The sequence below is a fragment of the Actinosynnema sp. NPDC004786 genome (genome assembly GCF_053601135.1).
Genome location: NZ_JBSGBG010000013.1, coordinates 172,173 through 212,965 on the forward strand (window position 1 = coordinate 172,173; position 40,793 = coordinate 212,965).

Below are 40,793 nucleotides of genomic sequence, written 5' to 3' on the forward strand. Positions count from 1 at the left end.
CCTTCATCCCGGTCCCCAGCGCGCGGTCGCGGTCGGCCTGGGACGGGTACCGCATCGTCTGCACGACGGTCGTGCGGTCGCCGTCGGCGATGAACTCGGTGGTGTTGACCGTGGCCGGCCACCCCGGTCCCCACGACTCGGTCTGCACGGTCCTCGACCAGGGCGTGACCTCGCGGTACTCGCCGGACATCGCCATCTCGCCGCCGTCCTCCCGCCGCCACACCATGTGCCAGCGCCCGCCCGGCCGCAGGTCGATCTCGCACACCGGCATGGTCCAGCCGTCCGGGCCGAGCATCCAGCGCGCGACGTGCTCGGGCTTGGTGAACGCCTCGAACACCAGCCGTTGCGGCGCGTCGAACGTCCTGGTGAGGGCCACCTCGACGGCGGACGGCGTGGTCCACCGCGTGGTCGTGTCAGTCGTCACGGTCCTGCTCCTTCATGGTCTCCAGGTAGGCGTCCAGGCGGCGGTGGCTGTCGTCCCAGAACCGGCGGAAGCCGTCGGCCCACTCGGCCACCTCGCGCAGCGGCGTCGCGTCGAGCGCGCACGGCCGCCACTGCGCGTCCCGGCCACGGGTGATGAGCCCCGCCCGCTCCAGCACCCGCAGGTGCTTGGAGACCGCCGGGCCGCTCATCGCGAACGGCTCGGAGAGTTCCTTCACGGTCGCCGCGCCGTCGGCCAGCCGGGCCAGGATGGCCCGCCGCGTCGGGTCGGCCAGCGCCGCGAAGGTCGTGCTCAGGGGGTCGTCCGCCATGTGTACCTAACCGATCGGTTATCTAACTGATTGGTTTTCTACGCGCCTGTCGAGTCGCTGTCAACGGTCGTCGTGCGACGGGAAGTCGTTGAAACTTCATATAACTTCGGGGACGACGGGTCGTCCACACGAAGGGGAACGCAATGCTCAAGGACGTGGCAGCGCTCATCGGCCGCCTCGGCGTGGGAGTGGTCTTCATCGCCCACGGGTGGCAGAAGGTGGCCGAGTGGGGGCTCGGCAACACGGCCACCGCCTTCGCGGGCATGGGCGTGCCGCTGCCGACGGTGTCCGCCTGGTTCGCCGCGGTCGTCGAACTCGCCGGCGGCGCGCTGCTCGTCCTCGGCGTGGCGACGCCGGTGGTCGGCGTGCTGCTGGCCGTGGACATGCTCGGCGCGCTGCTCCTCGTGCACCTGCCGAACGGCCTGCTGGGCCAGGGCGGCTACGAGCTGGTGCTGGTGCTCGGCGCGGCGGCGCTCGCGGTCGGGTTCAACGGCGGGTCGCTGTCCGTGGCGCGGCTGGTCGCCCGGCGCAGGGTCGAACAGCCCGGGTGACGGCTCGCGTCAGCCGACCAGGTCCAGGGTCGTCTGCTCGCCGGCGCGGCGCGCGGCCAGCAGGTCCGGTGCGGCGTTGCTGCACTGGACCAGCGAACCGCCGCCCGCCAGCACGGCCAGGAAGCCGTTCAGGAGCCCGTCCGGCAGCGTCCACTCCACAGTGGACAGCACGCGCGACGCGGTCGTGATGCCCAGCGTGGCCGCCCGCTGGTGCGCCTCCTCGACCACCTCGTCCACTGTGGACCGCAACAGGGCCGGGGTGTCGCCGGGGACCGGCTCCCAGGGCGCGAAGTCGTCGCCGAACACGCGCACGTCGTCGTTGTAGTCCACGGGCGCGCCGCTGCCCAGGCCCATGGGGTGCAACGACGCGACGGCCGTGACGACGGCTCCGGGGGCCTCGCCGCCGGGCGCCACGACCGCCACCTTCGCGCCCGTCGGGTCGTTGGTGACCGCCGCGCCGCACCACCACGCGCCCAGCAGCACGCCGGCCGTCTGCCAGTGCGCGGGCAGCAGCACGGCGACCGGGTCGCCCGGCTCGACGTCGTGCTCGTCACGCAGCCAGTTCGCCGTCTTGGCCGCCCAGTTCCGGACGGTGGCCCGCGACAGCTCGACCCGGGTGCCCGCCGCGTCGTCGTAGTGCGTGATGAGGGGCCGGCCGGGGTTCGCCGCGAACAGCGGCGCGAACAGCGCATCCGTGACGGTCATGCCGCCAACCTTGCCACGCTCCCACCCCACCTTGCCGCCCCCACCCCTCACAACCGCGCGTGTCCTACGTTCGCGTCGCGCGTGTCCTACGTCCGGAACACCCGAGTTGAACGTTCAGAACACGGCCCGCCGTCCTGAGCGTTCAACTCGGGGTACGCGAACGTAGGACACGCGCGTTCCGAACGTAGGACACGCGCGTTCTGGATGTAGGACACGCGTGGTTGGTTAGTCGATGCAGGGTGGGGTTGGTTGGGCGGCGGCGCGGTGGCGGGGGCCGTCCAGGGTGAGGAGGTGGGGGGAGGTTAGGCGATTGGGTGAGGTGGAGGTGGGGGTGGGAGACGGAGTGGGGGTGGGGGTTTTGTCGCCCAGGAGGCGGGTGACGAAGGCCTTCACCTCGGCCGGGTCCACGGTGACGATGCTCTGGCCGCGCTCGTTGCGCGCGCCCACGCCGGTCACCGGGATGGTCGCGAACTCGACGTTGCCGCCCGCCAGCCCGCGCGCCTGGTTCGCGAACGTCGCCAGGTCCAGCTTCTCGTCCACCACGATCGACTTGCTCACCGCGTCCAGCAGCCCGGACATCCGCGACGGGTCGGCGAGCGTCCCCGCCGACAGCAGCTTCGACATCGCCGCCGACATGAACACCTGCTGCCGCGTGATCCGCCCGAGGTCGCCGCCCGGGATGCCCTTGCGCTGCCGCACGAACGCCAACGCGTCACCGCCCGAGATCGACTGCACGCCCGCGCGGAAGTCCGCGCCCGAGTCCGGGTCCGACGTGGCCTGCCTCAGGCACACGTCCACCCCGCCGATCACCTCGGTGAGCAGGTAGAACCCGTACAGGTTGATCTCCGCGTAGTGGTCCACCCGCACGCCGGTCAGGTCCTGCACCACCTGCACCAACGCCCGCCGGCCCGCCTGGTCGCCCAGCTTCGACCGCTCGGCCAGGTCGGCCACGCCCTCCGCGGCCAGCCGCTCCATCGTGCGGTACTTCGTCACCCCGTACGCGGAGTTGATCTTCTCCTCGCCGATGTCCGGGATCGGCACGTAGGTGTCCCGCGGGATCGAGACGGCGTGCGCCTTGCTCCCGTCGTGCGGCACCCGCATCACGATGATCGTGTCCGTGTTGACCGTGTCCGTCGCCTCGGTGCGCAACTGCCGCAGCACGTGCTCCGGCAGCGCCACGCCCTGGGCGTCCGTGCGGCTGTCGCTGCCCACGAGCAGGATGTCGGTCGCGCCGTCGTTGGCGGGCGGCGCGTTCGGCACGTCCGACAGCACGGTCAGCACGTCGGTCGTGTTCACGCTCTCCTGCACGCGCTTCAGCGTCGACCAGCCGTACCCGGCCGCCGCCAGGACGGCCGCGGACAGCAGCGCGACGAGAGCGCGTCCCGCGATCACCGCAGCCTTCACCGGCGATTCCTCCTACTGGTGGGTGTCCGTCCAGGCTAACCACCTTCGGCCGGTCGGACGCCCGGGTTCACCAGGAGGTGGGTGTTTCAGTTCACGCAGACCACGCCGTCGGCCGTGATCGGCGGGGTGGAGCTGGTGGTGGGCGTGATCCGCGTCCCGGTGACGTCCGCGGACGCCGGGTCCGACTGGTCCGGCGGCGCGTAGTCGGCGCCGGCGAACACCAGAACCTGCCCCCCGGGCACGGAGTCGTCCTCGACGGCCTCGGCGTTACCGCCCAGGGCGTGGATCACCTTTTCGGCGCTCGCCCGCTCGCCCGGCGCGTGCCGCACGGTCGTCGTGTCGGCGTACGCCGCCGAGGCGGCGGAGCCCCGCGCGAACCCCTTCGCGGCCAACGTGTCGAGCACGGTGGCGGCCAGCCGGTTCACCCCGGCCGCGTTGTAGACGTTGACGGTGATCTGCGAGTTCGGCGGCCCGGCCGGGGTGGTGGTCGTGACCGGGGCCTTCGACGGGTCCTCGTCGGTCGCCAGGCCCTTGATGAACTCGCGCACCCGCGCCGGGTCGACCGGCAGCACGTTGCCGTCGGTCCACGTGTCCGTCGGTTCGCCCACCGGGATGGTGCGGAACTGGATGTTGCCGCCGACCAGGCCGCGCATCTGCTCGGCGAACGTGGTGATGTTCCACCCCTCGCTCAGCACGACCGACTTCTTGACCGCCGTCACCAGCTCCTCCAGCCGCTGGAAGTCGGTCAGCGTGCCGGTGGACAGCACCTTGCGGGCCAGCGCGCCGATGAACACCTGCTGCCGCACGATCCGGTCCAGGTCGCCGCCGGGCAGCCCGTTGCGCTGCCGCACGAACGACAGCGCCTTCGCGCCCTCGATCGTCTGCCGGCCGGCCGGGAAGTCCGCGCCCGAGTCGCGGTCGCGGGTGGCCTGGTTCAGGCACACCTCCACGCCGCCGAGGGCCTTCGTGACCTCGTAGAAGCTGGCCAGGTTGACCTCGGCGTACCGGTCGACCACGATCGCGCCGCCGGTGAGCTGCTCGATGGTCTTGCGCAGCGTCCGCCGGCCCGCGAGCGTCGACTCCAGCTCGATGCGCGCCTCGTCGGTCACGCCCTGCTCGCGCAGCCGCTGCGCGGTCTCGTTCTTCTGCCGGGCCAGCGCCGAGTTGAGCTTGTGCTTGCCGAACCCGTCCGCGATCTCCACGTACGCGTCGCGCGGGAACGAGATGGCCACCGCGCGCGTGCCGTCCTGGGGGATGTGCACCAGGATCATCGTGTCGGTGTTCATGGTGCCGTCCGCCACACCGCCGTTGAGCAGCGCCAGCACCTCGTCGGACAGCGGGTTGCCCTGCGCGTCGGTGCGGCTGTCGACGCCCACCAGCAGGATGTCGATCGCGCCGTCCAGCGGCTTGCGCGCCACCCCGTTGGCGTCCTGGGTGACCGAGGACGGGATCACGTCGGTGGTGGTGATGTCCTCGTCGATGTCGCTGAGGTAGTACCAGCCGTACCACGTGACGACGAGCACAGCCGCCGACAGCAGCGCCAGCAGTGAACGCGCCGTGAGCGCCACTGCACGCAGAGCAGCCGATCCACCGGCTGTTCCGGGCGGACTGGAGTCCACTGCCTGCCTCCCCCGTGTGCTCAGGCGCCCCTGGTCGAGATTAGCCGTCAGGCGGCCGACCGCGCCGACACTCCTCTTATACGGGAGACGCTGTAACAACGAGGTGGGTTACACAGACGGGCCTCGTGACAGACTGCCGTGGGCAACACCGTCAGGGAGGGCGCTGAGCATGCGGGTACTGGTAACGGGAGGAGCCGGGTTCATCGGCTCGCACTACGTGCGGGAGCTGGTGGGCGGCGCGTACCCGGCCTACGCCGACGCCGAGGTGGTGGTGCTGGACAAGCTCACCTACGCCGGCAACGAGGCGAACCTCGCGCCGGTGGCGGACGACCCCCGGCTGACCTTCGTCCGGGGCGACATCTGCGACCGCGAGCTGGTCGCCGACGTGATGCGCCGGGTGGACGTGGTGGTGCACTTCGCCGCCGAGTCGCATGTGGACCGTTCGATCTCCGGGTCGGCCGACTTCGTGCTGACCAACGTGCTGGGCACCCAGGTGCTGCTCCAGGGCGCGCTGGAGGCCGGGGTGGCCAAGTTCGTGCACGTGTCCACCGACGAGGTGTACGGCTCGATCGACGAGGGCTCGTGGACCGAGGACCACGTCCTGGAGCCGAACTCGCCGTACTCGGCGTCCAAGGCGTCCTCGGACCTGCTGGCGCGGTCGTTCTTCCGCACGCACGGGTTGCCGGTGTCCATCACCCGGTGCTCGAACAACTACGGTCCGTACCAGTTCCCGGAGAAGGTCATACCGCTGTTCGTCACCAACCTGGTGGACGGGAAGAAGGTGCCGCTGTACGGCGACGGGCTCAACGTCCGCGACTGGCTGCACGTGGACGACCACTGCCGGGGCATCCAGCTCGTGCTGGAGGGCGGTCGCGGCGGGGAGATCTACAACATCGGCGGCGGCACCGAGCTGACCAACCGGGAGCTGACCGAGCGCCTGCTCGCGGCCACCGGGCGTGACTGGGAGTCGTCCGTGGAACCCGTCACGGACCGCAAGGGGCACGACCGCCGCTACTCGGTGGACATCACCAAGATCAGCACCGAGCTGGGGTACGCGCCGCGCGTCGACTTCGACGAGGGCCTGGCCGCCACCGTCCGGTGGTACCGGGACAACCGGGCCTGGTGGGAGCCGCTCAAGCAGCGCGCGGCCCTGGCCGGCTGATGGCCCTCGCACTCCTGGTGCCCGGCGGCCGCGGCCAGCTCGGGCAGGACGTGGTGGCGGCGACGCCCGGTGACGGGTTGGTGCACGCGCCGTCGTCGGCGGAGCTGGACCTGACCGACGCGGCGGTGGTGGCGGACGCGGTGGCCGTGTTCGCGGCGAGCGCGCGTGACGCGGGGCTGCGGCCGGTGGTCGTGAACGCGGCCGCGTACACGGCGGTGGACGCCGCGGAGACCGACGCCGACCGGGCGTTCGAGGTCAACGCGGTCGGGCCGGGCCACCTGGCGGCGAGCTGCCACGAGCACGACGTGCCGCTGCTGCACGTGTCGACCGACTACGTCTTCCCCGGCGACGGCGACCGGCCGTACGAGCCGACCGACCCGACCGGCCCGCGGTCGGTCTACGGGCGGACCAAGCTCGCCGGCGAGGAACGCGTGCTGTCCACCGCCGCCCGCGCGTGGGTGGTCCGCACGGCGTGGGTCTACGGCGAGCACGGCGGCAACTTCGTGAAGACCATGGCGCGCCTGGCGGCCGCCAACGACACGCTGTCCGTTGTGGACGACCAGGTCGGCTCGCCGACGTGGTCGCTCGACCTGGCGCACGGCCTGGTGGAGCTGGCGGCCGCGGTGGCCTCGGGCGGCACGCCGCCGCGGGTGCTGCACGCGACCGGCGGCGGCGAGACCACGTGGTGCGGTTTCGCCCGCGCGATCTTCGCGGAGCTGGGCCTGGACCCCGAACGGGTCCGCCCGTGCGGCACGGCCGACTTCCCGCGCCCCGCGCCGCGCCCGGCGTACTCGGTGCTGTCCGGCCGGGCGTGGGCGGACGCCGGGCTGACGCCGCTGCGGCACTGGCGGGAGGCGTTGCGGGCGGCGGTCGCCGCGGGAGCCGTGCCCTGAGCGGGGCGGTGCGCGCGGTCACCCTCGCGTCGCGGCCGGACCTGGCCGAGGCGGTGTACGCGATCCCCTACCCGGCCGACTCGCCGCGGTTCATGCGGGGCGACCTGGCGTCCCTGCTCGTGCGGGGACGTCGGGTCGCCGAGCGGTGGCCGCACCTCGTGGTGGCGCTGCTGGACGGCGAGCGGCCCGTCGCGCGCGGGATCATGGTCGGCTTCACGGCGGCCCGCGACGCGCGGCCCCGGTTCCCCGACGGCGGGTGGGACGAGGTCGCGGTGTGGGCGGCCGAGGACGCCATGGACGGTTCCGAGCCCGACACCGCGTGCGCGTTGGAGATCGCGGTGCACCCCGAGTGCCACGGGCGGGGGCTGTCGGGGGAGGTGCTGGCCGCGATGCGGTCGGCCGTGGCGGCGGCCGGGTTGACGTCGTTGCTGGTGCCGTTGCGGCCGCCGGACAAGGCGGCCGAGCCGGGGACGCCGATGGACGTGTACGCGGCGCGTACCCGGGCGGACGGCCTGCCCGCCGACCGGTGGCTGCGCACCCACGTGCGGGCCGGCGGCCGGGTCGAGGGCATCGCGTGGTGCTCGTCCACCGTGCAGGCGACGTTGGCCCGGTGGCGCGCGTGGACCGGGCTGCCGTTCGACCGCGACGGCCGGTGGTCGTGCCCGGTGCGCTGGCCCCGGTGCACGTGGCGGCGTCACAGAACGTAGCCGTGTACGTGGAGCCGAACGTCTGGGTGTCGCACGCCGTGCCGACGCGCTAGGTGGGCTGCCAGGTGACGTTGCCGGGGCGTTCGCCGGTGGCCAGGAACTCCTTCAGCGCGGCCGCGAGGACTGCCACCGGGACGCCGGCGCCGGCCGGGTAGTCGACGTACTCGGAGCGGTACCCGGGGGAGTCCGGGTCGCCCGCCAGGGTCGAGTAGTCGTGGTCCGGGTCGGCGTGGGTCAGGTAGCCGTACCCCTGGTGGACGGCGGCGGCGACGTCGTGGTCGGGGATCCTGGTGGCCCCCGGCGCGCCCAGCAGGCCCTCGGTGTCGGTGATCAGCTCGCGGTCCTGGTGCTCGATCACGGCGGGGCCCGCGCCGGGCTCGGCGAGCCGGCGCAGGAGGGCGTCCACGTCCTCCGGCGCGTCGACGGTCATCTCGTCGGCGGCCTCGACGCCGCGCGCGTCGGTGGTCGGCCACACAGCCGTGAAGCTCATGGCCGGCATCATCGCAGTGGACGCGGTGCGTGACCACCCGAGGGGGTGGTTGGGCCGTTGGGGTGGAGTCGGTTTATCGCACTGGTTTTGCGATCGCACCGTGCGAGAACCTTTCCGCCATGTCCGCGATCGGGCGATCCCCTGAAGCTGCCGCCACCCGCCTCGAAGGCGAGCGGCAGCGGTTCTTGCGTCGCGTCTGTGCCGTGACGGGATCACGGCAGATCTCGTGGAGCGTCCTCAAGCCCGTCCGGTCCGACCGGCAACCCGGGCACTCCTGACCGCCGGCGGCGGATCAGCGCTCCCGGTCCGCCACCGCCCGCGCGGCGCTCGTGCCCCGCAGCACACCGACGATCATCGGCGGCACCATGCCGACCGACGTGACGACGACGGTGGCGAGCAGGGCGCCGTCGCCCGGCATGAACCACGCCACGGCCGCGCCGAGGACGCCGATGACCCCGCCGACGACCGTCGGCGCGCCCGCCGCCTTGTTGGCGACCCGGAACGCCGTCTCGCTGCGCATCGTGGACGGCGTGCGCAGCCCGGCGAACCGGTTGCGGGGCAATCGTTCGGTGAGGCCGAGGTAACCGGTGACGGCGACGACCAGGCCGCCGAACCCGAGCGCGAGCGACACGAGGAGTTCCACCTCCCCATTGTCCGGATCACCGGGCCATGTGCCACGGCGAGTGCCTGCGGGGCGTCGCGCGGTCCGCCTCGGTACCCGTCACCGCCGCGCGGCGCGCCGGTAGGCCGACAGCGTCGCCTCCGCGGTCCGCCGCCACGTGAACCCGGCCGCGTGCGTCCGCCGCGCCACCTGGTCGGCGGGCGTGGGCGGGGTTTCCACGGCCTGGGCCATGGCCGAGGCCAACGCCTCCACGTCACCGACCGGCACGTGCGTCGCGTAGCCGCCGGCGACCTCGCGCAACGCGGGCACGTCGGTGCACACCACGGGCACGTTGCACGCCAGCGCCTCCAGCACCGGCAGCCCGAACCCCTCGTCGCGCGACGGCATCACCAACGCCGCCGCACCCGCCACCACGCTGCGCAGGTCCACGTCGTTGAGGTACCCGGTCCGCAGCACGCGGTCGTCCGAGCCGGCCGTGTGCGGCCCCGCCAGCACCAGCGGCGGCAGGGAGGGGCGCGCGGCGTGGGCGGTCAGCAACGTGCCCAGGCCCTTGCGCGGCCCGCCCGCGCCGACGAACAGCAGGTACTCCGAGGGCAGGCCCAACCGGGCGCGCAGGGCCGGCGACGGCGGGCGGGCGGCGAACCAGGCCGGGTCCACGCCCAGCGGCGTCACGACGATCTTCGACTCCGGCACGCCGAGCCGTTCCACCACCACCTCGGCCACGGCGCGCGTCGGCGTGCACACGACGTCCGCCCGCGTGGCCGACTGCCGCACCAGCTCGGGCAGCCGCCGGTCGGACGGCGGCAGGTCGCCGGGCGCGTCCAGGAACGCCAGGTCGTGGATGGTGGTCACGCCACCGGCACGCAGCGCGGGCGGCAGGACGAAGTTGGTCGCGTGCATGACGTCGGTGATCCCGGCCAGGGACTCCACCGGCGGGAACGGCACGCGCAACCAGAACTGCCGCAGCAGCCGCGCCGACACCGGCAGCCCGCGCGCCACCACGTCGTGCGGCAGCACGGTCCGCAACGCGCGCCAGCCGCGCAACGTGAACGCCACCGCGCGCACGTCCACCTCGTCCAGCATCGACGCCAGCTCCTCGGCCAGCGCCGCGGTGTACCGGCCGATGCCGGTCCGCTGCCCGAGCAGGGGGGTGCCGTCGATCAGCACCCGCAACGGCCTAGCCACGGCCGCGCAACTTCTTCAGCACCCGGCCGGTCGCCCGCCGGGCCACCTCGCCCGCACCGCCGGCGTTGAGGTACTCCTGGACCAGCCGCACGTCCCGCAGCACCTTCTCCCGCCGCCCGAGCGGCCGGTTCGGCACCAGCGACGACGCGCCCGGCAGGCGGTCGGCCGCCGGGCGCGGGTTGCGGCAGAACGCGGTGAGCGGCGCGAGCACGTTCTCCCAGGTGAACCGCTCCCGCACGGCGTCGATGCGCGCCACGCACCCGGCCGCGAACTCCGAGTCGTACAGCACCTTCTCCAACGCGTCGGCGAGCGCGTCCGGGTCCTCCGACGGCACCACGACGCCCAGCCCCTCGCGCCGCACGAGGTCGGCGAACGAGTCGCCGTCGGTGGTCACGATCGGCAGCCCGGCCCACAGGTAGTCCAGCACCCTGGTCCGGAACGCGAAGGTCGTCTCCACGTGCTCGTAGTGCGTGGTCACGCCCGCGTCCGCGTCGAGCAGCCAGTTCTGCCGGTCGTGGTAGGGCACCCAGGTCTCGTTGAAGAACACGTGCTCGCCGACGAGGTCCAGCCGCTCGGCCAGCGCGCGGGTCCGCCCGGCGATGTCCATGTCCGGCACCTCGGGGTTCGGGTGCTTCATGCCCAGGAACACCAGCCGCACGTCCGACCGCCGCGACCGCAGCCGGTCCACCGCGTGCAGCAGGGTCAGCGGGTCGAACCAGCTGTAGACGCCGCCCGCCCACAGCACGACCCGGTCCGACTCGTCGATGCCCAGCGTCGAGCGCAGCCCCGGCCCGGTGCGCTGCGGCGGCTTGCCCGGCAGCCCGAACGGCGCTTCGGCCAGCAGCGAGCGCACGGTCGGGTCGTTGTCGTACAGCGACGGCGTGAGGCGGCCGATCGCGGTGAGGTGGCCGAGCCAGAAGTGCCGCTGCCGCTCGGAGGCGCACAGGAAGAAGTCGCCGCGCCGGAGCTGGTTGTCGATGATCCGGGTGACGCCGACGAGGTCCAGCTCGCGCTGCTCGTCGGTGGAGTCCTTGCCCTGCTCCAGCAGCTCCAGGTGCATGGGGTCGTAGATGTCGCAGACGACGATCTTGGTGTTGCCGGGCTCCTTGAGGAAGCCCAGGTTCTCCAGCACGTGCCCCTGGAGCACGATGACGTCGGCCCACTTCGCGTGCTCGACCAGCTCGCGCGGCGCGGCGCGGCCCACCGGGAACGACGCGTCGGGCGGCTCGCACCGGGCGTTGGTCGTGACCAGCCGGACGTCGTGCTCGCCGGACAGCACGTCGGCCATGTGCCACGCCCGGATCGCGGGGCCCGCCATCCGGTCGGAGATCGCGTCGCCGGTGACGACCAGCACCCGGCGCGGCCGGCCGAACACCTCCTCCAGCCCGAACACCTCGACCAGCACGTCGTGCGCGGCCAGGTAGCGGGGCAGCGGGTAGGCGGGCTCCAGGGCCTTGCGCATCAGCGGCACCAGGTCGGCGTCGGTCACCCGGCGCGCGGCCTGCTCGGCCCGGCGCGACTCGGCCAGCGACGGCAGCAGCTCCACGAACCGGTCGACGGCGAGGAACCCGGCCAGCGCCTGCCGCGGCACGGGCACGGGGGCGCGGTCGTCGGCGGGGTCGGCCGGGCGGCGGGTGATCTCCAGCTGGGTGGCGTCCAGCTCGCCGCGGGCGGTGGCGCGGCGGACGACCAGGGCCAGGGCCGCGGGCAGCACCTTGGCCAGGGTCTCGTCGGAGAAGTTCTTGTAGAGCGCGGCGAGGGCGTTGCGCTCCAACAGGTACAGCTCGCGACTGGTGTCCACGGTGGACATCGACGCGTGGTGCCGGTGGTAGGTCAGCGAGGTCGGCACGTACCGGACGCGCCAGCCGCGCAGGTTCATCCGCCAGCCGAGGTCGACGTCCTCGTAGAACATGAAGAAGCGCTCGTCGAACCCGCCCAGCTCGCGGAACACCGAGGTCCGCGCCACGAGCGCCGAGCCGGTGCCGAACAGCACGTCGCGCGGCGCGTCGTGGGAGCCGTCGTCCGGCTCGCCCGCGTGCCGCTTGTAGCCCATGCCGAACCAGGTGAGGCCGCCGTCGACGAAGTCGATCGCGCGGCCGTCCCAGTCCAGCACCTTGCTCGCGACCGCGCCGACGGTCGGCTCCGCCCGCAGCACGCGCACGGCCTCGCGCAGCCACCGCGGGTGCGGGCGGGCGTCGTTGTTGAGGAACGCGACCACCGACCCGCGCGCGCTGCGCACGCCCAGGTTGCAGCCGCCCGCGAACCCCAGGTTGGTCGGCGCTTCGACCACCTCCGCGTTCGGCGCGGCGGCCCTGATGCGGTCGGCGCTGCCGTCCCCCGAGGCGTTGTCGACCACGATGACCTGGAGTTTTTCCGCCGGGTAGTCGAGGTCGCCGAACAACGCGCGCAGGCAGGTGGTGGTGTCGTCGGCGCCGCGGTAGTTGACCACGACCACCGAGACGTCAGGCAGGGTCCCTTGCTCCACGGGCTAACTCTGCCTCATCACGCTCCGCAGCGTGCGGTCACCGTGCCCTACGCCCCGGCGTCGGGGTCCCGGTCGGGCTTCGACTCCTCGTCCTCCGGCGGCGGACCGGCGGGCAGGCTCTCCCGGTGCCACTCCACGGTGATCTTGACGTGCGCCTCGGCGGAGGACTTGGCGATGGCCAGCGCCGCGCTGGAGCTGACCTTGAGGCCGATCTCCACGGCCACCTTGTCCGGTCGCGGCGACGGCATGCTGCCGATCTTCGCGGCCACCGACCGGGCCACCTTCTTGGCCCGCTCGATGCCGTTCTCCAACGTCTCCTCGGCGCGTTCCACCGGGTTCCAGCGGCCCGCGCGCACCGGGCCGTCGTACTCCTCGTCCAGCTCGAACGGCACCAGCTCGCCGTCCTCCGTGCGCACCTCGACGTACTCGGCCACCGTGCTCCTCTCCTCGACGCCACTCGCCTCGGACCGGCGCCCGCCCGACCACCCGGCGCCGCCCTGCCGGCCCGCCCACTCCCGCCACACCACGCGCCGGTCCACTGTCGCACGTCGGCCGATCCGCCACCGCTGGATCGCCGTGATCGGCAGCCTCAGCAGCACCTCCAGCAGCACCCGCAGGCGCAGCGGCACGTGGAAGTTGGCCGCGTCGGGCCGGGTGCGCCGGACCGGCAGCAGGGCCGTGATCGCCGCGAACCTGGCCAGCTCGCGCAGGGCGGTGCGCGCCGGCGCGCACCGCAGGAGCGTCAGCAGCCGGTTGCGCTCGTTCCAGCGGTGGAACGGGCGGGAGCCGGGTTCGGTGCTCGCGCCGTGCCGGTGGTGGACGCGGGCCTCGCCGACCGACAGCACCCGGTGGCCCGCCAGCCGCAACCGCCACGCCGTGTCGGTGTCCTCGTAGTAGCAGAAGAACGCCGCCGGCACGCCACCCGCGCGGACCAGCGCCTCCCGCCGCAGCAGGGCCGCGCCGCCGCAGAAGCCGAACACCTCGCGCCCGGCCGTCACCAGGTCCGCCCCGTGCCCGTCCGCGGTGAGCCGGACCCCGACCGACTGCGTCGAGCCGTCGGCCAGCAGCAGGGTCGCGGACGCGGCGGCCGCGTCGGGCGTGGCGTCGAGGGCGTCCTCCAAGGCCGCCAGCCAGCCGTCCTCCGGCGTCGCGTCGTCGTTGAGCCAGGCCACGTACTCCGTGGTGATCCCCGGCAACGCCGCCGCCAGACCGCCCGCGTAACCGCGGTTGACGGGCAGGCGCAGCACCTCCGGGCGGCTCGGGTGCGCCGCGACCAGCCCGGCCGTGCCGTCGTCGGAGGCGTTGTCCAGCACGAGCGTCCGATGTGGACGCTGCCGGGCGAGGGCGTCGAGGCAGGCCGTGACGTGCTCCCGGCCGCGCCACGTCACCACGACCACCGTCGTGCGGGGGTTCGACACGGCGTGAGACGGTACGCCACGTGCCCGACCTCGGGGGGGTCGACCTGCCGGCTAGCTGACGTTGATCCCGCCGGTCGCCCGCCGCAGCTCCGGGATCCGCTCACCGGGGAGCCGGTGGAGCTTCTCCGCCGCGTCCCGTGTCAGCGCGAGCGTGGCGACCCTGTCGAAGCTGACTTCGTAGTCGCCATCGGCAGTGACCGACTCGATGAAATCCGCCTCGCCGGACACCCTGTAGTAGACCGAGTGCTCGACCGGGTCGGACTTGCCGGGCTGCATCGCCATGTGTGGACAACTCTCCTCTGCGTTGTTGTTCCGCTGCTCCACCCGGAGCAGGGCTATCTAGATAGGTGATCAGCGCTGAAGTTGCACACATGACCCAAGGCTGTCTAGATAGGTTCTACGATGGGGTGATGGTGCAGATGAGGCCGTGGGTCGAGATCGCCGAGGAACTCCGGAGGGAGATCGACCGGGGCGTCTACGGCCCCGGTGAGCGACTGCCCTCCGGTAGCGAGCTGATGAGCCGCTTCGGCGTCGCACGGCAGACCGTGCAGAACGCGATCGACCAACTCCGCGCCGAAGGATTGGTGCTGAGCGTGGCGGGCAGGGGTTGGTTCGTCTCGGAGCGGAAGCCGATCGTTCGGCTCGCTCGCAACCGCCTGAGCAAGGCAGAACGGACCGCGGGCCGCGGAACGTTCATGTCGGACGCCGCGGCGGGGAAGTGGAAGCCCGCGGTCACGGTGAAGATCCGGCGCGGGCAGGCGCCCGAAGACGTCTGCTCCTACCTCGGGCTGGACCCGGGAGGGGAGCGCGAGGTGGTCGTGCGGGACCGGGTCATGCGCGCCGACGGCGAGGTGGTGCAGCTCGCCGTGTCCTACCTCCCTGTCGACGTCGCCGCCGGCACCCGGCTCGAAGAGGCCGACACCGGACCGGGCGGGGCTTACGCGCGACTGGAGGAGATGGGCTTCGAGCTGACGCACTTTACCGAGGTGGTGTCGGCACGCTCACCGCGACCGCGAGAGGCGGAGCTGTTGCAGATCCCGTTCGGCTTCCCCGTGATCCAGGTGATCCGGGTGGCGTTCGCGGGCGACCGCGCGGTGGAGGTCAACCACATCACCATGAGCAGCGAGCGCTACCAGCTGGTGTACCAGATCGACGCCGACTGACGCGGGTTGTCGAGGCGAGCCTCGCGTGGGTCGGCACGTCAGGCGCACCGGTTGGAACCGGCGTGAGACGGTACGCCACGTGCCCGACCTCGTTGTGCTGACCGAGCAGTTGCTGGCGCCGGTGCCGGGTGGCACCGGCCGGTACACCCGTGAGCTGGCCGCCGCGCTCGCCGCCACCGCGCCCGACGGGTGGACCGTGACCGGGGCCGTGAGCAGGCACGCGGACGTGTCGGCGGCCGTGGTGCCCGGTGTGCGGGGGCCGCGGGTGCTGCCGTTGCCCCGGCGCGCGTTGGTCGCCGCCTGGGAACGGGGTGTGCCGTACCGGCCGGGAGGCGACTCGGTGCACGCGTTCACGCCCTTCGCGCCGCCGCGCGGCCGGGTGGTGGTGACCGTGCACGACACCGTGCCGTGGACCCACCCGGAGACCTTGACGCCCCGGGGCGTGGCGTGGCACCGGCGCGCGATCGGCCGCGCGGTGGCGCGGGCCGGCGCGATCGTCGTGCCCACGGCCGCGGTCGCCGAGGAGCTGCGCCGGCACGCGCCCGGACCCGCGCCGGTCCACGTGGTGGGCAACGGCGTCACCGCGTTCCCGGCGGAGGAGCCGGTGGACGTGCCGCCCCGGTACGTGCTCGCGATCGGCACCGTGGAGCCCCGCAAGGGGTTCGACCTGCTGGCGTCCGCGACCGCCGAGCTGGACGTGCCGCTGGTCGTGGTCGGCCCGCCCGGCTGGGGCGGGGTGGACCTGCGCGCCCCGCACGTCCACCTCCTGGGCAGGCTGAGCGACGCGCAATTGGCGTTCGTCCTGCGGCGGGCCGCGGTGCTGGCCGCGCCGAGCCTGGCCGAGGGCTTCGGGCTGCCGGTGGTGGAGGCGATGGCGGCCGGGGTGCCGGTGGTGCACTCCGACGCGCCCGCGCTGGTCGAGGTGGCGGGCGGGGCGGGGGTGACCGCGGCGCGGGGCGATCGTGCGGCGCTCGTCACAGCCCTGCGGTCGGTGCTGGCCGACGCGGACCTCCGCGACCGGCTGATCACCGCCGGTCGCCGTCGAGCCGAGGCTTTCACCTGGGAAAACGCCGCGCGGTCGGTGTGGCGCGTCCACCTCGGTCTGTTTCGTCCTTGAACCGTTTGCGCCATTCCCGGTCAACCTGTGGGCCGTCCGCCGTACCCTTCACCGCGTGTCACCCGCCGAACCCAGCGTGCTGATCGACGCCACCGCCGTGCCGACCGACCGGGGTGGCGTCGGGCGGTACGTGGACTCCCTGGTGGCGGCGCTGGACGCGGACGGCGCACGGCTCAGCGTGGTGTGCCAACCCCGTGACGCCGCGCTCTACGCGTCGCTGGCCCCCCGGTCGCGGGTCGTCCCGGCGGCCGAGGCGGTGGCGACCCGGACCGCGCGGTTGACGTGGGAGCAGACCACCCTGCCGCGGCTGGCGAACCGGCTCGGCGTGGCGGTCGTGCACTCGCCGCACTACACCGTGCCGCTGGCCAACCGCGCGGCGTCGGTGGTGACGTTGCACGACGCGACCTTCTTCACCGACGCGGTGCTGCACTCGTCGGTCAAGGCGCGCTTCTTCCGGGCCTGGACCAGGGCCTCGCTGCGGCGGGCGTCGCTGTGCATCGTGCCGTCCCGGGCGACCGCCGACGAGCTGGCCCGGGTCGCCGGCGCGGACCGGCGGCTGCTGCACATCGCCCAGCACGGCGTGGAGACGGAGCGGTTCCACCCGCCGAAGCCGGAGGAAGTGGCCGAGGTCCGGCGGATGCTCTCGCTGGGGGACACGCCGTACGTGGCGTTCCTGGGCGCGTTGGAGCCGCGCAAGAACGTCCCGGCGCTCATCCGCGGGTTCGCGCAGGCGTGCCGCGACCGGCGCGACCCGCCCGCGCTCGTGCTCGCGGGCCAACCCGGCTGGGACAGCCAGGTGGAACGGGCGCTGGACGCCGTGCCGCACCGGTTGCGCGTGATCCGGGCGGGCTACCTGCCGTTCCCGTCGCTGGCCGGGTTCCTCGGGGGCGCGGAGCTGGTGGCCTACCCGTCGCTGGGCGAGGGGTTCGGGCTGCCCGTGCTGGAGGCGATGGCGTGCGGCGCGCCCGTGCTGACGACGCGGCGGCTGAGCCTGCCCGAGGTGGGCGGCGACGCGGTGGCGTACTGCGGGGTCGGCGCGGGGGACATCGCGGCGGCCCTGTCCGAGCTGCTGGACGACCCGGCGCGGCGCGCCGAGCTGGCGTCGGCGGCGGTCGTGCGGGCCAAGGACTTCTCCTGGGCCACGTCGGCGGCCCGGCACCGGCTGGCCTACGAGCGCGCCGCGCGCTCGCACCGGCGGCGTTGACCCCGACGCACCGCGCTCGCACCGGCGGCCGTTGACGCCCACTCGCCGCGCTCCCACCGGCGCGTTAACGCCCACGCGCCGTCACCACTAGGGTGGCCGGCGTGACGCGTTACGGAGACGAGCTGGCGGTGGTGACCGTCACCTACTCGCCCGGCGAGACCCTGGACACCTTCCTGTCCACGTTGGCGGAGGCCACCACCCGACCGGTGTCGGTGGTGCTGGCGGACAACGGGTCCACCGACGGCGTGCCGGAACGCGCCGCCGCCGAGCACCCGCACGTCACGTTCCTGCCGACCGGGGGCAACCTCGGCTACGGCGCGGGCGCGAACCGCGGCGTCGCGTCGCTGCCGGAGTCGGTCGGGTGGGTCGTGGTGGCGAACCCGGACCTGTCCTGGGGCGTGGGCAGCCTGGACGTGCTGCTGGAGGCGGCGAAGCGGTGGCCGCGCGGCGGCGCGTTCGGGCCGCTGATCCGGGAGCCGTCCGGCGCGGTGTACCCGTCGGCCCGGCTGCTCCCGTCGCTGGGGCGCGGGCTGGGGCACGCGGTGTTCACCCACGTCTGGCCGTCCAACCCGTGGTCGCGGGACTACCGGCAGGCCGCCGCCGCGCCGCGCGAGCGCACCGCCGAGTGGCTGTCCGGGTCGTGCCTGCTGCTGCGCCGCGAGGCGTTCGACTCGGTCGACGGCTTCGACCCCCGGTACTTCATGTACTTCGAGGACGTCGACTTGGGCGACCGCCTCGGCCGCGCCGGCTGGCTGAACGTGTACGTGCCGGACGCGGAGGTCGTGCACATCGGCGGCCACTCCACCCAGCGCGCGTCCAAGCGCATGCTCGCCGCCCACCACTCCAGCGCCTACCGCTACCTGGCCGACCGCCACCGCGGCCCTCAGTGGGCACCGCTCCGCCTGGCCGTGCGCGCCGGGCTGTCGCTGCGCCTGCGACTGCTGACCCGCTGATCGCGGTCCACCCCCGGCCGTCGCGGTGGATGACGGCGGTCACATGGCGCGGTAGTCGCGGGGGGAGAAGCGGGGGCCCCGGCGGGGTTTGGTGACGCCCGACGCGAGGACGTAGCGGACGGCGCGGTGGCGTTGTGGTGCGTACGGTGCCAGGACTTCGGCCATGCCGTCGTCGTCCAGCGGGCCTCCGGCCAGTGCCCAGCCGACGATGCCGGACAGGTGGTAGTCGCCGAAGCTGACCGCGTCGGGGTCGCCCCAGGCCCGCTGCGCGACCTCGGCCGCCGTCCAGACGCCCACGCCGGGCACCTTGCACAGCAGGTCACGGCCCTCCCGGCCGCCCAGTTCGGCCGCGCGCTCCAACCGGTGCGCGACCTGCGCCGCCGCGATGATCGCCCGTCGCCGGCCGCCGTCGACGCCGGCCCGGTGCCACTCCCAGTCCGTGATGCCCAGGACCGCGCGGGGCGTCGGGGGCACGTGCAGGCCGGGCGCGCCGGGGGCGGGCGTGCCGAACCTGCGGGTCAGCTCGCGGTAGGACCGGAACGCCTCGACGCCGGTCACCTTCTGCTCCAGGATCGCGGGCAGCAGGGCGTCCCAGACGCGGCCCGTCGCGCCGAGCCGCAGGCCCGGCCGCCGTCGCCGCACCTCCGCGACCAGCGGGTGGTGGCACTCGAACGCCGAGTCGTCGTCGGCCGCGCCGAGCAGCGCCGGCAGGCCGTCGAGCAGCCAGTCCGCGCCGTCGCCCCAGGCGGTGGCCTCCACCACGTCCGTGCGGCGGACGTGCAGCGTGCCCGGCCCGGCCGGGGTGTTGGCGGCCAGCCACACCCCGTCGTCGGCGCGGAACGTCGGGTCGCCCGGACCCCGCCGCAACGGCAGCAGCAGCGCGGCGAGGTCCAGCGGGAACGTCGGCGTCCAGGTCCTAGTCGGCATCGGTGGCCGTCACACGTCGGCGGAGAACCGCACACCGCCCTCCGGGAGGACGACGCCCGGCCACACGCGTGCGCCGTTGATCAGCTCGCAGCCCGCGCCGATGACCGCGTTGTCGCCGATCACCGCGTCGGACACCACGGCGCCGGCCTGGACCAGCGAGTTCGCGCCGAGCACGCTGCGCTCCACGCGCGCGCCCTCGCCGACGACCGCGCCGTCGAACAGCACCGAGCCGTCGACCACCGCGCCGGCGGCGACCGTGCAGCCGCGGCCGACCGTCGTGCCGCCCTTCACCACCGCGCTCTCGTCCACCGCGGCGCCGTCGAGGATGACCGCGTCACCCTGCGACGTGAGGGCGTCGGTCGGCGCGATCCCGCGCACCAGGTCCGCCGAACCCTGCACGAACGCGGCCGGCGTGCCCAGGTCGAGCCAGTACGACGCGTCGACGTGCCCCTGGACGCGGGCGCCGGCGGCCAGCAGGCCGGGGAACGTCTCCCGCTCCACCGACACCGGCCGACCCGCCGGGATGCCGTCGATCACCTCGCGGCGGAAGACGTAGCAACCCGCGTTGATCTGGTTCGTCGGCGGGTTGTCGGTCTTCTCCAGGAACGCCGTGACGCGGCCGTCGGCGTCCGTGGGCACGCAGCCGAACCGGCGCGGGTCGTCCACCTGCACCAGGTGCAGCGTCACGTCGGCCTCGGCGCGGCGGTGCGTCTCGACGACGGCCCGCAGGTCGACGCCCGACAGGATGTCGCCGTTGAACACCACGACGTCGGGTTCGCGCAGCTTGTGGGCGACGTTGCGGATCGCGCCCGCCGTGTCCAGGGGCACGTCCTCGACCACGTACTCCAGCTCCAGGCCGAGCGCCGCGCCGTCGCCGAAGTGCTCCTGGAAGACCTCGGCCTTGTAGGACGTGCCGAGGACGACGTGGGTGATGCCGACCGCCCGGATCCGGGACAGCAGGTGGGTGAGGAACGGCACCCCGGCGGTGGGCAACATCGGCTTGGGGGCGGACAGTGTCAGCGGCCGCAGCCGGGTTCCCTTGCCCCCGACCAGAACCACTGCCTCCGCGCCGTGCAGCTCCGACATGCCGTTTTTCCTCCCGCGCTTACTTCCACCCGTGGTTTGCGAATACTCTGGCACGAGCACTCCGGCGGCACGGGCAGTGGTCCGTGTCGACGAGCGCCACCGATCGGCACGCCGGCGTCCCCGCCGGCCCAAGGCACCCGCAGGAGAGATCCGGATGGACCCCCGCGCTCGGGCCGACGCGGCGCTGGCCCGTGCTCGTGCACGTGGCATCCACGTCGTGACGCCGGACAACATGACGTCACCCATGGACTCGTCGGCGACCCAGCAGATCCCTCGCGCCGTGGTCAACGCGGCCGACCCGCGCGGTGCCGACCCCGACTCGACCATGGTCCTGTCCGCGCACGTCGCCGCAGGTCAGCCCGCCCCGCCACCGCCTCCCGCGCCCGAACCCGAACCGGAGCTGCGCGTGGCCCCGGGCCCGGTCCCGACCGTCCAGCAGGTCCCGGCCGCCCGCCCGACCCTGTCCCAGCGCCTCTCCGGCGGCCAACCCCAACACCGCCCCGGCCTGACCCAACGCCTGAACGGCGACTCCTGACCTCGAGAGTCCAACCTTCACGCCGCGAGAGTCCAACACTCACGGCGCGTGAGTCCTACGTTCGGGGCCCGAGAGTCCAACGTCCAGGACACCTGAACTCAACACTCGCCGCCCACCGCTCGTCGTGAGCGTTGAATTCAGGGTGCGCGAACGTAGGACTCTCGAGCGTCGGAGGTTGGACTCACGCGGGGGTTAGGGGAGGTGAGGAGTGGCGGCGGTCAGGATCGGATGCAGGTCGGTCGAGTCGGGGGGCAGGGCGGTCACCGGCCACCAGGCCAGGTCCAGCGACTCGGTGCTGCGCAGCGGCGCGGCGTCGAGCGGGGCGCGGACCAGGAAGCGGACGTCGAAGTGGCGCGTCGGCTTGCCCAGCGAGCACGTGATCGGGTGCACGTCCAGGTGGATCGGCTCCGGCGAGATCCGCAGGCCCGCGATCCCCGACTCCTCCGTCGCCTCGCGCAGCGCCGCGCCGGCGAGCGTCGTGTCCGACGGCTCGCAGTGCCCGCCCAACTGCAGCCACCGGCCCACCCGCGGGTGCAGGGTCAGCAACGTCCGATCACCGGACGCGTCCACCACCAGCGCCGACGCGGTGACGTGCCCCGGCTCGCACGACCGCAGGCACGCGTCCTCCCGGGCCGCCAGGAACCCCAGGTAGGCCTGCCGCAGCGACTCCTGCGCCGGGTCCGCGGGACGCCACGAGGACAACGTCGCCACCGCGTCGGCGTGCAGACCGGCGTTCACAGCTCCAGGAACCTCTCGTCCAGCCCGCTCAACTCCCGCGGCGTCAGCTCCTGCTCCGGGTGCCCGATCGCCACCGCGCCCAGCGGCTCCCAGCCCTCCGGCAGCCCCAGCACGTCCCGCACCACGTCCGCGCAGAAGATCGTCGACGACACCCAGCACGACCCGAGCCCCTCGGCGGCCAACGCCACCAGCAGCCCCTGCACCGCCGCGCCGCCCGCGACCGTGAACATGGTCCGCTCCGCCTCGGCACGTCGCTCGTCCGGGTAGGCGTGCGCGCCCTCCCGCACCAGGAACGGCACCACGACCTCCGGCGCGTCGCGCAGGATGTCGCCCCGGGCGACCCGCGCCGCGATCCGCTCCTCGGACAGCCCGTCGCCCCGCAGGTCCGCCCGCCACCGCTCGGCCATCGCGTCCAGCAGCTCGTCCCGCCCGGCCGTCAACCGCACGAACCGCACCGGCCGCGTGTGGTGCGGCGCGGGCGCGGTCAACGCGGCGCCCACCGCCCGCCGCACGGCCTCCACGTCGACCGGCGAGGGGGCGAACGACCGCACCGAACGCCGCAGCAGCACCGCCTCGGCCCGGCCCCGCGCCACCGCCTCGGCCGTGCCCAGCCGGAACAGGTCGTCCTCGACCGGCCGCGCCAGGTCGCGCGCGGACGACCCGTCGTCGGACACCGGCAGCCCGCGCACCACCGCCACCGGCACCGCGCCCAGCTTGCCCTTCACCAGGTCGGCCGCCGCCGCGATCTCGTCGGCCACCGCGACCTCGGTCACCACGAGGGAGTTGCCGTGCCGGTCCACCGAACCCGCGTACCGGTGCAGCACGGCCAGCCCGGACGCGCCGATCGCGGCGTCCGTCTGCCCCACCCGCCACGCCCGGCCCATCGTGTCGGTCACCACGACCGCCACCGAGACGCCCAGCCGCGCCGCCAGCGCCGCCCGCAGCGCCGCCGCCGACCCGTCCGGGTCCACCGGCAGCAACGCGATCTCGTCACCGGCCACGTTCGACGCGTCCACACCGGACGCCGCCTGCACGATCCCGAGCTTGTTCTCGGTGATCAACGTCCGCCCGCGCCGCGCCAGCACGCGCACCGACTCGGCCTCGACCCACTGCCGCCGCACGGCGTCGCGGGCCTCGGGGTCGGCCGGCACCGACACCAGCCGACCTTCCACTTTGGACAACACCTTGGACGTCACCACGACGACGTCGCCGTCGGCCAGCCAGGGCGCGGCCTCGGCGAGCGCTCCCGCCAGGTCGTCACCGGGCCGGAACTCCGGCAACCCGGTCACCGGCAGCAACGTGATCGGCGCGGGGGCCGCGTGGTCAGCCAACGTCGACACCGGCCAGTTCCAGCGCCGCCCGCGCCATCGCCGCCGTCGCGTCCACATCGGACATCAGCAGCGGCACGGCGCGCACCGCCACGCCCGGCACGTCCGACCGGTCGCCGGTGTGCACGAGCCAGCCGTCCAGCACGCCCTGGTCCGTGGTCTTGCGCGACCCGTAGTACCGGCCGACGGCCTCGGCCGAGGTCTCCACGCCGATCGCCGACAGGCACGCGTCCGCCATCCCGCGCAGCGGCTTGCCGCCGACGATCGGGGAGAGCCCCACCACACCGGCCTCGGTCTTGCGCAACGCGTCGCGCACCCCGGGCACGCCCAGGATCGTGTTCACGCTCACCACCGGGTTCGACGGCGCGATCAGCACCGCGTCGGCGTCGCGCAGCGCGTCCAGCACGCCCGGCGCGGGCGTCGCCGTCTCCACCCCGACCGACGCGAACGACCGCGCGGGCAGCTGGGCCCGGTGCTTGACCCACCACTCCTGGAAGTGGATCGCCTTCTCGCCCTCCTCGGTCGTCACGACCACGTGCGTCTCGACCCGGTCGTCCGACATCGGCAGCAGCCGCACGCCCGGCTGCCAGCGGTGGCTCAACGCCTCGGTGACCGCCGACAGCGGGTAGCCCGCGCGCAGCATCCGGGTCCGCACCAGGTGGGTGGCGATGTCGCGGTCGCCCAGGCCGAACCACGTCGGGTCCGCGCCGTAGGCGGCCAGCTCCTCCTTGACCGACCAGGTCTCGCCCGCGCGCCCCCAGCCGCGCTCCTTGTCGATCCCGTCACCCAGGGTGTACATGCAGGTGTCCAGGTCGGGGCAGATCCGCAACCCGTGCATCCACACGTCGTCACCCGTGTTCACCACGGCGGTGATCTCGTGCTCCGGACCGGCCAGCAGGCTCCTCAGCCCGACCAGGAACCGCGCCCCGCCAACCCCGCCAACCAGTACGACGACCTTCACGAGTCGCCATCCTCCCACCGAGGGCTCAGCGCCAGAACAGGAAGGTGCCCTGCCCGATGGCCGCCAGCCACCGGTCGCCGCCGATCAGCTCGAACACGGTGTACCCGGCCTCGAAGAACAGCCGGCCGATGGTCGGGAACCCGATCAGCACGGCGAAGAGCACGAACGGGGCCCACATCCGCGCCTTCGCGCCGAACTGCCGCGCCGAGTACGACATGTACGGCTCGATCGCGCCCCACCCGTCCAGGCCGGGGATCGGCAGGATGTTGAGCACGAACGCGAGGACCTGCACGGCCGCCAGGTACGACAGCGCCGCCGCCAAACCCGGGGGCGGCGTGAAAAGGATCACCGACAGCGACAGCAGCACGCCGAGCACCAGGTTGCTGAGCGGCCCGGCCAGCGACACCATCGACTCCACCCGCCGGTCGCGCAGGGCGTGGTGGTTGATCCACACCGCGCCGCCGGGCAGCGGGATGCCGCCGAACGCCAGCAGCACCAACGGCAGCACGATGCTGAACACCGGGTCGGTGTAGCGGCGGATGTCGAGGGTCAGGTACCCCTTGGCCTGCACGGCGTAGTCGCCGCCGCGGTAGGCCACGATCGCGTGGCCGAACTCGTGCAGGCACAGCGAAACCGCCCACCCGCCGAGGACGAACAGCACCGTGCCGGCGGTGAGCGCGGCGTCGGAGCCGTCGAACAGGGTCAGCACGGCGCCCGCCACCGTCACCGCGAGCAGGCTGAGGAACAGTGGACTCGGTCGCACCGCTGATCGCTTCACCCCTCCAGTGTGGCCTCCCGGGGCCGTCCGGTCACAAGGCCGTCCGTTGGGCCATCCGGGCAGCGGTCATCGCTCGGCGCACCGCCTCACTCACCGTCTGTGCTGTCAGTCAAGGCTTTTCAGGCCATCTGCGCGAATATCCCCCGACCTGTGGACTCCGCTTGACCGCGTGTTGTGACACAGGTGTAATCACATCGGTGTCATTCGTCGTTGTGGGGACGGCGAGTGGTGTCCGCCAACCGGGGAGAGCGGAAGGCGAGGAGGCGGACTATGCAGGAATTCGACGGGGGTCGCATCGTGGACGGGGACGTCCCGGCACCGGAGCCGGTCGTGCTCGACCTGTTCGACGCGGCCGACGAGCAGGACTGGCAGGAGCGCGCCCTGTGCGCGCAGACCGACCCGGAGGCGTTCTTCCCGGAGAAGGGCGGCTCGACCAGGGAGGCCAAGCGGATCTGCCTCGGCTGCGAGGTGCGCTCCGAGTGCCTGGAGTACGCCCTGCAGCACGACGAGCGCTTCGGCATCTGGGGCGGGTTGTCCGAGCGCGAGCGGAGGAAGCTCAAAAAGCGCGCCGGGTGATCGCCCGCGCGCTCGCTCTGGCTTACCGTGGGCGTCCCACGGCGTAGTCGGAGCAACGAGGAGCGGCACTTGACGAGCGGGGCCACTCCGCGGCTGCGCACCGCGCCCGTGCTGGCGGTGCTGGTGTGCCACGACGGCGAGCGGTGGCTCGGCACGGCGCTCTCGGCGCTGCGCCGCCAGCGGCCGCGCCCCCGGCACGTGATCGCGGTCGACACGGGTTCCGTGGACGGGACCGCGAAGCTCCTCGCCGAAGCCGCCACCGGTCCCGATCGGGTGATCGACGGCGTGCTGACGCTGCCCCGCGGCACGGGGTTCGGCGCGGCCGTGCACGCCGCCGTCGGGCACGCCGTGGGTCGCTGGGGCGACCCGGGCGCGTGGCTGTGGCTGCTGCACGACGACTGCGCCCCCGAACCGGACTGCCTGTCCGCGCTGCTGACCGCGGCCGAGGTGTCGCCGTCCGCGGCCGTGCTGGGCCCGCTGAGCCTGGACTGGGCCGACCCGCGGCTGGTGGTGGAGGCCGGGCTGTCGACCGACGCGTCCGGCCACCGGCAGACCGGCATGGGCCGGGTGGAGTCCGCCGGGTCCTTCCAGCAGAGCACCGAGGCGCTGGCCGTGCCGTCGGCGGGCTCGCTGGTGCGCCGCGCGGTGTGGGAGGAGGTCGGCGGCTACGACCGCGCGATGCCGTTGCTGCGCGACGACATCGACTTCGGCTGGCGCGTCAACCTCGCGGGCCACCTCGTGCTGTCCGTGCCCGTGGCGCGGATGCGGCACGCGCGGGCGGCGGCCCGCGGCACGCGGCGGCTGGACGCGGCGGTGGCCCGGCCGGGGCCGGCCGTGCGTGGCGTGGACCGGGCGCACGGGCTGCGCACGTTCCTGGTCAACTGCGGCACGGTCTCGTTCGTCCTGGGGCTGCCGCGGATCGCCGTGCTCGCGGTGCTGCGCGCCCTCGGGTTCCTGCTGCTGCGGCGGTTCTCCGACGCGCACGCCGAACTGGGCGCGTTGCGGTACCTGCTGAGCGGGCGGGCCGGGCTGGTGGCCGGACGTGCCGCACGGCCCGCGCACGGGGTCGTGCGGGGCCTGTTCACCAGTCGGGTCACCAGGTTGCGCAACGCGGTCAGCGCCGCGTCGGCCGCGCTGATCCGGCGGCGGGTCGAGGCGGACCTGGCGCTGGGCCGGCTGCCGGAGGACGAGGCGTGGCCGCGCGCGTGGTCGCTGCCGTCCGAAGTGGAGCGTCCGGCGGTCGGCCCGTCGGCGCTGCCGGCCGGCGTGCTGTCCCGGCGTCGCCCGGTGCGCGCGACCGGCGGGCTGCGGCGTCCGGCGGTGACCGTGCCGGTGGAGGCGGCGCTGCCCCCGGCGTTGCGGCCCTCGCCCAAGCCGCGACCGTCGCCCGTGCCGCGCGGGGCCACCGCGCCGGCGTCGCCGGGCCTGGTGTTCGTGGAGGTGGACCGGGCCCGGTTGCTGTGGTCGCTGCTCCTCGGCCCGCCGTTGTTGCTGGTGGTGGGCCTGACCGTGGTCGGGGTGCTGGCCAACGCCTCCCGGATCGGGCTCGACCTGAGCGGCGGGCGGCTGCTGCCGGTGGGCGACCTGGCGAGCACCTGGTCGTCCTACCTGGCGTCCTGGCATCCGGTGGCGGGCGGGACGACCGCGCCCGCGCCGGCCGCGCTGGCGGTGCTGGGCACGGTCGGCGCGCTGCTCGGGTCGCCCGCGGCGGTGGTGGCGGTGCTGTTCCTCGGCGACGCGCCGCTGGCCGGGCTGCTGGCGTACGTGGCGTCACGGCGGGTGCCGGTGCGGCGGCCCGTGCGCGCGTTCGTGGCGGCGGCGTACGCGCTGCTGCCGGCGGCCACGGCGGCGGTGAGCCAGGGACGGCTCGACGTGGTCGTGGTGCACGTCCTCGCGCCGGTGGTGTTCGCCGGGGTGATGTCGGTGCTGCGGGGTGGCGCGGGCGCGGCGTGGCTGCCGGTGGCGTCGGGCACGGCGTTGGCGGTGGCGGCGGTGGGGGCGTTCTCGCCGCTGGTGCACGGGCTGGTGGCGGTGGCGGCGCTGGTCGGGTTCGTGGTGGTGCCGGGGCGGCCCGGCGACGGGCGGCGGCGGGTGGCGTCGTTGTTCATGGTCGTGCTGCTGCCGATGGCGTTGCTGCTGCCGTGGCCCGCGGTGGTGTTGCAGCACCCGTCCGTGGTGCTGCACGGGGTGGGCGCGTTCGTGGCGTCGCCGCACGTGGGGCTGGTGGACCTGCTGTCGCTGCGGCCGGGCGGGACGGGCGCGGTGCCGTTCGTCGGGTTCGCGGTGGTCGCGTTCGCGGTGTTCGCGCTGGTGCTGCGGCCGTCGCGGTCGATGTGGGCGGGGCTCGCGGTGGTGGTGCTCGGCGGGCTCTCGGTGATCGTGCTGCGGACCGTGCCGGTCCGGCCGCTGCCGGGCGGCGACGCGACGCACGGCTGGACCGGCGGGCCGCTGGTGCTGGTCGGGTGGGGCCTGCTGTGGGTGGTGCTGGCGGCGTTCCGGCGGGACGCGGTCCCGGTGCCGTGGCGGCGGGTGGTGTCGGTGCTCGGGGTCGTGTCGGTGCTGGGGCTGGCCGCGGCGGGGTTCGCCGGGCTGCGGTCGGGCGCGTTGACGGCGGACGCGGCCCGGTTGCCGGAGACGGTGGCGCAGGAGCTGCCGCGGACCGGGCGGTCGGTGCTGGTGCTGGGCGCGCCGACGCGGTTGGTCGCCGGGCGGCTGCCCGCGTTCGGGGACGACGACTACGTGCCGGTGGCGACGGCGACCGCCCGGTTGGAGCGGTGGACGCGCGACCTGACCGGCGGGTCGCCGTCGGCGGCGCGGGTCGCGTTGGCGCAGGCGGCGGCGTCCGGCGTGGCGTTCGTCGTGGTGCCGGACCTGCGGGCGGCGCAGCGGCTGCGGGACGCGGTGGGCGACCTGGTGGCCGTGGCGCCGTCGATGTCGGACGGGCGGCCGGTGCTGCGGGTGCAGTTGGCGGCGGGCAACGCCGTGCTGCTGTCGCCGGAGCTGGCGCGGCGGGCGCGGACCGGCGGCGACCCGCCCGTGGAGCTGGGCGCGCCCGGCATCGCCCCGGTCGAGGCCGCGCCGCCGGAGGTGGCCGTGCGGGTGTCGGAGGGGCCCGAGGGGCGGTTGCTCGTGCTGGCGGCGGAGGAGGAGCCGGGCTGGCGGGCGTGGGTGGACGGCCGTGAGGTGACGCTCGTGCGGGCCTGGGGTCACCTGGTGGGCGTGACCGTGCCGACGACGGCCTCGGAGGTGCGCGTGGAGGTCTCCTCGACCCTGCGCGAACTGCTCCTGATGGTCCAGGCGGCCGCGGCCCTCTTCACCGTGCTGACCGCCATCCCCTCCCGCCGCCGCCCCGAGCGTTGAACTCACGGGTCCCGAACGTAGGACTCACCTGACCTGAACGTAGGACTCACGCGCGAGTCCTACGTTCGGAACGCGAGTGTCCTACGTTCGGAACACCCGAGTTGAGCGTTCGGGTCACTCGCCGTCGATCACGTCCGGGTCCAGGCCCAGGTAGTTGGCCACCTGCTCCACCAGCACGTCGTGCACCAGGTCGGACAGGTCCGCGCCGTCCTTCGCCCGCGCCTCCAGCGGCCGGCGGTACAGCACGATGCGGGCCCGCCGGTCCGTGCCCGCCGGCACCAGCCGCGCCAGCGGCACGTTGCCGTCCTCGACCACGTCGCCGTCGTCGCCCTGGACGTCCGGCACGTCGTCCACGGCCACGTCGAGCTGCGTCAACTCCGTCCGCCACCGCGCCTCGATCGGCTCCAGCGCCTCCAGCACCAGCGCGTCGAACCGCTCCGCCCGGCTGCGCGCCGCCGGCAGCGTGGCCGGGTAGAGCGGGCCGCGCAACCCCCGCCCGTGCCGGTCGCGGTTGCGCCGCCGCGGAGCGCCCTGACGCCGTGAACCCCGAGCCATCACCACGAGGTAGAGGGTAGTTGCACCGCGACCGCCGCCGTACGCCCGTCCCCGCCGCGGACGTCCGCGACCAGGCAACTCGCCGATCCGCGGCGCCACCTCCAACGCCGCGCCGGAGGTAATCCAACACACGCCGCGCGGGACGCGATATCGTCCCCGCCGTGCGGAGCGTGAGACGGTGCTCGCGAACCGGGTGCGCGAACCCGGCAGTCGCCACGCTCACGTACGCCTATGCGGACTCCACCGCCGTCGTGGGACCCCTGGCGACGTACTCCGAACCGCACTCCTACGACCTCTGCGAGGAGCACGCCCTGCGCCTCACCGCGCCGCGCGGCTGGGAGGTCGTCCGGCACCAGGGCGAGTTCCGGGCCCCCGAGCCGACCGTGGACGACCTGACGGCGCTGGCCGAGGCCGTCCGGGAGGCGGGCCGCGCCACCCCGCCGGTCGAGCTGCCGGAGCTGCCCGCGGGCACCGTCCGGCGTGGCCACCTGCGGGTTCTGCCCGATCCCAACGAGGACTGAACGCAGACTCAGCGACCGGGCACGACGCCCCCGCGCGCGCCGGTAGGCTTCCCAGGGCAGTGTCAAGAGCCAACTTGGGAGTGTGGCCGTGCGCGATCTGTCCGGCATCGTCAAGGCTTACGACATCCGCGGTGTCGTCGGTGAGCAGCTCGACGCCGACGTCGTCCGTGACTTCGGCGCCGCCTTCGCCCGCCTGGTCGGCGGCCCCGCCGTGGTGATCGGGCACGACATGCGCGACTCGTCGCCCGGTCTCGCGGCGGCCTTCGCCGAGGGCGTCACCGCGCAGGGCGTCGACGTGGTCAGCATCGGCCTGGCCAGCACCGACATGCTGTACTTCGCCTCCGGCAAGCTCGACCTGCCCGGCGCGATGTTCACCGCGAGCCACAACCCGGCCAAGTACAACGGCATCAAGCTGTGCCGCCCGGGCGCCGCGCCGGTCGGCCAGGACAGCGGCCTGGCGCAGATCCGCGAGGACGCCGAGCAGGGCGTGCCGGACGCCGAGGGCGTGGCCAAGGGCAAGGTCACCGAGCAGGACATGCTCACCGAGTACGCCGCCTACCTGCGGGAACTGGTCGACCTGAGCGGCAGCCGGCCGTTGAAGGTCGTGGTGGACGCGGGCAACGGCATGGGCGGGCACACCGTGCCGAAGGTGTTCGAGGGCCTGCCGATCGAGATCGTCCCGATGTACTTCGAGCTGGACGGCAACTTCCCCAACCACGAGGCCAACCCGCTGGACCCGGCCAACATCGTGGACCTGCAGGAACGGGTCCGCCGGGAGGGCGCGGACGCGGGCGTGGCGTTCGACGGCGACGCCGACCGCTGCTTCGTCGTGGACGAGCGGGGCGAGCCGGTGTCCCCGTCGGCCATCACCGCCCTGGTCGCCGTGCGCGAGCTGGCCAAGGACCCCGGCGGCACGATCATCCACAACCTGATCACCTCGCACGCCGTGCCGGAGATCGTCCGCGAGCACGGCGGCGTGCCGGTGCGCACCCGCGTCGGCCACTCCTTCATCAAGGAGGAGATGGCCAAGACGGGGGCCATCTTCGGCGGCGAGCACTCCGCCCACTACTACTTCCGCGACTTCTGGCGTGCCGACACGGGCATGCTGGCCGCGCTGCACGTGCTGGCCGCGCTCGGTGAGCAGGACGGCACGCTGTCCGCCCTGACCAGCGACTACTCGCGTTACGCGGCGTCGGGCGAGATCAACTCCACGGTGGCCGACCAGCAGGGCAGGCTGGCCGCGATCAAGGCCGAGTTCGGCGGCCGCGAGGGCGTCGAGCTCGACGAGCTGGACGGCCTCACGGTGAACCTGCCGGACGGCTCCTGGTTCAACCTCCGTGCCTCCAACACCGAGCCGCTGCTCCGGCTCAACGTCGAAGCCGCCGACGCGGCCTCGGTCGCCGCGTTGCGCGACGAGGTCCTGGCGATCGTGAGGGGATGAGCGCCGTGGCAGTCCAACTGGACGCGCAGTTGCTGGAGATCCTGGCCTGCCCGTGCCCCGAGCACGCCCCGCTGCGGGTCGGCACCCCCGCCGACCCGCTGGCGGACTACCTGACCTGTACCTCGTGCGGCCGGTCGTTCCCGGTCCGGGACGGCATCCCGGTGCTGCTGCTGGACGAGGCTGTCGAGCCGACGGCCGGGTGAGTTCGGGTGCTTGACGACAGCCTGCTCGACGACCAGTCCCGGCTCATCGACGCCGACCGGGAAGGGCTGCTGCGCGCCGCCGCACGGGCGGGCGCGCAGGTCCGGGCGACCGCGGAGGCGGCCGCCGAACTCGGCGTCGAGCGGGTGTTCCAGGACCGCCCGCGGGCGTTGGTGCTGGTCACGCGGCCCGGCGTCGGCGGCGCGATCGCCGGGGTGGTGACCGCGCTGCTCGGGCCGCGCTGCCCGGTGCCGGTCGTGGTGGCCGACGAGGTGCCGACGTGGGTGGGCGCGCTGGACGTGGTCCTCGCGCACACCGAGGACCCGGGCGACGTGCGGATGGCCGAGGCGGTGGACCGGGTGGCCCGGCGCGGCGCGCGCGTGCTGCTGACCGCCGAGCCGGACGGCCCGGTGGCCGCGTCGGCCGCGCAGCACGCGCTGCTCATCCCGCCGCGGGTGCCGGTGCCGCAGGGCTTCGGCTTCGCCCGCGGGTTCGCCGCGTGGGTCGTGGCGCTGAACGCGCTGGGCCTGCTCGACGTGGACGTGCAGGCGGTCGCGGACGAGCTGGACCGCGAGGCGGAGCGCTGCCACCCGGTGCACGAGCCGTTCGTCAACCCGGCGAAGACGCTGGCGTTGCGGGTGGCGGAGCGCACCCCGCTGCTGTGGGGCCTGGACGACCTGGCCACGGCGGTGGCCGCGCACGGCGCGGGCGTGCTCGCGACCTACGCGGGCGTGGTGAGCGACGTGGCCGGCTATCCTCAGGCCCTGACCCGGTCGGTGCTGCACCGCCGGGCGGTGCACGGCACGTCGGGCGCGGACCTGTTCGCCGACCCGGACGACGAGCACGACGGCCTGGTCCGCGTGCTGCTGGTGGCCGTGCGCCGGGGCCCGCAGGCCGAGTTCGCCCGGCGGGTCGCGATGGAGACCTTGTCCGGGGCCGACGTGCTCGAACCGGCCGAGGAGGTCGGCGGCGGCGAGGCCGTGTGCGCCGCGCTGCTCGCCTTGCGGTTCGAGCTGGCCGCGCTGTACCTGGGGCTGGCGGCGGGCACGCTGGGCGGACCCGGGCTGTACGCGCCGGCCGTGTGAGGGGATGACTGTGGACCTGCTGCACAACGCGGTGCGGGCGTACGCGTGGGGATCGCGCACGGCCATCGCCGAGCTGCTCGGCAAGGAGGTGCCGACCCCCCACCCCGAGGCCGAGCTGTGGATGGGCGCGCACCCCGGCGACCCGTCGCGGCTCGTCGGGCCGGACGGCGAGGCGCGGTCCCTGCTCGACCTCCTCGCCGACGACCCGGAGGGCCAGCTCGGCGCCCGGCACGCCGACCGCTGGGGCAGCAGGCTGCCGTTCCTGCTCAAGGTGCTGGCCGCGGACGAGCCGCTGAGCCTGCAGGCGCACCCGTCGGCCGAGCAGGCCGCGAACGGGTTCGCCGCCGAGGACGCGGCGGGCGTGCCGATCGACTCGCCGATCCGCAACTACAAGGACCCGTCCGCGAAGCCGGAGCTGATCTGCGCGTTGACCGAGTTCCACGCGCTGGCCGGGTTCCGCGACCCCGCCCGCACGGTGGCGCTGCTGCGGTCGCTGGACGCGCCGGACTTCGCCCCGTACGCCGAGCTGCTGGCCGCCCAGCCGGACGGCAACGGCCTGCGCGCCCTGTTCACCACCCTCATCACGCTGCCGCAGACGGCGCTGGACATGCTGCTGCCGCAGGTGCTGGACGCGTGCGTGCTGCACGTGAAGGAGCACGGCGAGTTCGACCTGGAGTGCCGCACGGTCCTGGAGCTGGGCGAGGCGTACCCCGGCGACGCGGGCGTGCTGGCCGCGCTGCTGCTCAACCGGCTGGTGCTCCAGCCGGGCGAGGCGATCTACCTGCCCGCCGGCAACCTGCACGCCTACCTGCACGGCACGGGCGTGGAGATCCTCGCGAACTCCGACAACGTGCTGCGGTGCGGGTTGACGCCCAAGCACGTGGACGTGCCGGAGCTGATGCGCGTGCTGGACTTCCGGTGCGGCGACATGCCCGTGCAGACGGGGGAGGAGACCTCGCCCGGCCTGTGGGCGTACCGGACGCCGTGCCCGGAGTTCGAGCTGTCCCGGATCGAGGTCGGGCCGGGCACGCGGGTCCGGGTGGACCACAGCGGTCCGCAGATCCTGCTCTGCACGCGGGGCCGGGCGCGGCTGTCGACCGGCGACGAGGTGCTGGAGCTGAACCGGGGCCAGTCCGTGTGGTTGCCCGCGAGCGATCCGGCCGCGATGATCACCGCCGAGGTTGACACCCAGCTTTTCCGGGCAACCCCCGGCGTTGAGTAGGGTCACACCGACAATTCGGACCTGGGCGCTGAGGGAGCAACCGTGTCAGCAGGGGGCGGGACCAAGGCGATCATCGCCGCGCTGGTGGCCAACGCCGGGATCGCCGCGGCGAAGTTCGTGGGCTTCCTGATCACCGGATCGTCGTCCATGCTGGCCGAGTCGGTGCACTCGGTCGCGGACACGTCCAACCAGGGCTTGCTGCTCCTGGGGCAGAAGACGTCGCGTCGCAAGGCGACCTTGAACCACCCGTTCGGGTTCGGCCGCGACCGGTACTTCTACTCGTTCGTGGTGGCGTTGCTGCTGTTCAGCCTCGGTTCGGTGTTCGCCCTGTACGAGGGCATCCACAAGCTGGAGGCGCACGAGGAGCTGAGCAGCCCGATCGTCGCGGTGATCATCCTGGTGGTCGCGATCGGCCTGGAGTCCTACAGCTTCCGCACCGCGATCGTGGAGTCGAAGGCGATCAAGGGCGACGCGACCTGGTGGCAGTTCATCCGGCAGTCGAAGGTGCCGGAGCTGCCGGTCGTGCTGCTGGAGGACGCGGGCGCGCTGTTCGGCCTGGTGCTGGCGCTGATGGGGGTCGGGCTGTCGACGCTGACCGGCGACCCGGTGTGGGACGCCATCGGCACGATCTGCATCGGCGCGCTGCTGGGCGTGATCGCGATCGTCCTGATCATCGAGATGAAGTCGCTGCTGATCGGCGAGGGCGCGGCGCCCGCCGAGCTGGACGTGATCGTGGACGAGCTGGCGGCGGGCAAGGTGCAGCGCGTCATCCACATCAAGACGCAGTACATCGGGCCGGACGAGCTGCTGGTGGCGGCGAAGATCGCGCTGAACCCGGGGCTGTCGGTGACCGAGGTGGCGGAGGCCATCGACGCCGCCGAGCTGCGCGTGCGGAACAAGGTGCCGGCGGCCCGGCTGATCTACCTGGAGCCGGACCTGGACCGGTCGCTGGCCAAGTCGTAGCCCTTCGGCGAGCAACCGCTCGCCGTTCGGCGCCTTCCCCTCGTGGGCGAGGGCGACGAGCCGCTGCGCGCAGTGCTCGTCGCCCCTCCGCGTCCGGTCGGCGGCGGCGGCGCGTTCGCCGTGGGTGTCGAGCAGGTGGTTCTGGCTTTCGTCGAGCCACAGGACGGTGCCGGGCTCGACGCCGTTCGCCAGCACGTGCAGCAGGTCCTCGGCCGTGCGGGGGTAGAGCAGCGGCCACGTGACCGGCTCGGCGGTGACCGCCTCGTACAGCGCGCGGGTCTTGCCCGTGGACGACTCGCCGGTCAGCACCACCATCGCGGTGCGCTTCGCCGCGAGCACCGCGGCCGGCTCCCGGTCGTGCTCGCGCGGCAGGTACGCCGGCAGGTCCGGGAGGCCCGCGCCGCCGACGGCGACCGCCCGGTGCACGTCCAGGTCGAACGGGTGCCACCCGGTGATCGGCCGGGACGGCGAGGGGGCGGCGTGCCGCGCGTGCACGTGCACGCCGCCCACGATCGACCCGGCCTGGACGACCGCGGTCGCCTCGCCGGACATCTCGATGCGCACCGGGTCGGGCACGCGCCCGACGCTACGGAATCTCGTCCCGCTCCACCACGGGCACGGCGGTGCCGCCCCGGCGGCCGAGCAGCGAGTGCCGCCGGCTGTAGGCGAAGTACACGACCACGCCCAGTGCCATCCACACCAGGAACCGGACCCAGGTCAGCGCGGTCAGGTTCAGCATCAGCCACAGGCAGGCGAGGATCGCGAGCACCGGCACCACGGGCACGAACGGCACGCGGAAGCCGCGCGGCAGGTCCGGGCGGGTCTTGCGCAGCACCAGCACGCCCGCCGACACCAGGATGAACGCGAACAGCGTGCCGACGTTCACCATCTCCTCCAGCTTGCCCGCCGGGAAGAAGCCCGCCGCGAGCGCGACCAGCACGCCGATGACGATCGTGATCCGGAACGGGGTGCCGTGCTTGCCGGTGCGGGCCAGGCCGCGCGGCAGCAGGCCGTCGCGGGACATCGCGAACAGCACCCGCGACTGGCCCAGCATCAGCACCATCACGACCGTGGTGAGGCCGGCCAGCGCGCCGATCGAGATCACCGTGGCCGCCCAGTCCACGCCGTTGGCCGAGAACGCCGTCGCGAGCGTCGCCCGCGTGCCGTCCGGCTGCGTCTTCAGCTGGTCGTACGGCAGCATGCCGGTCACCACCAGCGACACCGCCACGTACAGCACCGTGACGATGGCCAGCGACCCGAGGATGCCGCGCGGCACGGCGCGCTGCGGGTTGCGGGTCTCCTCGGCGGTCGTCGCGACCACGTCGAACCCGATGAACGCGAAGAACACCAGCGACGCGGCGGCCAGCAGCCCCAGCACCCCGTAGGTGCTGCCCTCGGAGCCGGTGAGCAGGGAGAACAGCGACTGCTCCAACCCGTGCCCGGTGGTGCCGCCGGACTCGGCGGGCGGGATGTACGGGCTGTAGTTCGCCGCCTTGACGTACCCGATCCCGAGCACGATGACCAGCAGCACGACGGCCACCTTCACCGCCGTGATCACCGCGCTGACCCGCGACGACAGCTTGGTGCCGAGCACCAGCAGCACGGTCAGCACCCCGATCAGCAGCAGCGACCCCCAGTCCACGTCGACGCCGCCGACCGAGGCGGTGGTCTTCACCGACACGCCGAGCTGGCCCAGCACCGTCTGGAGGTACAGCGACCAGCCCTTGGCCACCGCCGCCGCGCCGACCGCGAACTCCAGCACCAGGTCCCAGCCGATGATCCAGGCCATGAACTCGCCGAAGGTCGCGTACGAGAACGTGTACGCGCTGCCCGCCACCGGCACGGTGGAGGCGAACTCCGCGTAGCACAGCGCGGCGAGCGCGCAGGCCACCGCCGCCAGCACGAACGCCAGCGACACCGACGGCCCCGCGAGGTTGCCCGCCGTGGACGCGGTGAGGGTGAAGATGCCGGCGCCGATCACCACGGCGACGCCGAACACCGTCAGGTCCCACGCGGTGAGGTCCCGGCGCAGTCTGGTGTCCGGCTCGTCGGTGTCCGCGATCGACTGCTCGATCGTCTTGGTGCGCCACAGCCCGTTGCCTGGCACGCTCGCCTCCTGTGGTGGTGGCCGCTGGTCCGCGGACGGCCCGTCCGACTGGTCCGTTCAGCCTAGAGGTGGGCGCCGACATCCGGCGGCGCCGGTAGTTTCGCCGCCATGACGGTGCTCTGCCTCGACATCGGCTCGACGTGGACCAAGGGCGCCCTCGTGTCGGAGGACGGGGAGTTGCTGGGCACCGCGCAGCACCCGACCACCCCGCCCGAGGTGCTCCGAGGTATTGACGCGGTCACGGGTGCGCTAAACCCCTCGGGGGGCACGTTGGCGTGCTCGTCGGCGGGCGGCGGCCTGCGGCTCGCGGTCGTGGGGCAGGAACGGCTGGTCAGCGCCGAAGCCGGGTACCGGGTGGCGTTGTCGGCGGGCGCGAAGGTGGTGCACGTCTCGGCCGGCCCGCTGGACGGCGCGGGCGTCCGGGCGCTGCGCGCGGCCGCGCCGGACCTGGTGCTGCTGGTCGGCGGCACGGACGGCGGCGACGCGTCGGTGCTGCTGCACAACGCCCGCCGGCTCGGCGCGAACCGCCTCGCCTGCCCGATCGTGCTCGCGGGCAACGTCGAGGCCCAGCCGGAGGCGGCCGGGCTGCTGGCGGGCCGGACCGTGGTGCGGACCGCGAACGTGCTGCCGGACGTGGGCGAACTCGCGCCGGGCCCGGCCCGCGCGGCGATCCGCGAGGTGTTCCTGGAGCACGTGATCGGGGGCAAGGGCCTGTCCCGCGGCCGCCGGTTCCGCGGGCTCGTCCGCGCGGTCACGCCGGACGCGGTGCTGGCCGGCGTGTCGCGGCTGGCCCGGCAGGACCGGGAGGGCGCGGTGCTCGTGGTGGACGTCGGCGGCGCGACCACCGACGTCTACTCGGCCGTGTCCACTGTGGATGGCCCGGAGCGGGTGGTCGCGCTGCCGCCGGACCGCCGCACCGTCGAGGGCGACCTGGGCCTGCGCTGGTCCGCGCCCGGCGTGGTGGCCGAGGCGGTCGCGGAGAAGCTGGTCGACAAGGCCGAGGCCGCCGTGCTGGAGGAGGAGGCCGCCGCCCGCGCCGCCGACGTGACCTGGCTGCCCGACGACCCGGCGGTGGACCGGCGGCTGGCCGCGCTCGCCGCCGTGCTGGCCGTCCGCCGCCACCTCAGGCTGGTCGACGGCCGGCTGGGGCCGAAGGGCGCGGGCCTGCTGGTGCTGTCCGGCGGCGTGTTCCGGCACGCCGAGTCCACCGCGGACGTCGAGCGGGTGCTGCGCGCCGACCCCGTGCTGCGCCCGTTCCTGCGCACCGCCGCCGTCGCGGTCGACCGCGACTACGTGCTCGCCCCGGCCGGCCTGCTCGCCGGCGCGGGCCGCACGGCCGCGGCCGACCGCCTGCTCACGTCCATTCCGGGGAGCTGACCGGCGCCTGCCGCGCGGTGGGCAGCACGGGCGCGGGCGGCGTCACGCCCTCCAGCCCGGCCGCGATCGCGATCGCCCGGTCCCACTCGGGGTCGGAGGTGTAGTCCGCGTGCCGGTTCACGCCCGGCGCCCACCGCCGACCCGGGAACGGCCCGCGCTGCGGGTCCGGCAGCCAGTGGTCGCCGCCGAGCACCAGCGCGCCCGTCGGGCCCCGCGACGCGGGCGGCAGCGCCCCCGACGTGCCGTCGGCCCGGAAGCCCGCGCCCAGCAGCATCCCGTCGAACACCTGCCGGTTCCACGTCGTCACCGCGCCGCCCAGCGGGTCCGTGCCGCGGCACAGCGCGCGCCACCGCCCGGACAGGCCCCCGGCCAGCTTCGCCAACGAGTCGTGCGGCACCACCGCCGGGAACGCCCGCGGGTACGCCCACTGGAGCTGCGACCCCGCCGTGACCAGGCCCAGGCGTTCCGCGTCGTGCGGGGGCAGCTCCTCCAGCAGCCGCGCCGCCGCCACGGCCGCGAGCAGGCTGCCCTGGCTGTGCCCGGCCAGCACGACCCGCGTGCCGGGGTCGGCCAGGTGCTCCCGCACCCGCGCCACCAGCTCGGGCACGACCTTCAACGCGTAGCACGGCGGCACCACGGGGTGCGCCTCGCGCGGCCAGAACGCGGCCAGGTCCGCCAGCACGCCGACCTGCCTGGCCTTGTCCGGCCGCCGCGCGGCGAGGTACACCGCGCGCAGCAGCGACAGCGCCAGCACGGCCAGCACGAGCACGCCGAACGCGACGACCGGCCGCGCCCACGCGGGCGGGTCGACCTCGCGCAGCCGCAGCACCGCCGCGGGGGCCGCACCGACCGCCGGCACCGACGACATGACCAGCACGACGTGGTGGCTGTGCCGGCGCTGCCACCGCGCCCACCACCACGCCCGCGCGGCGCGCTTCGCGTCCCGGCCGCGCCCGGCGTGCAGCAGGGCCGCTTCGCGCGCCCACTCCTTCTCCCGCCGCAGCGAACTCCACCGCACCATCCCGGTGGTGGCCGCCATCGCCGCCCCGGCCAGGAACCCCAGCACCCCGGCCACGCCCCACAGCAGCGCGATGTAGTCGTACCCGCGCGGCAGCACGCCGTGCCCGAGCACGCGCTGCGCGGCCAGCGCCACGCCCGCGCCGAACCCGCCGCCCAGCAGCGCGGACACCGCCACCACCGGCGCGGCCATCCAGCCGCCCGCCCACGGCCGCAGGTCCCGCGGCTGCGCCGACCACGTGCGCCGGGCCAGCAGCGCGGCCGGCGCCAGCAGCACCGCGATCAGCACGCACACCAGCGCCAGCAGCGCCGCCACCATCTGCACGGCCAGGTCCGCACCGGGCAGCTCCGGCGGCAACCGGACCAGCAACGCGGCCGTGACCAGCAACGACAGCCACGCGACGAGGTGCAGCACGCGTCGCGGCCCGCGGCCCAGCGCCGCCCGCAGCCACCGGCCGCACCGGTGCGGCGCGCCGCCCGTCGGGTCGTCCAGCAGCATCGCGCCCAGCGCCGCGACCGCGACCAGCGCGATCCCGAGCACCCGGCACGCCGCGATCGCCACGCCGTGCGCGCCCGGCGCGAGCAGCGGCCCCGCCGGACCGCCCAGCGCGACCACCACGGCCGTGCCCAGGGCCGCGACCACGTGCAGCACCCGCAGCGCGGGCGTGTCCGGGTCGGTGGCCACGTGCGCGCCGGGCAGCCCGGACCCCGGCGCGCCGGCCGCGGGCACCTCCTTGCGCTCGATCCGCCAGTCCACACTGGACATGCGGTGCAGCACCAGCACGGCCAGCGCGATCGGCCCGAGGCCCACCGCGGCGCGCACCCACGGCGTGGTGCCCAGCCACGACGGGCCGCTCCACCGGCACGCCGTGCCCGGCGCGAGGCACTGCGCGGCGACCAGGTCGAGGCTGATCACCTCCAGTTGGGCGATCAGCAGCACGGTCAGCAGCAGCGCCGCCAACCGGAGCAACGCGCGCAGCCCGATGCCGAGCAGGTGCGCGGGCGTCGACCCGGCCGGGGTGGGCGGCAGCATCCAGTGGGCGACGTTGGCCAGCGAGAACGGGAACAGCAGCGCCCACGTCGCCTTGGCCCAGCCGCCCGAGGTCATCCGGCCCCACACGTAGCCCTCGACGACCCGCGGCACCGGGCGGCCCGCGGCCTGGAGCACCGGGCCGGGCGCCGGTCTGCGGAGCCGGTCGGCCGGGCGGACCAGGCGGCCGAGCCCGTCGCCCGCCACGTCCACCGCCGCCACCGCGTCGACCAACGACTGCGGGGTCGTGCCCTGCACGCCGTGCACCCGCAGTTCGACCACCCGTGTGTCGGGGCCGGGAATCAGCACCAATCCTCCCGCGAACCTGGTGTCAGCTTCGCCATACTGGTCCATCGGTGCGCAGTTGCCGCCGACCTCCGTGGCCCGGCGTGGCGGGCGGTAGTGTCGGTTCGTCCTACCCGAGATGGAGGAGCACGCGATGACCGCCGAGAGGCTCCAGACCCGCAACGGCATCGACTTCGCCGTGGCGGACCTCTCCCTGGCCGAGTTCGGCCGCAAGGAGATCCGGCTGGCCGAGCACGAGATGCCCGGCCT

Annotated in this window: 39 protein-coding genes and 1 pseudogene (1 of these 40 only partly in view); 19 read left to right on the plus strand and 21 right to left on the minus strand. The window is 74.2% G+C overall.

Translation table 11 applies throughout. The features are described from left to right. Nucleotides 1-424 carry the 5' portion of an SRPBCC family protein gene (locus ACWEFJ_RS14490; RefSeq protein ID WP_378088402.1) on the minus strand. Its footprint begins 56 nt before the window's first position, so the window shows 424 of its 480 coding nt (coding positions 1-424); it begins with the start codon at nt 422-424; the stop codon falls past the left edge of the window. Further along, nucleotides 414-752 carry an ArsR/SmtB family transcription factor gene (locus tag ACWEFJ_RS14495; protein ID WP_378088400.1) on the minus strand — a complete coding sequence of 113 codons (339 nt, stop codon included), beginning with the start codon at nt 750-752 and terminating at the stop codon, nt 414-416. Before ACWEFJ_RS14495 ends, ACWEFJ_RS14490 begins: the two co-directional genes overlap by 11 nt. Before the next feature lie 143 nt (nt 753-895). Between ACWEFJ_RS14495 and ACWEFJ_RS14500 the strand changes: the two genes are divergently transcribed. After that, nucleotides 896-1,303: a DoxX family protein gene (locus ACWEFJ_RS14500; RefSeq protein ID WP_378088398.1), complete on the plus strand. Its 408-nt coding sequence runs from the start codon at nt 896-898 to the stop codon at nt 1,301-1,303. Between the two features lie 9 nt (nt 1,304-1,312). Here the strand turns inward: ACWEFJ_RS14500 and ACWEFJ_RS14505 are convergent, their stop codons facing one another. The 3 genes from ACWEFJ_RS14505 to ACWEFJ_RS14515 form a co-directional block, all read right to left on the minus strand. Then, complete coding sequence (locus tag ACWEFJ_RS14505; RefSeq protein ID WP_449713995.1) at nt 1,313-2,008, minus strand: TIGR03089 family protein; 696 nt, start codon at nt 2,006-2,008, stop codon at nt 1,313-1,315. 225 nt (nt 2,009-2,233) lie between these two features. After that, nucleotides 2,234-3,412, minus strand: coding sequence for an LCP family protein (locus ACWEFJ_RS14510; RefSeq protein WP_449713996.1), 1,179 nt, complete (start codon nt 3,410-3,412; stop codon nt 2,234-2,236). A gap of 86 nt (nt 3,413-3,498) precedes the next feature. Further along, nucleotides 3,499-4,980 (minus strand): LCP family protein, encoded by a 1,482-nt coding sequence (locus ACWEFJ_RS14515; protein WP_378088392.1) that lies wholly within the window; start codon nt 4,978-4,980, stop codon nt 3,499-3,501. Nucleotides 4,981-5,200: 220 nt separating this feature from the next. On the opposite strand from ACWEFJ_RS14515, the gene rfbB reads away from it, so the two are divergent. From rfbB to ACWEFJ_RS14530, 3 genes are read left to right on the plus strand one after another with little or no spacing between them, the layout of a single operon-like run. Further along, nucleotides 5,201-6,193 (plus strand): dTDP-glucose 4,6-dehydratase, encoded by a 993-nt coding sequence (gene rfbB, locus ACWEFJ_RS14520; RefSeq protein WP_378088390.1) that lies wholly within the window; start codon nt 5,201-5,203, stop codon nt 6,191-6,193. Next, the gene (gene rfbD / locus ACWEFJ_RS14525) at nt 6,193-7,086 is read left to right on the plus strand and encodes a dTDP-4-dehydrorhamnose reductase (RefSeq protein ID WP_449713997.1); all 894 of its coding nucleotides are present in this window, start codon (nt 6,193-6,195) and stop codon (nt 7,084-7,086) included. The genes rfbB and rfbD overlap by 1 nt, the downstream gene beginning before the upstream one ends. Nucleotides 7,087-7,094: 8 nt before the next feature. After that, on the plus strand, nt 7,095-7,793 hold the full coding sequence (locus ACWEFJ_RS14530) for a hypothetical protein (protein ID WP_449713998.1): 699 nt from the start codon (nt 7,095-7,097) through the stop codon (nt 7,791-7,793). A 49-nt stretch (nt 7,794-7,842) separates the two neighbouring features. Here the strand turns inward: ACWEFJ_RS14530 and ACWEFJ_RS14535 are convergent, their stop codons facing one another. The 7 genes and pseudogenes from ACWEFJ_RS14535 to ACWEFJ_RS14565 all read right to left on the minus strand — a co-directional run bounded on the left by ACWEFJ_RS14535 (nt 7,843) and on the right by ACWEFJ_RS14565 (nt 14,275). Continuing rightward, on the minus strand, nt 7,843-8,283 hold the full coding sequence (locus tag ACWEFJ_RS14535; RefSeq protein WP_449713999.1) for an Imm1 family immunity protein: 441 nt from the start codon (nt 8,281-8,283) through the stop codon (nt 7,843-7,845). 292 nt (nt 8,284-8,575) lie between these two features. Further along, on the minus strand, nt 8,576-8,926 hold the full coding sequence (locus tag ACWEFJ_RS14540) for an SdpI family protein (RefSeq protein ID WP_378088382.1): 351 nt from the start codon (nt 8,924-8,926) through the stop codon (nt 8,576-8,578). Between the two features lie 78 nt (nt 8,927-9,004). Next, entirely contained in the window at nt 9,005-10,090 is a 1,086-nt protein-coding gene (locus ACWEFJ_RS14545; protein WP_449714000.1) for a glycosyltransferase family 4 protein, read from the minus strand. After that, nucleotides 10,083-12,575, minus strand: a complete 2,493-nt coding sequence (locus tag ACWEFJ_RS14550) for a glycosyltransferase (RefSeq protein ID WP_449714001.1) — start codon at nt 12,573-12,575, stop codon at nt 10,083-10,085. The genes ACWEFJ_RS14545 and ACWEFJ_RS14550 overlap by 8 nt, the downstream gene beginning before the upstream one ends. 47 nt (nt 12,576-12,622) lie before the next feature. Beyond that, on the minus strand, nt 12,623-13,102 hold the full coding sequence (locus ACWEFJ_RS14555) for a CU044_2847 family protein (RefSeq protein ID WP_449714019.1): 480 nt from the start codon (nt 13,100-13,102) through the stop codon (nt 12,623-12,625). After that, nucleotides 13,076-13,972 (minus strand): annotated as a pseudogene (locus ACWEFJ_RS14560) (glycosyltransferase family 2 protein); the annotation flags it as partial. The gene ACWEFJ_RS14555 and the pseudogene ACWEFJ_RS14560, both read right to left, overlap by 27 nt. 72 nt (nt 13,973-14,044) lie before the next feature. Continuing rightward, on the minus strand, nt 14,045-14,275 hold the full coding sequence (locus ACWEFJ_RS14565) for a hypothetical protein (RefSeq protein WP_449714002.1): 231 nt from the start codon (nt 14,273-14,275) through the stop codon (nt 14,045-14,047). Between the two features lie 128 nt (nt 14,276-14,403). On the opposite strand from ACWEFJ_RS14565, the gene ACWEFJ_RS14570 reads away from it, so the two are divergent. From ACWEFJ_RS14570 to ACWEFJ_RS14585, 4 genes are all read left to right on the plus strand, one after another. After that, the gene (locus tag ACWEFJ_RS14570) at nt 14,404-15,156 is read left to right on the plus strand and encodes a GntR family transcriptional regulator (protein WP_449714003.1); all 753 of its coding nucleotides are present in this window, start codon (nt 14,404-14,406) and stop codon (nt 15,154-15,156) included. A gap of 79 nt (nt 15,157-15,235) precedes the next feature. Beyond that, complete coding sequence (locus ACWEFJ_RS14575; protein ID WP_449714004.1) at nt 15,236-16,273, plus strand: glycosyltransferase family 4 protein; 1,038 nt, start codon at nt 15,236-15,238, stop codon at nt 16,271-16,273. A gap of 76 nt (nt 16,274-16,349) precedes the next feature. Beyond that, entirely contained in the window at nt 16,350-17,477 is a 1,128-nt protein-coding gene (locus ACWEFJ_RS14580; RefSeq protein ID WP_449714020.1) for a glycosyltransferase family 4 protein, read from the plus strand. A 101-nt stretch (nt 17,478-17,578) separates the two neighbouring features. Next, a complete protein-coding gene (locus ACWEFJ_RS14585; RefSeq protein WP_378092323.1) occupies nt 17,579-18,430 on the plus strand; it encodes a glycosyltransferase family 2 protein in 852 nt (283 codons plus the stop codon). Between the two features lie 39 nt (nt 18,431-18,469). Here the strand turns inward: ACWEFJ_RS14585 and ACWEFJ_RS14590 are convergent, their stop codons facing one another. Further along, complete coding sequence (locus tag ACWEFJ_RS14590; protein WP_449714005.1) at nt 18,470-19,357, minus strand: DNA-3-methyladenine glycosylase family protein; 888 nt, start codon at nt 19,355-19,357, stop codon at nt 18,470-18,472. Between the two features lie 9 nt (nt 19,358-19,366). Next, nucleotides 19,367-20,443 (minus strand): sugar phosphate nucleotidyltransferase, encoded by a 1,077-nt coding sequence (locus tag ACWEFJ_RS14595; protein ID WP_449714006.1) that lies wholly within the window; start codon nt 20,441-20,443, stop codon nt 19,367-19,369. A gap of 154 nt (nt 20,444-20,597) precedes the next feature. Between ACWEFJ_RS14595 and ACWEFJ_RS14600 the strand changes: the two genes are divergently transcribed. Beyond that, nucleotides 20,598-20,978: a hypothetical protein gene (locus tag ACWEFJ_RS14600; protein WP_449714007.1), complete on the plus strand. Its 381-nt coding sequence runs from the start codon at nt 20,598-20,600 to the stop codon at nt 20,976-20,978. Nucleotides 20,979-21,170: 192 nt separating this feature from the next. Here the strand turns inward: ACWEFJ_RS14600 and ACWEFJ_RS14605 are convergent, their stop codons facing one another. From ACWEFJ_RS14605 to ACWEFJ_RS14620, 4 genes are read right to left on the minus strand one after another with little or no spacing between them, the layout of a single operon-like run. Further along, nucleotides 21,171-21,716, minus strand: a complete 546-nt coding sequence (locus ACWEFJ_RS14605) for an NUDIX hydrolase (protein WP_378092313.1) — start codon at nt 21,714-21,716, stop codon at nt 21,171-21,173. Further along, on the minus strand, nt 21,713-23,047 hold the full coding sequence (locus ACWEFJ_RS14610; protein ID WP_449714021.1) for a coenzyme F420-0:L-glutamate ligase: 1,335 nt from the start codon (nt 23,045-23,047) through the stop codon (nt 21,713-21,715). The genes ACWEFJ_RS14605 and ACWEFJ_RS14610 overlap by 4 nt, the downstream gene beginning before the upstream one ends. Beyond that, the gene (gene cofD / locus ACWEFJ_RS14615; protein ID WP_378092311.1) at nt 23,040-24,005 is read right to left on the minus strand and encodes a 2-phospho-L-lactate transferase; all 966 of its coding nucleotides are present in this window, start codon (nt 24,003-24,005) and stop codon (nt 23,040-23,042) included. The genes ACWEFJ_RS14610 and cofD overlap by 8 nt, the downstream gene beginning before the upstream one ends. Nucleotides 24,006-24,030: 25 nt before the next feature. Further along, nucleotides 24,031-24,783, minus strand: coding sequence for a site-2 protease family protein (locus ACWEFJ_RS14620; RefSeq protein WP_378092309.1), 753 nt, complete (start codon nt 24,781-24,783; stop codon nt 24,031-24,033). A 270-nt stretch (nt 24,784-25,053) separates the two neighbouring features. Between ACWEFJ_RS14620 and ACWEFJ_RS14625 the strand changes: the two genes are divergently transcribed. Beyond that, on the plus strand, nt 25,054-25,359 hold the full coding sequence (locus tag ACWEFJ_RS14625; protein ID WP_378092307.1) for a WhiB family transcriptional regulator: 306 nt from the start codon (nt 25,054-25,056) through the stop codon (nt 25,357-25,359). Nucleotides 25,360-25,428: 69 nt separating this feature from the next. Next, nucleotides 25,429-28,719: a glycosyltransferase family 2 protein gene (locus ACWEFJ_RS14630; RefSeq protein WP_449714008.1), complete on the plus strand. Its 3,291-nt coding sequence runs from the start codon at nt 25,429-25,431 to the stop codon at nt 28,717-28,719. A gap of 114 nt (nt 28,720-28,833) precedes the next feature. On the opposite strand, the gene ACWEFJ_RS14635 is transcribed toward ACWEFJ_RS14630, so the two are convergent. Beyond that, nucleotides 28,834-29,274: a metallopeptidase family protein gene (locus ACWEFJ_RS14635; RefSeq protein WP_449714009.1), complete on the minus strand. Its 441-nt coding sequence runs from the start codon at nt 29,272-29,274 to the stop codon at nt 28,834-28,836. Nucleotides 29,275-29,435: 161 nt separating this feature from the next. Here ACWEFJ_RS14635 and ACWEFJ_RS14640 point away from each other — a divergent pair, with 161 nt between their 5' ends. From ACWEFJ_RS14640 to ACWEFJ_RS14665, 6 genes are all read left to right on the plus strand, one after another. Further along, a complete protein-coding gene (locus ACWEFJ_RS14640) occupies nt 29,436-29,795 on the plus strand; it encodes a DUF3499 domain-containing protein (protein ID WP_378092301.1) in 360 nt (119 codons plus the stop codon). 88 nt (nt 29,796-29,883) lie between these two features. Beyond that, complete coding sequence (locus tag ACWEFJ_RS14645; RefSeq protein WP_378092339.1) at nt 29,884-31,236, plus strand: phosphomannomutase/phosphoglucomutase; 1,353 nt, start codon at nt 29,884-29,886, stop codon at nt 31,234-31,236. A gap of 5 nt (nt 31,237-31,241) precedes the next feature. Next, nucleotides 31,242-31,439 (plus strand): Trm112 family protein, encoded by a 198-nt coding sequence (locus tag ACWEFJ_RS14650; protein WP_367138834.1) that lies wholly within the window; start codon nt 31,242-31,244, stop codon nt 31,437-31,439. Nucleotides 31,440-31,445: 6 nt separating this feature from the next. Then, on the plus strand, nt 31,446-32,522 hold the full coding sequence (locus tag ACWEFJ_RS14655) for an SIS domain-containing protein (RefSeq protein ID WP_378092299.1): 1,077 nt from the start codon (nt 31,446-31,448) through the stop codon (nt 32,520-32,522). Nucleotides 32,523-32,526: 4 nt separating this feature from the next. Next, a complete protein-coding gene (gene manA, locus ACWEFJ_RS14660; RefSeq protein WP_378092297.1) occupies nt 32,527-33,744 on the plus strand; it encodes a mannose-6-phosphate isomerase, class I in 1,218 nt (405 codons plus the stop codon). Nucleotides 33,745-33,786: 42 nt separating this feature from the next. Beyond that, nucleotides 33,787-34,707, plus strand: a complete 921-nt coding sequence (locus ACWEFJ_RS14665) for a cation diffusion facilitator family transporter (RefSeq protein WP_449714010.1) — start codon at nt 33,787-33,789, stop codon at nt 34,705-34,707. 586 nt (nt 34,708-35,293) lie between these two features. Here the strand turns inward: ACWEFJ_RS14665 and ACWEFJ_RS14670 are convergent. Continuing rightward, nucleotides 35,294-36,814 carry an amino acid permease gene (locus ACWEFJ_RS14670; RefSeq protein ID WP_449714011.1) on the minus strand — a complete coding sequence of 507 codons (1,521 nt, stop codon included), beginning with the start codon at nt 36,812-36,814 and terminating at the stop codon, nt 35,294-35,296. A gap of 108 nt (nt 36,815-36,922) precedes the next feature. Between ACWEFJ_RS14670 and ACWEFJ_RS14675 the strand changes: the two genes are divergently transcribed. Next, a complete protein-coding gene (locus tag ACWEFJ_RS14675) occupies nt 36,923-38,191 on the plus strand; it encodes a glutamate mutase L (protein ID WP_378092289.1) in 1,269 nt (422 codons plus the stop codon). Here the strand turns inward: ACWEFJ_RS14675 and ACWEFJ_RS14680 are convergent. After that, nucleotides 38,169-40,547 (minus strand): hypothetical protein, encoded by a 2,379-nt coding sequence (locus tag ACWEFJ_RS14680; protein ID WP_449714012.1) that lies wholly within the window; start codon nt 40,545-40,547, stop codon nt 38,169-38,171. The genes ACWEFJ_RS14675 and ACWEFJ_RS14680 overlap by 23 nt on opposite strands. Nucleotides 40,548-40,677: 130 nt before the next feature. Here ACWEFJ_RS14680 and ACWEFJ_RS14685 point away from each other — a divergent pair. Continuing rightward, nucleotides 40,678-40,793, plus strand: a 116-nt coding sequence (locus tag ACWEFJ_RS14685) for an adenosylhomocysteinase (protein WP_449714022.1), incomplete at its 3' end; no start/stop codon positions are given.

Bases quoted from the DNA above. Each gene is read 5' to 3' on its own strand.
- rfbB (WP_378088390.1), top strand. From the start codon at position 5,201: ATGCGGGTACTGGTAACGGGAGGAGCCGGGTTCATCGGCTCGCACTAC.
- ACWEFJ_RS14570 (WP_449714003.1), top strand. From the start codon at position 14,404: ATGGTGCAGATGAGGCCGTGGGTCGAGATCGCCGAGGAACTCCGGAGG.
- ACWEFJ_RS14675 (WP_378092289.1), top strand. From the start codon at position 36,923: ATGACGGTGCTCTGCCTCGACATCGGCTCGACGTGGACCAAGGGCGCC.
- ACWEFJ_RS14505 (WP_449713995.1), bottom strand. From the start codon at position 2,008: ATGACCGTCACGGATGCGCTGTTCGCGCCGCTGTTCGCGGCGAACCCC.
- ACWEFJ_RS14590 (WP_449714005.1), bottom strand. From the start codon at position 19,357: ATGCCGACTAGGACCTGGACGCCGACGTTCCCGCTGGACCTCGCCGCG.
- ACWEFJ_RS14535 (WP_449713999.1), bottom strand. From the start codon at position 8,283: ATGAGCTTCACGGCTGTGTGGCCGACCACCGACGCGCGCGGCGTCGAG.
- rfbD (WP_449713997.1), top strand. From the start codon at position 6,193: ATGGCCCTCGCACTCCTGGTGCCCGGCGGCCGCGGCCAGCTCGGGCAG.
- ACWEFJ_RS14600 (WP_449714007.1), top strand. From the start codon at position 20,598: ATGGACCCCCGCGCTCGGGCCGACGCGGCGCTGGCCCGTGCTCGTGCA.
- ACWEFJ_RS14625 (WP_378092307.1), top strand. From the start codon at position 25,054: ATGCAGGAATTCGACGGGGGTCGCATCGTGGACGGGGACGTCCCGGCA.
- manA (WP_378092297.1), top strand. From the start codon at position 32,527: ATGACTGTGGACCTGCTGCACAACGCGGTGCGGGCGTACGCGTGGGGA.
- ACWEFJ_RS14595 (WP_449714006.1), bottom strand. From the start codon at position 20,443: ATGTCGGAGCTGCACGGCGCGGAGGCAGTGGTTCTGGTCGGGGGCAAG.
- ACWEFJ_RS14635 (WP_449714009.1), bottom strand. From the start codon at position 29,274: ATGGCTCGGGGTTCACGGCGTCAGGGCGCTCCGCGGCGGCGCAACCGC.
- ACWEFJ_RS14565 (WP_449714002.1), bottom strand. From the start codon at position 14,275: ATGGCGATGCAGCCCGGCAAGTCCGACCCGGTCGAGCACTCGGTCTAC.
- ACWEFJ_RS14495 (WP_378088400.1), bottom strand. From the start codon at position 752: ATGGCGGACGACCCCCTGAGCACGACCTTCGCGGCGCTGGCCGACCCG.
- ACWEFJ_RS14500 (WP_378088398.1), top strand. From the start codon at position 896: ATGCTCAAGGACGTGGCAGCGCTCATCGGCCGCCTCGGCGTGGGAGTG.